Source organism: Mesorhizobium sp. B2-5-13, assembly GCF_006440535.1.
Lineage (GTDB): Bacteria > Pseudomonadota > Alphaproteobacteria > Rhizobiales > Rhizobiaceae > Mesorhizobium > Mesorhizobium salmacidum.
In genome coordinates this window covers 1-56523 of record NZ_VFUI01000019.1, presented here as the reverse complement: position 1 = coordinate 56523, position 56523 = coordinate 1, and the positions used below count along the sequence as shown (strand labels likewise).

At 63.9% G+C, this 56523-nt stretch carries 57 protein-coding genes and 1 tRNA gene (1 of these 58 only partly in view); 38 read left to right on the top strand and 20 right to left on the bottom strand.

Features of this window, described 5'->3' with window-relative positions; all coding sequences use genetic code 11:
- The 4 genes in view from FJ434_RS24135 to FJ434_RS24120 are tightly spaced (at most 35 nt apart) and all read left to right on the top strand, a layout consistent with a single transcriptional unit that may run on beyond the window.
- Positions 1 to 138: the end of a COG4223 family protein gene (locus FJ434_RS24135; protein WP_140751779.1), read on the top strand. The gene continues 1338 nt to the left of window position 1, outside the view; the window shows 138 of its 1476 coding nt (coding positions 1339-1476); its start codon lies beyond the left edge, outside the window; its stop codon occupies positions 136 to 138.
- A 10-nt stretch (positions 139 to 148) separates the two neighbouring features.
- On the top strand, positions 149 to 1741 hold the full coding sequence (locus FJ434_RS24130; RefSeq protein WP_140751781.1) for a heme biosynthesis protein HemY: 1593 nt from the start codon (positions 149 to 151) through the stop codon (positions 1739 to 1741).
- A 35-nt stretch (positions 1742 to 1776) separates the two neighbouring features.
- Positions 1777 to 2256: a TerB family tellurite resistance protein gene (locus FJ434_RS24125; protein WP_140510233.1), complete on the top strand. Its 480-nt coding sequence runs from the start codon at positions 1777 to 1779 to the stop codon at positions 2254 to 2256.
- A gap of 18 nt (positions 2257 to 2274) precedes the next feature.
- Positions 2275 to 2991 carry a glutamine amidotransferase gene (locus tag FJ434_RS24120; RefSeq protein ID WP_140751783.1) on the top strand — a complete coding sequence of 239 codons (717 nt, stop codon included), beginning with the start codon at positions 2275 to 2277 and terminating at the stop codon, positions 2989 to 2991.
- A 169-nt stretch (positions 2992 to 3160) separates the two neighbouring features.
- On the opposite strand, the gene FJ434_RS24115 is transcribed toward FJ434_RS24120, so the two are convergent.
- From FJ434_RS24115 to FJ434_RS24080, 8 genes are all read right to left on the bottom strand, one after another.
- Positions 3161 to 3391, bottom strand: coding sequence for a hypothetical protein (locus tag FJ434_RS24115; protein WP_140510236.1), 231 nt, complete (start codon positions 3389 to 3391; stop codon positions 3161 to 3163).
- 73 nt (positions 3392 to 3464) lie between these two features.
- Positions 3465 to 4703, bottom strand: coding sequence for an MFS transporter (locus FJ434_RS24110; RefSeq protein ID WP_140751785.1), 1239 nt, complete (start codon positions 4701 to 4703; stop codon positions 3465 to 3467).
- Positions 4704 to 4862: 159 nt separating this feature from the next.
- Positions 4863 to 5963 (bottom strand): aminotransferase class I/II-fold pyridoxal phosphate-dependent enzyme, encoded by a 1101-nt coding sequence (locus FJ434_RS24105; protein WP_140751787.1) that lies wholly within the window; start codon positions 5961 to 5963, stop codon positions 4863 to 4865.
- A gap of 212 nt (positions 5964 to 6175) precedes the next feature.
- A complete protein-coding gene (locus FJ434_RS24100; protein WP_027144591.1) occupies positions 6176 to 6640 on the bottom strand; it encodes a MucR family transcriptional regulator in 465 nt (154 codons plus the stop codon).
- Positions 6641 to 6848: 208 nt separating this feature from the next.
- Entirely contained in the window at positions 6849 to 7553 is a 705-nt protein-coding gene (locus tag FJ434_RS24095; RefSeq protein ID WP_140751789.1) for an ROK family protein, read from the bottom strand.
- 14 nt (positions 7554 to 7567) lie between these two features.
- Positions 7568 to 8944, bottom strand: a complete 1377-nt coding sequence (zwf, locus tag FJ434_RS24090) for a glucose-6-phosphate dehydrogenase (protein WP_140751791.1) — start codon at positions 8942 to 8944, stop codon at positions 7568 to 7570.
- Positions 8945 to 8966: 22 nt separating this feature from the next.
- Positions 8967 to 9983: a phosphogluconate dehydrogenase (NAD(+)-dependent, decarboxylating) gene (gnd, locus tag FJ434_RS24085; RefSeq protein ID WP_140751793.1), complete on the bottom strand. Its 1017-nt coding sequence runs from the start codon at positions 9981 to 9983 to the stop codon at positions 8967 to 8969.
- A 48-nt stretch (positions 9984 to 10031) separates the two neighbouring features.
- The gene (locus FJ434_RS24080) at positions 10032 to 12452 is read right to left on the bottom strand and encodes a glucan 1,4-alpha-glucosidase (protein ID WP_140751795.1); all 2421 of its coding nucleotides are present in this window, start codon (positions 12450 to 12452) and stop codon (positions 10032 to 10034) included.
- Between the two features lie 209 nt (positions 12453 to 12661).
- Between FJ434_RS24080 and FJ434_RS24075 the strand changes: the two genes are divergently transcribed.
- The 5 genes from FJ434_RS24075 (at position 12662) to FJ434_RS24055 (ending at position 19379) form a co-directional block, all read left to right on the top strand.
- Positions 12662 to 13675 (top strand): ABC transporter substrate-binding protein, encoded by a 1014-nt coding sequence (locus FJ434_RS24075; protein ID WP_027144586.1) that lies wholly within the window; start codon positions 12662 to 12664, stop codon positions 13673 to 13675.
- 49 nt (positions 13676 to 13724) lie between these two features.
- A complete protein-coding gene (locus tag FJ434_RS24070) occupies positions 13725 to 15245 on the top strand; it encodes a sugar ABC transporter ATP-binding protein (protein ID WP_246678385.1) in 1521 nt (506 codons plus the stop codon).
- A 16-nt stretch (positions 15246 to 15261) separates the two neighbouring features.
- Positions 15262 to 16227, top strand: coding sequence for an ABC transporter permease (locus FJ434_RS24065; RefSeq protein ID WP_246672902.1), 966 nt, complete (start codon positions 15262 to 15264; stop codon positions 16225 to 16227).
- Positions 16228 to 16230: 3 nt separating this feature from the next.
- Entirely contained in the window at positions 16231 to 17178 is a 948-nt protein-coding gene (locus FJ434_RS24060; protein ID WP_140751797.1) for an ABC transporter permease, read from the top strand.
- A 119-nt stretch (positions 17179 to 17297) separates the two neighbouring features.
- Entirely contained in the window at positions 17298 to 19379 is a 2082-nt protein-coding gene (locus FJ434_RS24055) for a 3-hydroxyacyl-CoA dehydrogenase NAD-binding domain-containing protein (RefSeq protein ID WP_140751799.1), read from the top strand.
- A gap of 17 nt (positions 19380 to 19396) precedes the next feature.
- Here the strand turns inward: FJ434_RS24055 and FJ434_RS24050 are convergent, their stop codons facing one another.
- On the bottom strand, positions 19397 to 20209 hold the full coding sequence (locus tag FJ434_RS24050) for a LuxR C-terminal-related transcriptional regulator (protein ID WP_140751801.1): 813 nt from the start codon (positions 20207 to 20209) through the stop codon (positions 19397 to 19399).
- 119 nt (positions 20210 to 20328) lie between these two features.
- Here FJ434_RS24050 and FJ434_RS24045 point away from each other — a divergent pair, with 119 nt between their 5' ends.
- From FJ434_RS24045 to FJ434_RS23965, 17 genes are all read left to right on the top strand, one after another.
- Positions 20329 to 21465 (top strand): ABC transporter ATP-binding protein, encoded by a 1137-nt coding sequence (locus FJ434_RS24045; protein WP_140751803.1) that lies wholly within the window; start codon positions 20329 to 20331, stop codon positions 21463 to 21465.
- Positions 21446 to 22609 carry a spermidine/putrescine ABC transporter substrate-binding protein gene (locus tag FJ434_RS24040; RefSeq protein ID WP_140751805.1) on the top strand — a complete coding sequence of 388 codons (1164 nt, stop codon included), beginning with the start codon at positions 21446 to 21448 and terminating at the stop codon, positions 22607 to 22609. The genes FJ434_RS24045 and FJ434_RS24040 overlap by 20 nt, the downstream gene beginning before the upstream one ends.
- 66 nt (positions 22610 to 22675) lie before the next feature.
- On the top strand, positions 22676 to 23539 hold the full coding sequence (locus FJ434_RS24035; RefSeq protein WP_140510260.1) for an ABC transporter permease: 864 nt from the start codon (positions 22676 to 22678) through the stop codon (positions 23537 to 23539).
- Positions 23539 to 24351 (top strand): ABC transporter permease, encoded by an 813-nt coding sequence (locus FJ434_RS24030; protein WP_140716757.1) that lies wholly within the window; start codon positions 23539 to 23541, stop codon positions 24349 to 24351. The genes FJ434_RS24035 and FJ434_RS24030 overlap by 1 nt, the downstream gene beginning before the upstream one ends.
- Positions 24352 to 24361: 10 nt before the next feature.
- Positions 24362 to 25123 (top strand): glucose 1-dehydrogenase, encoded by a 762-nt coding sequence (locus FJ434_RS24025; protein ID WP_140751807.1) that lies wholly within the window; start codon positions 24362 to 24364, stop codon positions 25121 to 25123.
- A gap of 285 nt (positions 25124 to 25408) precedes the next feature.
- Positions 25409 to 26224, top strand: coding sequence for a hypothetical protein (locus FJ434_RS24020; protein ID WP_140751809.1), 816 nt, complete (start codon positions 25409 to 25411; stop codon positions 26222 to 26224).
- A 63-nt stretch (positions 26225 to 26287) separates the two neighbouring features.
- Positions 26288 to 26566, top strand: a complete 279-nt coding sequence (locus FJ434_RS29910; RefSeq protein WP_181166087.1) for a hypothetical protein — start codon at positions 26288 to 26290, stop codon at positions 26564 to 26566.
- A 318-nt stretch (positions 26567 to 26884) separates the two neighbouring features.
- Positions 26885 to 27244 carry a nucleotide disphospho-sugar-binding domain-containing protein gene (locus FJ434_RS24010; RefSeq protein WP_246678386.1) on the top strand — a complete coding sequence of 120 codons (360 nt, stop codon included), beginning with the start codon at positions 26885 to 26887 and terminating at the stop codon, positions 27242 to 27244.
- A gap of 5 nt (positions 27245 to 27249) precedes the next feature.
- Positions 27250 to 28620 (top strand): glutamine synthetase family protein, encoded by a 1371-nt coding sequence (locus tag FJ434_RS24005; RefSeq protein ID WP_140751857.1) that lies wholly within the window; start codon positions 27250 to 27252, stop codon positions 28618 to 28620.
- Positions 28621 to 28622: 2 nt separating this feature from the next.
- Positions 28623 to 29921: an FAD-binding oxidoreductase gene (locus FJ434_RS24000; RefSeq protein WP_140751811.1), complete on the top strand. Its 1299-nt coding sequence runs from the start codon at positions 28623 to 28625 to the stop codon at positions 29919 to 29921.
- A 309-nt stretch (positions 29922 to 30230) separates the two neighbouring features.
- A complete protein-coding gene (locus tag FJ434_RS23995) occupies positions 30231 to 31088 on the top strand; it encodes a CoA transferase subunit A (RefSeq protein WP_140751813.1) in 858 nt (285 codons plus the stop codon).
- Positions 31085 to 31879 (top strand): CoA-transferase subunit beta, encoded by a 795-nt coding sequence (locus tag FJ434_RS23990; RefSeq protein ID WP_140751815.1) that lies wholly within the window; start codon positions 31085 to 31087, stop codon positions 31877 to 31879. Before FJ434_RS23995 ends, FJ434_RS23990 begins: the two co-directional genes overlap by 4 nt.
- Position 31880: 1 nt before the next feature.
- Positions 31881 to 33086 (top strand): 3-oxoadipyl-CoA thiolase, encoded by a 1206-nt coding sequence (pcaF, locus tag FJ434_RS23985; protein WP_140751858.1) that lies wholly within the window; start codon positions 31881 to 31883, stop codon positions 33084 to 33086.
- Between the two features lie 151 nt (positions 33087 to 33237).
- Positions 33238 to 34269, top strand: a complete 1032-nt coding sequence (locus FJ434_RS23980) for a BMP family protein (RefSeq protein ID WP_140751817.1) — start codon at positions 33238 to 33240, stop codon at positions 34267 to 34269.
- 116 nt (positions 34270 to 34385) lie between these two features.
- Positions 34386 to 35897: an ABC transporter ATP-binding protein gene (locus FJ434_RS23975; protein WP_140751819.1), complete on the top strand. Its 1512-nt coding sequence runs from the start codon at positions 34386 to 34388 to the stop codon at positions 35895 to 35897.
- Complete coding sequence (locus FJ434_RS23970; protein WP_140751821.1) at positions 35897 to 36952, top strand: ABC transporter permease; 1056 nt, start codon at positions 35897 to 35899, stop codon at positions 36950 to 36952. Before FJ434_RS23975 ends, FJ434_RS23970 begins: the two co-directional genes overlap by 1 nt.
- Complete coding sequence (locus FJ434_RS23965; protein WP_140751823.1) at positions 36949 to 37893, top strand: ABC transporter permease; 945 nt, start codon at positions 36949 to 36951, stop codon at positions 37891 to 37893. Before FJ434_RS23970 ends, FJ434_RS23965 begins: the two co-directional genes overlap by 4 nt.
- 95 nt (positions 37894 to 37988) lie before the next feature.
- On the opposite strand, the gene FJ434_RS23960 is transcribed toward FJ434_RS23965, so the two are convergent.
- Positions 37989 to 38756, bottom strand: coding sequence for an SDR family oxidoreductase (locus FJ434_RS23960; protein WP_140751825.1), 768 nt, complete (start codon positions 38754 to 38756; stop codon positions 37989 to 37991).
- 265 nt (positions 38757 to 39021) lie between these two features.
- Here FJ434_RS23960 and FJ434_RS23955 point away from each other — a divergent pair, with 265 nt between their 5' ends.
- The gene (locus tag FJ434_RS23955; RefSeq protein ID WP_140751827.1) at positions 39022 to 39177 is read left to right on the top strand and encodes a hypothetical protein; all 156 of its coding nucleotides are present in this window, start codon (positions 39022 to 39024) and stop codon (positions 39175 to 39177) included.
- A 131-nt stretch (positions 39178 to 39308) separates the two neighbouring features.
- Positions 39309 to 40259: an LLM class flavin-dependent oxidoreductase gene (locus tag FJ434_RS23950; protein ID WP_140751829.1), complete on the top strand. Its 951-nt coding sequence runs from the start codon at positions 39309 to 39311 to the stop codon at positions 40257 to 40259.
- On the opposite strand, the gene FJ434_RS23945 is transcribed toward FJ434_RS23950, so the two are convergent.
- On the bottom strand, positions 40210 to 40920 hold the full coding sequence (locus tag FJ434_RS23945) for a TetR/AcrR family transcriptional regulator C-terminal domain-containing protein (protein WP_140751831.1): 711 nt from the start codon (positions 40918 to 40920) through the stop codon (positions 40210 to 40212). The two genes, FJ434_RS23950 and FJ434_RS23945, sit on opposite strands and share 50 nt — an antisense overlap.
- A 136-nt stretch (positions 40921 to 41056) precedes the next feature.
- Here FJ434_RS23945 and FJ434_RS23940 point away from each other — a divergent pair, with 136 nt between their 5' ends.
- On the top strand, positions 41057 to 41542 hold the full coding sequence (locus FJ434_RS23940) for a RidA family protein (RefSeq protein WP_181166088.1): 486 nt from the start codon (positions 41057 to 41059) through the stop codon (positions 41540 to 41542).
- On the opposite strand, the gene FJ434_RS23935 is transcribed toward FJ434_RS23940, so the two are convergent.
- Positions 41529 to 42224: an isochorismatase family cysteine hydrolase gene (locus FJ434_RS23935; RefSeq protein WP_140751835.1), complete on the bottom strand. Its 696-nt coding sequence runs from the start codon at positions 42222 to 42224 to the stop codon at positions 41529 to 41531. The two genes, FJ434_RS23940 and FJ434_RS23935, sit on opposite strands and share 14 nt — an antisense overlap.
- A 296-nt stretch (positions 42225 to 42520) precedes the next feature.
- Between FJ434_RS23935 and exbB the strand changes: the two genes are divergently transcribed.
- The 3 genes from exbB to FJ434_RS23920 are packed head-to-tail and all read left to right on the top strand — an operon-like array spanning position 42521 to position 44883.
- The gene (gene exbB, locus FJ434_RS23930; protein WP_140510812.1) at positions 42521 to 43462 is read left to right on the top strand and encodes a tonB-system energizer ExbB; all 942 of its coding nucleotides are present in this window, start codon (positions 42521 to 42523) and stop codon (positions 43460 to 43462) included.
- A 12-nt stretch (positions 43463 to 43474) separates the two neighbouring features.
- The gene (gene exbD, locus FJ434_RS23925) at positions 43475 to 43942 is read left to right on the top strand and encodes a TonB system transport protein ExbD (protein ID WP_140751837.1); all 468 of its coding nucleotides are present in this window, start codon (positions 43475 to 43477) and stop codon (positions 43940 to 43942) included.
- Positions 43939 to 44883, top strand: coding sequence for an energy transducer TonB (locus FJ434_RS23920; RefSeq protein WP_140751839.1), 945 nt, complete (start codon positions 43939 to 43941; stop codon positions 44881 to 44883). Before exbD ends, FJ434_RS23920 begins: the two co-directional genes overlap by 4 nt.
- A gap of 24 nt (positions 44884 to 44907) precedes the next feature.
- Here FJ434_RS23920 and FJ434_RS29905 read toward each other — a convergent pair whose 3' ends face one another.
- The 5 genes from FJ434_RS29905 to FJ434_RS23895 all read right to left on the bottom strand — a co-directional run bounded on the left by FJ434_RS29905 (position 44908) and on the right by FJ434_RS23895 (position 48116).
- On the bottom strand, positions 44908 to 45078 hold the full coding sequence (locus FJ434_RS29905; protein ID WP_181166089.1) for a hypothetical protein: 171 nt from the start codon (positions 45076 to 45078) through the stop codon (positions 44908 to 44910).
- Between the two features lie 114 nt (positions 45079 to 45192).
- A complete protein-coding gene (locus FJ434_RS23915) occupies positions 45193 to 45444 on the bottom strand; it encodes a hypothetical protein (RefSeq protein ID WP_140510785.1) in 252 nt (83 codons plus the stop codon).
- Between the two features lie 67 nt (positions 45445 to 45511).
- Positions 45512 to 46570, bottom strand: coding sequence for a SagB/ThcOx family dehydrogenase (locus FJ434_RS23910; RefSeq protein ID WP_246678388.1), 1059 nt, complete (start codon positions 46568 to 46570; stop codon positions 45512 to 45514).
- A gap of 413 nt (positions 46571 to 46983) precedes the next feature.
- Complete coding sequence (locus FJ434_RS23900) at positions 46984 to 47733, bottom strand: helix-turn-helix transcriptional regulator (protein ID WP_140751845.1); 750 nt, start codon at positions 47731 to 47733, stop codon at positions 46984 to 46986.
- Positions 47734 to 48040: 307 nt separating this feature from the next.
- Positions 48041 to 48116: transfer RNA gene (locus tag FJ434_RS23895), tRNA-Ala, on the bottom strand.
- Between the two features lie 146 nt (positions 48117 to 48262).
- Between FJ434_RS23895 and FJ434_RS23890 the strand changes: the two genes are divergently transcribed.
- Positions 48263 to 48556 (top strand): YggT family protein, encoded by a 294-nt coding sequence (locus FJ434_RS23890; protein WP_015315112.1) that lies wholly within the window; start codon positions 48263 to 48265, stop codon positions 48554 to 48556.
- Between the two features lie 7 nt (positions 48557 to 48563).
- Complete coding sequence (locus FJ434_RS23885; RefSeq protein WP_140751847.1) at positions 48564 to 48887, top strand: DUF167 family protein; 324 nt, start codon at positions 48564 to 48566, stop codon at positions 48885 to 48887.
- Positions 48888 to 48894: 7 nt separating this feature from the next.
- Here FJ434_RS23885 and FJ434_RS23880 read toward each other — a convergent pair whose 3' ends face one another.
- From FJ434_RS23880 to FJ434_RS23870, 3 genes are read right to left on the bottom strand one after another with little or no spacing between them, the layout of a single operon-like run.
- Complete coding sequence (locus FJ434_RS23880; protein ID WP_140751849.1) at positions 48895 to 49776, bottom strand: MurR/RpiR family transcriptional regulator; 882 nt, start codon at positions 49774 to 49776, stop codon at positions 48895 to 48897.
- 16 nt (positions 49777 to 49792) lie between these two features.
- The gene (ugpC, locus tag FJ434_RS23875) at positions 49793 to 50863 is read right to left on the bottom strand and encodes a sn-glycerol-3-phosphate ABC transporter ATP-binding protein UgpC (RefSeq protein WP_140751851.1); all 1071 of its coding nucleotides are present in this window, start codon (positions 50861 to 50863) and stop codon (positions 49793 to 49795) included.
- Between the two features lie 2 nt (positions 50864 to 50865).
- Positions 50866 to 51636: an SDR family oxidoreductase gene (locus tag FJ434_RS23870; RefSeq protein WP_140751853.1), complete on the bottom strand. Its 771-nt coding sequence runs from the start codon at positions 51634 to 51636 to the stop codon at positions 50866 to 50868.
- 180 nt (positions 51637 to 51816) lie between these two features.
- Here FJ434_RS23870 and FJ434_RS23865 point away from each other — a divergent pair, with 180 nt between their 5' ends.
- From FJ434_RS23865 to FJ434_RS23850, 4 genes are all read left to right on the top strand, one after another.
- Entirely contained in the window at positions 51817 to 53043 is a 1227-nt protein-coding gene (locus FJ434_RS23865) for a sugar ABC transporter substrate-binding protein (protein ID WP_027144545.1), read from the top strand.
- 140 nt (positions 53044 to 53183) lie between these two features.
- Entirely contained in the window at positions 53184 to 54053 is an 870-nt protein-coding gene (locus FJ434_RS23860) for a sugar ABC transporter permease (protein ID WP_140751854.1), read from the top strand.
- Positions 54050 to 54874, top strand: coding sequence for a carbohydrate ABC transporter permease (locus FJ434_RS23855; RefSeq protein ID WP_027144543.1), 825 nt, complete (start codon positions 54050 to 54052; stop codon positions 54872 to 54874). The genes FJ434_RS23860 and FJ434_RS23855 overlap by 4 nt, the downstream gene beginning before the upstream one ends.
- A gap of 79 nt (positions 54875 to 54953) precedes the next feature.
- Positions 54954 to 56429, top strand: coding sequence for a M81 family metallopeptidase (locus tag FJ434_RS23850; RefSeq protein WP_140751855.1), 1476 nt, complete (start codon positions 54954 to 54956; stop codon positions 56427 to 56429).
- Positions 56430 to 56523 lie beyond the last annotated feature (94 nt).

Genomic DNA, 56523 nt, shown 5'->3' with positions numbered 1-56523 from the left:
GCCAAGGCGCTCAGCGAATATGACACGTTGCCGCAAGCCGTGAAGGCCGCGGGCGCCGACTTTGCCGGCAAACTGAAAGCCCGCATCGAGGTCGAAACCCAGGTCGACGCACTGATCTCCGGCGCGATGAAGGCATGAGGGCAACACGATGATCCGCCTGCTCGCCTTCCTCATCGTCGTCTTCGCGCTCGGGCTGGGCTTTGCGTGGCTGGCCGACAGGCCCGGCGACATGGTCGTCACCTTCAACGGCTACCAATACCAGGTGAGCCTGATGGTGGCGGCGGTGGCCGTCGTTGCCGTCGTTGCGGCGGTGATGATCGTCTGGTGGCTCATCAAGTCGCTGTGGAACAGCCCCTACACCATCTCGCGCTATTTCCGCGTGCGCCGCCGTGACCGTGGCTATCAGGCGCTGTCGACCGGCATGATCGCCGCCGGTGCCGGCGACGGGGCGCTGGCCCGCAAGAAGACCAAGGAAGCGGCCAAGCTGATACGCTCCGACCAGGAGCCGCTGATCCATCTGCTCGAGGCGCAGGCATCGCTGCTCGAAGGCGATCATGAAGGCGCGCGCCAAAAGTTCGAGAGCATGCTCGACGACCCCGAAATGCGGCTGCTTGGCCTGCGAGGGCTTTACCTGGAGGCTGAGCGGCTGGGCGACCGCAACGCAGCCCGGCACTATGCCGGCCGCGCCGCCGCCGTGGCGCCGCAACTGGCCTGGGCAGCCGAATCGACGTTGGAGGAGCTGACCGCGCGCGGCGACTGGGACGGGGCGCTGAAACTGGTCGATGCGCAGAAGTCGACGCGGCAAATCGAACGCGACGCCGCCAAACGCCGCCGCGCCGTGCTGTTGACCGCCAAAGCGCAGTCGCTCGCCGATAGCGATCCCGCCGCTGCCAGGACAGCGGCGCTCGAGGCTAACAGACTGCAGCCGGATTTCGCCCCCGCCGCCGTTGCCGCCGCCGCGGCCCTGTTCAAGCAGAACGACGTACGCAAGGGCTCGAAGATCCTCGAAGCAGCATGGAAGGCCGAGCCGCATCCCGAAATCGCGGAGCTCTATACCCATGCAAGGCCGGGTGACGCCGTATTTGATCGGCTCAACCGGGCAAAGAGGCTGCAGGAGATGAAGAAGAACCACGCCGAATCGTCGATGACGGTGGCGCGTGCCGCGCTCGACGCGCAGGATTTGTCGACCGCCAGGCGCGAGGCCGAAGCCGCGATCCGCATGGATCGCCGCGAGGGTGCCTATCTGCTCCTTGCCGATATCGAGGAGGCCGAGACCGGCGACCAGGGCAAGGTGCGGCAGCTGCTCTCCAAGGCGGTTCGGGCGCCGCGCGATCCGGCCTGGGTGGCAGACGGCGTCGTCTCCGAGCGCTGGGCGCCGGTATCGCCGGTTACCGGCCGTCTCGACGCCTTCGAATGGCGCGCGCCGATGGAGCGGCTTGGCCAACTGATCGACAGCCGCGATGAGCCGGATGCCTCGGTAGTGGCCATCGAGGCCCCGGCGAGGCCGGAAAAGCCGGTCGACGTGATCGACCATGCCGCCTCGGGCAACGAGGCGACGGGCAAGGACGCCGAAAGCCGCGAGGATCATGTCACCCCGGTCACGGCAGCCGCCTTTGCCGCGGTGCCGGCCGATGCCGAGGCCGTCGAGCCGGCGGAAGAACTGGCGCGCCTGCCGGACGATCCAGGCGTCGATCCGGACGACGAGGCGGAAAAGTCGCCACGCCGGTTCCGGCTGTTTTGATTTGGGCCGGCCATCGGGCCGTTGGGAATGAATCGATGTTCGAGCGCGTTCTGTCGTTTCTCAGGGATTTGCCGGCTGGCTCCGCCAGCCATACCAGCACGGACGACCCGCGCGTCGCGGCTTCGGCGCTGCTCTACCATGTGATGAATGCCGACGGGGTTCGCCAGGATGTCGAGTGGGAGCGGTTCAAGGCGGTGCTGGCGCAGAGCTATTCGATCAACGGTGCCGAACTCGAAGCGCTGGCCGCCGCAGGCGAGCGCGCCGACAACGAGGCGATCGATCTCTACGCCTTCACCAGCGTGCTCAAGCGCCATCTCGACGCGGAGGGGCGCAAGGCCTTCATCGGCCTGATGTGGGAGATCGTCTATGCCGATGGCGAGCTGCATGAGCTCGAGGACAATACGGTGTGGCGGGTCGCCGAGCTGATCGGCGTCGAGCGCCACGACCGGATCGAGGCGCGCCGCAAGGCCGCGGCCGAGGTACCGGGCGCCCGTGGGACGTCAAGCGACGAATAGGCGGGATCTCGTCCAACGATGCCGCCCATAACGAGCCCGAAGCCAAAAATCCTGATTGTGCTGCATCAGGAGAATTCGAGCCCCGGGCGCGTCGGCCACATGTTGCTGGAAGAAGGCTTCGATCTCGACATCCGCCGCCCGCCGCTCGGCGACGCCTTGCCCGAAACACTGGATGGTCATGCCGGCGCGGTGGTGTTCGGCGGGCCGATGAGCGCCAATGACGAGGACGAATTCGTCCGCCGCGAGACCAACTGGCTGGAAATCCCGCTCAGGGAAAACCGGCCACTGCTCGGCATCTGTCTTGGCGCGCAGATGCTGGCCAATCATCTCGGCGGCAAGGTCGAGGGCCATGGTGAAGGGCTGGTCGAGATCGGTTGGTATCCGCTGAAGGCGACCGAGGTCGGCAAGAAACTGATGCACTGGCCCGAAATGGTCTACCAGTTCCACCGCGAGGGTTTTTCGCTGCCGACCGACGCGATGCTGCTGGCCACGAACGAGACCTATCCCAACCAAGCTTTCCGCTACGGCGACAATGCCTGGGGCATCCAGTTCCATGGCGAACTGACCCGGGTGATGATGCAACGCTGGGTGGTGCGCGGCGCCCACCGCTTCGAGCTGCCCGGCGCCCAGCCCGGCCGCGATCATCTCGGCGGCCGGCTGATCTGGGACATGCATTTGAGGCGCTGGCTGGACGAGTTCTTGCGCATGATTTTTGGTGGACCGGTGGCGCGGTAGAGTCGAACCGGTGCTCTGAACGGCCAAATCCGGCCGACTTCCGACCGGCGGCTTTCGGCGCGTGAAACTAGAGCAATTCCAGGAAAAGTGCGTAGCGGTTTTCCATCCGGAATTGCGTGAAGACAAAGAGTTAGAGCGGTTCGGCGATTCCAACAAACACTGAACCGCTCTAGTCCGAAAAGCTCACGCTCACGCCGCGCTGCCGAAAATAAGCCTGCATCAACTTGCGGCCCGAGCGGTTGCTTTGCGCCAATTTGGCAGGATCGAACACCGCCTGTTTTATCCCTTCTCGTGCCAGCGCTGCCTTGAGCGTCGCGATGTGTGCGTCGATGTCGGCATTGTCCGCCCGAAGAGACGCATAGATACTTTCGGTCGCCTCGGCCACAGTCGGTTCGCTCACAGGTGTCGTCCTTTGGTTGGTTGGGCGGGCGGCTTAGCACAGATTCGCTGCCCCGCCGATAGCGATGAAGCCGTCAGTTTCGTCCTTTGAGGTGCCGCACCTTGCGCAGCGCCGGGAATAGATAGGCCCACAGGCCAGCAACCGCGACGGCGCCGACGCCGCCGATGACGACCGCCGGAACCGTGCCGATCAGCGCCGCCATGGTGCCGGCACGGAACTCACCCACTTCGTTGGACGCCCCGACGAAGACCTGGTTGACGGCGTTGACGCGGCCGCGCAGTTCGTCGGGCGTCCACAGCTGGATCAGCGTTTCCCTGATATAGACGCTGAACATGTCGGTGGCGCCGAGGAAGACTAGAGCGACGATAGACAGCCAGGTGAGGGTCGACAGACCGAACAGCACGGTGAAGGCGCCGAACGCCGCCACGAAGCTCAGCATGATCTTGCCGGCGTGGTCGCGGATCGGGTGCCCGGCGAGCCATACCGCGACGCAGATGGCGCCGATGCCCGGCGCCGAGCGCAGCAGGCCGAGGCCCCAGGGGCCGAGCTGCAGAATGTCGCGCGCATAGACCGGCAGCAGTGCCGAGGCGCCGGACAAAAGCACTGCGAACAGATCGAGCGAGATGGCGCCGAGCACGATCTTCTCGCTCCAGATGTAGCGGAAGCCGGCAAATAGTGTTTCCATTGTCGGCTTATCGGTGGCGCTTTGCTGGGCGGGTTTGGGAATGGTGAAGATCAGCAGACCGGCCACCAGCATCAGCACAGAGGCGACGGCGTATGCGGCTTCGGCCGAGACGCCATAGAGCAGGCCGCCGGCGACCGGACCGACAATCGTGGCCGTCTGCCAGGCGGAGGAGTTCCAGGCAATCGCATTGCCGAAATCTTCCGGCGGCACCAGATTGGCGAACAGCGACGACGAGGCCGGTCCGTAAAAGGCGCGCGCCATGCCGAATAGCGCCAGAACGACGAAGATCGGCAGCGGACTGACGAGGCCGCGCAGCGTGAAGTACAGGAGAACGAGCGCACAGGCTGCCTCGACCACCGTTGCCAGCGCCATGATCACCCGGCGGCCGAAGCGGTCGGCGACGGCGCCAGTGACCAGCACCAGCAACAGCGATGGCAGGAACTGGACGATGCCGACGATGCCGAGATCGAACGGATCGCGCGTCAGGTCATAGATCTGCCAGCCGACGGCGACGGAAACGATCATGGTCGCGAAGGTGGTGAGAAAGCGCGCCGTCCAATAGCTGAGGAAGGCTTTGTGCCGGAAAGCGGCGTAACGCTGCTCCGGTAAAGTTTGTTCAGGTATCATGAAGATAGGCCCCGGTTGCTTTGGCATCGGCTGGCGGGGCACTTCCCGGATGGGCGCTGTTCCGGCCAATGGAACTTGATAAAATTCGGCGCGGATATGCGTCAAAAACAGGTCTGGATCAAGGGACTTTCGATCCGCGTCGTCAATCGCACGCGGAAGTTACTGCCGTAGCGCGGCCGAAATCGCGTTCAATCCGCCTCTCAATTCGGCCTCCGTCGGCCAGCCGAAGCCGATGCGGAAGAAGCGCTTTTCCATCTCGAACCAGTGGCCGGGCCCGACATAGGTGCCGTGGTCTTCCAACAGCCTGATATAGAACCGGTCTAGGTCGAAGCCGGACTCGACATCGAGGCGCGGGAAACCGACGACACCGCCCTCAGGCCGTACCCAGTCGACCAGCGGCTCGCGGTCGATCCAGGCCTGGACGATGTCGCGGCGCTTGGCCATTTCGGGAAGCAGCTTTGCCAGAAACGCGTCCCGGCGATCCAGCATGCCGCGCGCAATGCCTTCGTCGATGACGCTGCCGCAGATGCCGATCTGCTCCTTGGCGGCGAGGAATTTTTCCTGGAGGGCTGCATCCCTGGTGATCAGCCAGCCGATGCGGATGCCGGGAATGCCGAAGGCTTTTGACAGCGACGAGACGCTGATGGCCTTTTTGCTCAGGGAAGCCGCCGCTGGCAGGCGCTTGCCATAGGAAAGATCGCGGTAGGTTTCGTCGGCCAGCAAATGGCAGCCACTGGCCTCGACAAGCGCGACCAGCGCGTCGAGATCGGCGCGGCTCATCATGGTCCCGGTCGGGTTGTGCGGGCAAGTAACGCTGATCAGCCTGGTGTTCGGCCGCATCGCTGCCTTGATGCGTTCGACGTCGATGGCAAAGCCTTCCTCGAAAGCCAGGTCCACGAAGCTGATGGCGCAGCCGATCGCCCTCGGCGTTTCAATGTTGGTGGCGTAGTTGGGCCTGATGACGACGAGGTGATCGCCGGCCGACAGCAGCGAGGTCGAGATGATGAACAGCGCACCGGCGGCACCGGCGGTGACCAGCACATCGTCGGTCGAGATGCCGGCATCCTGCGCGGCGATCAGGTCGCGCAACGCCTTGTCGCCGCGGTGCTCGCCGTAAAAGAGCGTCAGGTCGGGCAGCGAGAGGCCGATGTCGGAGAGCTTCTGGTCGGTAATCGAGCTTTCGGAGAGATTGTAGCGGATACGCTCATAACCGTACTCCTCCGGGGCTTCTCTCTCGATTACCATCCTGGTGTAGTTCATCGCTTCCCCTCCGGAGCGGTTCACCGTTTCACGGAAACGGCAAACAGCTCCATCCCCTTTGTCTAGGCGCAATTCCGGACGGAAAACCGTTTCACACTTTTCCTGGAATTGCTCAAAGCTTGTCTGGTTCATCCAAGCCACAAAAGCATGAAGCCTGCCAAGGCGGAATCGCCGGCAGGCTTCAGACAAAACATTGGCTCAGATGAAACCGCTCAGGCCGAAACCTTGGCCTTCCTGCCCTTCGACTTGGCAGGCGCCGGCGCGACGGCCTTGCGGCCGAGCCCGATCGACTTCGCCAGTTCCGAGCGCGAAGCGGCGTAGTTGGGTGCGACCATCGGATAGTCCGACGGCAAGCCCCATTTGGCGCGGTAGGCGTCCGGCGTCAGGCCGAAATGCACGCCGATATGACGCTTCAGCGATTTGAACTTCTTGCCGTCCTCGAGGCAGATGATGAAATCCGGGGTCACCGACTTCTTCGGGTTGACGGCGGGGACCAGCGGTGCCGCCACCGGAGCGACCGGCTGGCCGAGCCCGCTGATCGAGGCGCTGACGCTGGCGATCAGTTCGGGAAGGCCGGACGCAGGCAGGCGGTTCTTCTCGACATAGGCCGATACGATATGGGCCGTCAGTTCGAGAAGGTCGAGGGTTTTGCTGGCGTGGCTGTTTTCGTCGGTCAATCTATTTTCCTCCATCCATGGCGCATGACCTCGAAAATGGGGCCGTTTTCAAAAAGGATGATGCGCAAAATTAAAGTGCGTCGTCTTTGTGCGTCGCGCGCGACGCGATGTAGTGGGGCTGACTTCCTAGTCGGCAAATCTGCACAATGCAATCTATCGGCGCGACATCACACGCCATTTTGAACAACTATACTAAACTGTAATAATATCAGACGATCAGGGCCTTGTCGCGCCACAGACGAAATCCGCCTTCGAAGGCGCGTGTGTTGTCACCGCGCCTGGAGTTGGGGGGCAATTCGTCGAGCTTGTCGACATTGCCGCCGCCGATGACGACATAGTCTGGCTGCAGGGCGGCACGCAGCCGGTTGACGACGTCGAAGACATAGCCGCGCCACTTCTTCTTGCCGCGCTTTACCAGGCCGCGTTCGCCGACATAGTCCTCGAAACTCTGGCCTTTTCTGTAGGGGAGATGGGCGAGTTCCATCGGCTGGCCGACATTGTCGAGGACCATCGCCGCGCCGAGGCCGGTTCCGAGGCCCAGGAACAGCATGCGCCCGCCCTCATAGCTGCCGAGGGCCTGCATCAGCGCATCATTGACCACCTTGACCGGCTTGCCGAACTCAGCGGCGAAATCGAAGCCGGCCCAGCCCTTGCCGAGATTCATGGGGTCAAGCACCGGCTTGTTGTGACGCACAGGGCCCGGATAGCCCATTGAGATGACGTCGTAGGAAAGGTCCTCGGTGAGCTTCTTCACCTTGCCGATCATCTGCCGTGGCGTCAGGTCAGGCCCGGAATCCGCCCGGCGCTCGGTGCCGCCGTCGCTGGTCAGGATCTTGACGTGCGACCCGCCAATATCGATCGAAAGGACGACCTGCCCGGTGTACGACGCAGCCTTCTCAGCCACCTTGGCCATCCTGTCCTCTCCGTTCATGCCACCGGATCAATCCAGCCATTGGGCGGCCCGAAGCCGGCCATGGCGTCCGCCGGTCCCCACGTCTTCGGCTCGTAAAGATGCGGCGGCGCGGTGTCGCCGAGCACCGGACCGACGATGCGCCAGGCCAGTTCGGCGGCGTCCTGGCGGGTGAAGAGCTGGCCATTGCCGTTCATGGCGTCGCCGATCAGCCGTTCATAGGGCGGCATGTCGCCCTTCGAATCGTCAAGCGCGGTCAGTTCCACCTGCTCGCCGGTCATGTCGTCGCCGGGCGCCTTGCGCTGGGCACCGATGGCGATCGTCACCTGCGGGTCGATGCGAAAACGGACGTAATTCTGGTCGGTGGGCTTGATCGGATCGAAGACGTCGAGCGGCGGCCGCTTCAGCCGCACCACCACCTCGGTGACATGCACCGGCATGTTCTTGCCGGCGCGGATGAAGAACGGCACGTCCTGCCAGCGCCAGGTGTCGACGAAGAAGCGCACCGCTGCGAAGGTCTCGACCGGCGAGTTCGGCGCCACGCCGGGCTCGGCGAGATAGCCGGTGAACTGGCCGCGCACGACATCGTCTTTCGTCAATGTCCGGATGGCGCGCAGCACCTGCACCTTCTCGTCGATCAGGTCGTCGGCGGAGCGGCCGACCGGCGGCTCCATGGCCAGGAGCAGCAGGATGTTGAGCAGATGGTTCTCGATGACGTCGCGGATAGCGCCGACATCGTCGTAGAAGCGGCCACGGCCTTCGACGCCGAAGTCCTCGGCCATGGTGATCTGGACGCTCTCGACGTAATTGCGGTTCCAAATCGGCTCGAGCAGGGCGTTGGCGAAGCGGAAATAGAGCAGGTTCTGGATCGCTTCCTTGCCGAGATAGTGGTCGATGCGGAAGATCGACTGTTCGTCGAACACGAGGTGCAGCACGCGGTTCAGCCAGCGCGCCGACTGCAGATCGTGGCCGAAGGGCTTTTCCACCATCAGCCGCGCGCCATGCGCGGTGCCCGACTGCTCCAGGCCTTGCACGACTGTCTCGAACATGGACGGCGGCACCGCCATGTAGTGCAGCGGCCGCTGGGCGCTGCCGAGTGCCGTCTTCAGCTTCTCGAACGTGGCCGGATCGCGATAGTCGCCGCTGACATAGCGCAGCAGCGACGCCAGCTTGGCGAACACCTTCTCATCGATGGCGCCGAGCGCGCTGACGATGCCGTCGCGAGCCCGGTCCTGCAATTGCCTCAAATCCCAGGCATCGAAGGCGACGCCGATCACCGGTTCGGTAAGCGTGCCCTTGGCGATCATCTGGTAAAGCGCTGGAAATATCTTCTTGTGGGCGAGGTCGCCGGTCGCTCCGAAGAGCACCAGCGTGTCGGACCGTTTCTGGCTCATGCCTGCGTCTCCCCTGCCGCCGTCACTTGCCGTCCTTCGGCTTTTCGATGTGACCGCCGAAGGCATAACGCATGGCCGACAACAGCTTGTCGGCGAATTCGGATTCGCCTTGCGAGGAGAAACGATCGAACAGGGCCGAGGACAGCACCGGCGCCGGCACGCCGGTGTCGATCGCCGCCTTCAGCGTCCAGCGTCCCTCGCCGGAATCCGAGACCCGGCCGCCGAATTGCGCCAGACCCGGATCGCTCTTCAGCGCGCCGGCGGTGAGATCGAGCAGCCAGGAGCCGATGACGCTGCCATGTCGCCACACCTCGGCCACCTGCGGCAGGTCGACGTCGAACTGGTAGTATTGCGGGTTTTCCAGCGGGCTGGTCTCGGCGTCCGCCATACGCTGCCGCTTGCCGGCATTGGCCGACTTCAGGATGTTCATGCCTTCGGCATAGGCGGCCATGACGCCATATTCGATCCCGTTGTGCACCATCTTGACGAAGTGGCCGGCGCCGCTCGGTCCGCAATGCAGGTAGCCATAGGGCGCGGTGCCGGCGGTCTTGTCCGGGGTGGGGGCGCCGGCATCGGCGCCAGGCGCCAGCGTGGCAAAGACCGAATCGAGGTGCTGCACCGCCACGTCGGGGCCGCCGATCATCAGGCAGTAGCCGCGTTCCAGGCCCCAGACACCGCCGCTGGTGCCGACATCGACAAGGTGGATGCCCTTGGCGGCCAGTTTCGCGGCCTGATCGACAGCGTCGTGATAGTAGGAATTTCCGCCGTCGATGACGATGTCGCCAGGCTCCATCAGCGCCGCGACCTGATCGATGATCTTGCCGGTGATCGCCGCCGGCAGCATCAGCCACACGCAGCGCGGCTTGGTGAGCTTGCCGACGAATTCCGCCATCGAGGCTGCTCCGGACGCGCCGTCGCTCACCAGCGCCGCGACGCTGGCCGGATTGATGTCGTAGACGACGCATTCGTGGCCGTCGCGCATCAAGCGCCGCACCATGTTGGCGCCCATCCGGCCCAGTCCCATCATTCCGATCTGCATGGTTTCGTCCTGTTTCCTAGAGATTTGCTGGGTTTGTCGAGGAAGGATCTACTGGCTGTCCTGAACGCCTGACATGACGGAGAAGTCGACATTCTCCCAATCGCCGGTTCCGGGCCAGAAAAAAGTGAAGATCAGCGTGCTTCCGCCGGGGAGGCTGGCCGTGGGCAGATCGACAAGGTGGATGCCGAAAGCGTTCTCCCCCGTCTGGCTGTCGTGGGCGGTTGCCCAACTGTCGGTGCTCCAGTGGACAGTGGCTGCTGCCAGCAATTCGATACGCAGCGTCTTGCCGGCCGGCAGCGCGCGGATCTTGTTGTTGAAGCGCCATGTCCTGAATGGCGAAACGGTGTTGTCCTCGATGTAGCGCCTCACGCCTTGCGGCGGCATGTCGAAGACGGCGCCGTCGCGCAGCGAGCGCAACAGCTTGATATGTTCGGAATGCGCCCAGACCAGCGGCATGGCGCTGCCTGATGGCTTGCCATACAACAGTTCGCGCTCAGGAATATCGGCGCCGTCCCAGACCTGTTCGGGCAGCAGGCCGCCGGGTCCGGCCGACCGTTCCAGCGCATCGAGCAGGCTGGCTGCCTTGTCCTTGCGCCCAGCCGCCAGCTCGTAATGGGCGCGTTCGCCGGCGAGCAGCGGCCACGGCCGGCCCTGGCCGGTGCCGTCGAAGGGCGAGCCATCCTCGTGTTCACCATAGCCGTCGCTGTTGTAGCGGTACCAGAGCGGTCCTTGCGGCAGCTCGCAGCGCAACTGCGCGTCGATGGCCTTGACGGTGCCGACGATGCGCGGATCGTCGGCGGCCCTCAGGCCAAAGCGCACCAGGGCCAGTGCGTCCGGGCTGACGATTTCTTCGACCGGCCGTTCCGTGTCGCCCGGCGGCCGGTTCTTGATCGGGACATAGCCATCCTTCGGCGAGCCGGCATCAGCGCTGTCGGGCGGCGCGATGCGGACGTAGTAGCCGCCGACGCCCACGGCCCTGCAGATGGCGGTGCCGGTGACATAAGTCCAGCGCTCGACCTGGTCGTTCCAGCAGTCGGCGGTCTCGCGCAGATAGCTTGCCGCGTCCCGCTTGCCGCAGGCATCGAGCAGGTCGGCGCCGGCAAGCAGTGCCGCAATCTCGACGGCCAGCGTGAACGGGCTGTAGCCGGCGTCTTCTTCCCAGCGGTCCTCGCCGGTGACGGGACCATTGCGCACGACATAGGACGCCGCGCGCTCAATCATCGGCAGGAAGGCCCTGAGCCTGGCAGTCGGCAGGTGGCCAGCGCGATGCAGGGCATCGGCCAGCAGCATGGGGAAGGCGCATTCGTCCATCTGGATGCCGGGCCAATAGGCGGAGCCGTCGAGCCAGGCGTTCTGCGGCCAATGGCCGTCCGGCTGTTGGATGGAGCGGAGGTATTCCAGGATCTGCAGTGCCGAAGCGGCATCGCCGGCGGCGAGATAGCCGCCCGCCGTTTCGACCAGGTCGCGCGGCCAGACCAGGTGATAGCCGCCGAGATCGTCGTCACCTTTGTCGAACCCCCACGGAATCGACAGGCTGGCCACCGCCGCGCCCGGGATGGCCGATGACCGGTGGGTGGCCAGCATCGCGGTGGAGACGCGGTAGCTGTTTACTCCCGGCACCCCGGGCGTGCGGTCGCGGTCCAGTGGCAGCAGCCCCGCCTGCCATTTGCGCCATTTTTCGACATAGGATTTCGCCGCCGGTTCAAAACCCCGTTTCAGGCTGGCCAAGGCGTTTTCGGCCGCTTCGTCTGGAGTCGCGCCAAAACCCAACGCCAACACTGCTTTTGTGTTGACGGCGGTGAAACCGATCTCGCCGGTCAGCGCTACATTGCCGTCCTCGGCGCGCCGCCAAGCCGGATCGAGCTTGCCGGCATGGTTCAATTGCTGCCAACCGTCGGAGAAGCCGACATAGCCGGCCGAACAATCCCGCCAGGACAGCGACGAGGCCAGCGCCAGGCAGGTGCCGCGCCCCGAGGCAAACAGGACAGGCTTTCCCTGGTACTCGCCGACCCAGGCGGTGTTGCCCATGCCGGCATTGAGCAGATGCGGCGCCAGAAGCGCGTAGACGCGGTAGTCGGTGACGGAGCCCTTCAGCGGGTTGAAGGTGATTTCCTGCAGCAAGGTCGGGCGCGCCGGATCGGCCAGAATGCGCTTCTCGATCCGGTAGGCGCCGTCATCGGCCGTGTTGGCCAGCCTGTAGGCGGGCACGCCGTCCTCGAACGGCTCGATGCCGTGCGCGGCATCCCGCTTCTCCTCGGAGAAATATCCATCCCTGCGGGTGACGATCAGGCCGAGGTCGCGCGTGCAAGCGCTGTCGACGCGCGGATAGTACACCTCGTTCAAGATGCCGTGGCTGATGGTGAACCAGACGCGACTGGACGGCGAAAGCGCCGATCCGACGCCGCTCTTGGCACTAGAGGTCCAGCGCGCGGGAATTCCCGGTGCGCCCGGCGGCACAGTCGGCGTCATGCTTGTTCGCTCTCCTGGCCCGTATGCCTAGCCATCAACCGGAGCCATTTCAATCAGCGCACCGCAAGTTGATCGCCGGCGTACATCGGATTGCAGTTGACAGCCCGCCGGCCTTCTGCACTTTTGTCTGACAATAGATAAAAAACAGGATCGCAACCGCGAAATCGTCGACAACCAAACTGATCAGCAACTCTCGGGAGGAGTATCACATGAAGAAGCTATTGGTTCTCAGCACGCTTGCGGCGGTGCTCGCAGCAGGTACGGCTTTGGCCGACACCAGCGGCAAGAAGATCGCGTTCTCCAACAATTACGCCGGCAATTCGTGGCGGCAGGCGATGCTCGACAGCTACGGCATCGTCACCAAGAAGGCGGTCGACGACAAGATTGTCGGCGCGGCCGATGTCTTCACCACCGCCGACAAGGAGGTGCCGACCCAGGCCGCTCAGGTGCAGAACCTGATCCTGCAGGGCTATGACGCCATCGTCATCAACGCCGCCTCGCCGGATGCGCTCAACGGCGCCATCAAGCAGGCCTGCGACGCTGGCATCACCGTCGTTTCCTTCGACGGCACCGTAACCGAGCCTTGCGCCTACCGCGTCGTCGTCGACTTCAAAGACATGGGCAAGCAGGAAGTCGAGCATATGGCCAAGTTCCAGCCCAAGGGCGGCAATCTGCTTGAAATCCGAGGCCTGGCCGGCACTTCGATCGACGACGCCATCCATGCCGGTATCCTCGAGGGCGTTGCCGCCCATCCCGAGTTCAAGATCGTCGGCTCGGTCACCGGTGACTGGGACCAGACCACGGCGCAGAAGGCGGTGGCGACCATCCTGCCGTCGCTGCCCGACATCGTCGGCATCGTCGACCAGGGCGGCGACGGCTATGGCGCCGCGCAAGCCTTCGCCGCCGCAAACAAGCCGCGCCCGACCATCATCATGGGCAACCGGCAGGACGAATTGAAGTGGTGGAAGGAACAGAAGGACAAGGACGGCTACCAGACCTGGTCGGCCTCGATCGCGCCTGGCGTGTCGACGCTCGCCTTCTGGGTGGCGCAGCAGGTGCTCGATGGCCGCAAGGACATCCCGCACGATCTGCTGGTGCCGTATCTCGCCTTCACCCAGGACGATTTCGAGGCGGCCCTGCCGAAGATCAAGGAGGGCGGTGTCGCCACCCACGAATACACGCAGGAAGATGCCATCGCGGCGATCAAAGCCAATATCAAGTGAAAGTCGCACACGCGTTGCCGCGCGCACCACTGAACGGATATCGTTGAGCATGGCTGCAGGCAATACGGACGTCATCAGACTGAGCGGCGCCGAAAAGCAATTCGGCGCCGCCAATATTGACATCGTAAGACTTGACGGTGCCGAAAAGCATTTCGGCGCCGTCAGGGCGCTGGGCGGGGTGGATTTCCATGTCGGATCCGGCGAATGCGTCGGCCTCGTCGGCCATAACGGCGCCGGCAAGTCGACGCTGATGCACATGGTGGCCGGCACCTCGACGCCCGACAGCGGGACGATCGGGGTGCATGGCGGTATCGAAGAGAACTACTCGGTGTCGCGAGCGCAGCAGCTCGGCATACGCTGCGTGTTCCAGGAGCTCTCGCTCTGTCCCAATCTCAGCGTCGCCGAAAACACGCGCATCAACCATGCTTCGCTCTCCGGCTTCGGCTGGCGGCGCAGGGCGGCCGAGCTGATCGCCGCCAAGCTCGATGAGATCTTCCCGGACCACGGCATCTCGGCCTGGGACATTGTCGGCGATCTCTCGATCGGCCGGCGCCAGATGGTCGAGGTGGCGCGCGCCTTCACGGTGACACAGGACCGGCTCGACCTGGTCATCCTCGACGAGCCGACCTCGTCGCTCGACGCGCACACGGCCGGCCAGCTGCTGGCTTTCGTGCGCCGCTTCGTCGCCGGCGGCAAAAGCTGCATCCTGATCTCGCACGTGCTAGGTGAAGTGTTGCGGAACGCCGACCGCATCGTCGTGATGCGCGACGGCAAGGTGGTGGCGTCGGACGCGGCTGGTGCCTTCGATCGCGACCGGCTGGTGACGGTGATGGGCGGAGCCGAGGCGCGCGAGAAGATCGCCGCACAGGCGGCTGCCGCCAAGCCAGGCGCCAGTCCGCTGCGCGTCCGGGCGCGGCCCGCCGGGCAGACTGACGGTAAGGACCTTGTCGCCCGCGCGGGTGAGATCATCGGCCTTGCCGGGCTGGCCGGGCACGGACAGACCGACTTGCTACTGCGGATCTTTAATGCCGCCGCGCGCGCCAAGGCCGGCATCGAGGTCACGGCGCCGGTGGCGCTGGTGGCGGGCGACCGCCAGTCGGACGGTATTTTCCCGCAATGGTCGATTGCGCGGAATATCGGCATCCGCTCGCTGGGGCGTCTGCGCAACGGGTTGCTGATCTCGCCGCGGCGCGAGGCGGAGCTCGCCGATGCCTGGAAGAAGAAGATCGGCATCCGCACGCCCGATATGAACAACAACATCTTCTCGCTGTCGGGCGGCAACCAGCAGAAGGCCCTGTTTGCCCGCGCACTGGGCTCCGATGCCGAAATCGTGCTGATGGACGATCCGATGCGCGGCGTCGACATCGGCACGAAGCTGGAGGTCTACGACCTCGTGCGCGAAGAAGCGGGTCGCGGCCGCACCTTCCTCTGGTACACGACCGAAACCGAAGAGCTCGACAATTGCGACCTCATCTATGTCTTCAAGAACGGCCGCATCGTCGCCAATTTGACGCGCGACGAGCTGACCGAGGAGAAGATCATCCAGTCCTCCTTCGGCGATGCGGCCTGAAATGACGGCGACGCCAATGGACAATGGCTTCAAGGGGTCGGCGGCACGCAATGCGGCGGCGCGGGCGCGGCTGTTGCGTGGCCTGCTGCCGGCGCTGTCGCTGGCGCTGGTGTTGGCGGCAATCGCCTGGCTCAACCCGCGCGCCATCAGCTATTTCGGCTTCAGCCTGATGCTGAACCTGGCGATTCCGATCGCGCTGGCGACGATCGCGCAGATGTTCGTCATCGCCGGCAACGAGCTCGACCTCTCGATCGGCACCTTTGTCGGCTTTGTCGGCTGCGTCACCGCGACCTGGCTGAAGGACGCACCGCTCATCGGCGTCCTCATTCTCGTCGGGTCGATCGGCATTTATGCGCTGCTCGGCGCGCTGATCCACATGCGCAACCTGCCCTCGATCGTGGTGACGCTCGGCATGAGTTTCGTCTGGCAGGGGCTGGCCATCCTCGTCCTGCCCAAACCCGGCGGCAAGGCGCCGGACTGGTTGCTGGCGATCATGTCCTTCAAGCCGCCCTTCATTCCGTTTCCGATCATCGCCGCGCTGCTGATCGCCGCGGTCGTGCATTTTGGTTTGATGCGCACCTCCTACGGCGTGATCCTGCGCGGGTCCGGCGGCAATCCGGCGGCGCTGCGACGCGCCGGCTGGTCGCTGCTCAAGACCAAGATCGTGCTGTTCGCGCTGGCCGGTCTTTTCGGCGTGCTGTCGGGCATGGCGCTGATCGGCATCACCACCTCGGCGGATGCCAATATCGGCAATGGCTACACGCTGCTGGCCATCGCCGGCGTCATCCTCGGCGGCGGCGAGTTCGTCGGCGGCCGGGTCTCGCCGATCGGTGCTGTCATCGGCGCGCTGACGCTGGCGCTGGCCGCCTCGCCGCTGCTCACCTTCATGCACATTCCGCCCGACTGGCAGGTGGCCGCCAACGGCGCCATCCTGATCATCGTGCTGGCGGCGCGCGTGCTGATCAGCCGCAGGGAAAGGTGAGCGATGGCTTCGCTTAAAACGCTGCTCACAAAACCCTGGATCTGGTCGTTTGTCGGCGCGCTGCTGGTGTGGCTGGCGACGATCGCCTTCACCGGCGGCTATGGCGGCGGCGGCATGGTCACGGCCGCATTGTCGCTTGCCGTGTTCACCGTCATCGTCGGCGTCGGCCAGATGTTCGTCATCACGCTCGGGCCCGGCAATGTCGACCTGTCGCTGCCGGCCAATATCGGCCTCGCCAGCGCGGTTGCCATGAAGGTGATGGGCGGCAGCGATGCCATGATCGTGGTCGGACTGCTGGCGGCGCTCGCCTGTGGTGCCGCGATCGGCGTCATCAACTATCTCTTGATCTGGGCGCTGCGCATCCCGCCGATCATCGCGACGCTGTCGGCGAGCTTCATCATCCAGTCGGTCGACATCAGCTATGGGCGCGGGCTGCAGATCAAGCCGCCGCCCGGCTTCGCCGATTTCACCAACTGGCAGGTGCTCGGCATTCCCGTGCTGGCGATCCTCACCGTGCTGTTCACCATCGGTGCGGCCATCGCCTTGCAGCGCATGATCTACGGCCGCTCGGTGCTGGCGATCGGCCAGAACATCCGTGCCGCCTGGCTCGCCGGCGTCAAGGTCGGGCGCATCCGTTTTCTCACCTATACCCTGTCGGGCGCGCTCGGCGGCATCGACGGCGCGCTGCTCGCCGGCTATTTTCGCGGCGCCAATGTCGACATCGGCAATGAATACCTGCTCGCTTCGATCGCCGTGGTCGTTATCGGCGGCACGTCGGTGGCCGGCGGCAAGGCCAATGTGCCCGGCGTCTGGGGGGCGGCGCTGTTCCTAGTGCTGCTGCTCACCATGCTCAACACATTCGGCGTCAGCGCCGGCGTGCGCCTCTTGCTGACCGGGCTGATCATCGTAGGGGTGATCACGGCTGCGGGCGGCGAGAAGGCGGTGCGCTGACCGCAACGTCCACGGCGCGACCGCAGCCTGTCCGCCAACCATTGGACCAGCCGGTTCCCATTCGCGGCGTGGCCTTGTAAACCGGTCCCCGATCTCAGTCGGTCTTGGGAGGCCTCCACTTGTCCAGTTCTGTCAGCGTCGCGAACGAGGGTGGCGTCGCCATCGTCACCATCGACAATCCGCCGGTAAACGCGTTGAGTTTCCACGTCCGCGAACCGCTGATGCAGGCTTTGGTCGCTTTGCGCGATGACGCATCGGTCGCGGCAATCGTCATTGCTTGCGCCGGCCGGACCTTTGTCGCCGGTGCCGACATCACCGAATTCGGCAAGCCGATGCAGCAGCCGGAATTGCGTGCCATCGTGGCGGTGCTGGAAGCCATTGCCAAGCCGACGGTCACCGCCATCCACGGTACCGCGCTCGGCGGGGGACTGGAACTGGCGCTCGGCTGCCATTTCCGCGTTGCCGATCAAGGCGCAAAGCTCGGCCTGCCCGAGGTGAAGCTCGGCATCCTGCCCGGTGGCGGCGGGACGGTGCGGCTGCCGCGTCTGGTGGGCGCCGCCAAGGCATTGAAGATGATCGTTTCCGGTACACCGATCGGTGCCGATGAGGCATACGGCGCCGGTCTGGTGGATGCCGTCTTCGCGGGCGATCTGACCACCCACGCCGTGAATTTCGCCCGCGAAATGGCTCGCAAGGGTGGTCCGTTCACGCCGGTGCGCGACCGCGACGACGCCCTCAAGGAAACCGACCTTGCCGCTTTCGATGCCGAGGCAGCGGACCTTTCCAGGAAGGCGCGTGGCCTGGAAGCGCCGATCGCCTGTGCACAGGCGGTGCGCAATGCCGTCACGCTGCCCTTCGACGAGGCGCTGGCGGCGGAGCGGGCGCTGTTCGTCAAGCTCGTCGCCAGCGACCAGTCGCGCGCGCAGCGGCATCTGTTCTTCGCAGAACGCGAGGCGGCCAAGCTTCCCGGCAATGTCGTCAAGCGCAGGATCGCCCGCGTCGGCGTTATCGGCGCCGGCACGATGGGCGGCGGCATCGCCATGGCTTTCGCCAATGGCGGCTTTCCCGTCACCTTGCTGGAAACCAGCCAGGAAGCGTTGCAGCGGGGGCTGGCGACGATCGAGAAGAACTATGCCGTCTCGGTCGCGCGCCGCTCCTTGAGCGAAGACGCCAAGCGGCAGCGGCTCGGCCAGTTCAAAGGCTCGATCGACCATGCCGATCTCGCGGATTGCGACCTGATTATCGAGGCGGCGTTCGAGGACATGGCAGTCAAGAAAGAAATCTTCGGCAAGCTCGACGCAGTGGCGAAACCTGGCGCTATCCTTGCCACCAACACCTCCTATCTCGACGTCGACGAGATCGCCGCCTCGACCTCGCGGCCGCAGGATGTGCTCGGCCTGCATTTCTTCTCGCCGGCCAACGTCATGAAACTGCTGGAGATCGTGCGAGCGCAAAAGACCGCGCCGGATGCGCTGGCGACCGTGGTCGACCTAGCGAGGCGGATCGGCAAGGTGGCTGTCGTCGTCGGCGTCTGCCACGGCTTCGTCGGCAACCGCATGCTGGCGGCGCGTGGCTCGGAATTGGAAGCGCTGCTGCTGGAGGGCGCGGCTCCCACCCAGATCGACAAGGCATTCACCGATTTCGGCTGGCCGATGGGGCCGTTCCAGATGGGCGACCTGGCCGGCCTCGACATCGGCTGGCGCAACCGCAAGGCGCGCGGCCTGACGGCCATCATCGCCGACACGCTGTGCGAACAGGGCCGTTTCGGTCAGAAGACCGGCCGTGGCTTCTATCTCTACGAGAACGGTTCGCGCACGCCGGTACCCGATCCCGAGGTCGAGGCGCTGATCCGTGACAAGGCAGCCGAGAAGGGCATCGCGCCGCGCACGATCAGCGCCGACGAGCTCATCGAGCGCACCCTCTATCCCCTGGTCAACGAAGGGGCGAAGATACTGGAGGAAGGGATTGCTGCCCGCGCCTCCGACATCGATGTCGTCTGGGTCAATGGCTACGGCTTTCCCGTCGGCAAGGGCGGTCCGATGTTCTGGGCCAGCCTGGAAGGCGGGGCCAGGATCGTCGAGCGGCTCGAATATTGGCACGAGCGGACCGGCAAGGATGTTTTCAAGCCAGCGCCTTTGCTGAAGCGGATGGCTAAGACCGGCTCCTGGGAAGCCGGGTCAACAGCCGGGATCCGAGGGTAGTCAGCGGCCTGCGGGAATCATCGGATCCGCGCGTCGATGATCTCGACGAAGCGGGCGAAAAGGCCGGCCTGCGACTTGATCTTGAGCTTGCGGTAGATGTTGCGGCGATGGACCTTCACCGTTCCCGGCACGATGCGCATGGCCCTGGCAATCGACTCGGTGGAGTGTCCCTGCAGCACAAGGTCGACGACGTGTTTTTCGCGCGGCGTCAGCGACAGGCTTTTCCAGATATGGGCGCGGTCGAACTCGTTGACCGCGGCTATTTCCTCGTCCTGCTTCGTCTCGGCCGGCTCGTCGGCGGGAAGGGCAGGCCAGCGCAATCGGATGAAGCTGATCACGGTCGGCGCCATGTCGCGCAGCAGCCTGGCATCGGCGGTGCCGAACGGGCCGGAAGTGCTGAGCCGCATCAGCGACAGCACCAGCGCGTCCTTGCCCGGCAGCGGCACGAAGAAGCCGACTTCCTCGGCCAGCCTGGTCTGGCTGTAGTAGGAGCGGAAATATTCGCTGGCGTAGAAACGATCAGGCGCGAGTTCCCGCATGCGCCAGAACCCTTCCTTGCGCTCGACCGCCGCGTGATGGAACGGGTCGAGCAGGTAGGGCCCTTCCTGATAGAGCGCGACGAAGACGTGGCTTTCGGCCGGTGTGAACGTCTCGAACAGCAGCGACGGGCGCGCGGCGCCGCGATAGCCGAAGATCACGCAGTGGTCGAAGCCGACATGCTGCCGCAGCCAATCGACCATCACTTGGCCGAAAAGGTCGCCGCTCGTCTCCCGCGTCGCCGCGACAAGGGTGGCGAGCCGGCTGTATTCGTCGCTGCGGGATCCACTCAATCCATACCCCCTCAAATGAGAAAATAGATCAGATATACCACCCGCGAGGTATATACTAGCTGCCATTGGCTCTGGTAGCGTCTTGAAATCACATCGTCCTGTCGCTGGAGCCCGCAGCCTTGACCGCAGTGCCCGACATCGAATTTCGCGGCGTCACCAAGCGCTATGGCGCGGTGACCGCGGTCAGCGGCATCGACCTTGCCGTGCCACCGTCCGCCTTCGTTGCCCTGCTTGGACCGTCCGGCTGCGGCAAGACGACTTGCCTGCGCATGATCGGTGGCTTCGAGCAGCCGAGCGAGGGCCAGGTGTTCATCCGCGGCCAGGACATGGCCGGCACGCCGCCCTACCGGCGGCCGGTCAATATGGTGTTCCAGCAATATGCGCTGTTCCCCCATCTCGACGTGGAAGCCAACGTTTCCTATGGCCTGCGCCAGGCAAGGCCACGGCTGTCGTCGCGCGAGATCGGCCGGCGGTCCGGCGAAGCGCTCGAAATGGTGCGGCTCGCCGGCTATGGCGGCCGCAAAATCCACGAACTGTCCGGCGGCCAGCAGCAGCGTGTCGCGCTGGCGCGCGCGCTGGTCAACAAGCCGGCAGTGTTGTTGCTCGATGAGCCGCTGGCGGCGCTCGACAAGAAGCTGCGCACCGACATGCAGATCGAGCTGCAGAACCTGCAGCGCGAGATCGGCATCACCTTCGTGCTGGTCACCCACGACCAGGAGGAAGCGCTGTCGATGAGCGATTTCGTCTGCGTCATGAATGGCGGGCGCATCGTCCAGCTCGGCCAGCCGAGCGAGATCTATGACGAGCCGGCCGACCTGTTCGTGGCCGATTTCGTCGGCAAGACCAATCTTCTTGCCGGCAAGGTTGCCGGTCATGCGGGTGATCTTGTCAGCGTGGCGCTGGCGGACGGCACCGTCATTGCGGCGCGCAAGCGCACTGCCCTGCAACAAGGCGAGACCGTCTCGGTCAGCCTTCGTCCTGAATCACTCAGCCTTGGCGCTCCGACAAGCGGTCCGCTCAAGGGCGTTGTTCGCAACCGGATTTTCCTGGGCTCGACGGCGGAATACGCGATCGAGGTCCAGGGCATCGGCACTTTGCTCGCCAAGGCTGATCACCTGATCGGCCAAGGCAATCTCTTCAAGCCGGGCGAACCCGTCGCCATCGGCTATGCCTCCGGAACGCCGCTGGCGTTTCCGGAAACCAAGAACAACGGGACCAACCAGAGGGTAAACAAACATGTCGAAATCATATCGTGACGGACTGCCGATAAGCCCCGAGAATTTCGTCGACCAACTGATGCGCCTGAAGCGTGGCTCAATCGGCCGCCGCGACTTCCTCGGCCTCACCGGACTCGGCATCGCGACGGCGGTGATGGCGCGCGAGATCGGCATCATGCCGACGCCGGCTTTCGCCGCCGAAAGCCTTGGCGACCGTATGTCGATCGCCACCTGGCCGAACTACCATGACCCGCAGACCTTCGAGAACTTCAAGAAGGACACCGGCGTCGCCGTCGAGGTCAACGTGTTCGGCTCCAACGAGGAGATGCTGGCCAAGCTGCAGGCCGGGGCCTCGGGCTGGAGCCTGTTCGTGCCGACCAATTATACCATCTCGACCTACAAGAAGCTCGGCATCATCGAGGCGCTGGAGATGGCGAAGCTGCCGAATTTCGACGGCACCCAGGAAGATCCGCGCTTCACCTCCGAGGGTACCATCGAGGGCACTATTTACGCCGTGCCGAAGAACTGGGGCACGACAGGCTTTGCGGTGAACACCAAGAAGCTCACCAAGCCGATGACGAGCTGGAAGGAATTCTGGGATACCGCCATGGCCGAGGGCGACAGCCGCACCATGGTGCATGACTACCAGCTCACGACCATCGGCAATGCGCTGAAATATTATGGCTATTCGTTCAATTCGCTGAAACAGGACGAGCTCGCCAAGGCGGAGGAGTTGCTGCTGAAGATCAAGCCGCACCTGTTCGCCGTCTCATCCGACTACCAGCCGGGCATGCGCGCGGGCGACGCGTGGATGACGATGTGCTGGACCAATGACGGTGCGCAGCTGCATCGCGACATTCCCGAGATCGCCTATGTGCTTGGCAAGGAAGGCGGCGAGATCTGGACCGATTTCTATGCCATCCCGAAAGACGCGCCGAACAAGCCTGCCGGCTATGCCTTGCTCAACTATCTGATGAACCCGCAGGTCGCGGTGAAGGAGCACCTGGCCAATGGCGCGCCTTCGACCGATGCGCGGGTCAACAAGCTGCTGCCCAAGGAGGTGCTCGACAATCCGATCCTCTATCCGGCGGCGGACCTGTTGACGCCGCTCGAATTCGGCGCGGCGGCGACGCTGACCGATCCGGGCCGCGCCGAACTGATGGCGCGCTTCAAATCGGCTTGAGACTGGCCTGAACAAAGACAATCGACCGGCGGGCCCATGTCCGCCGGTACCGGGGCGGTTTTTCAAATGCACGGCAACAGATTTCGGCATAATTTCCTGACTGCCTTGCTGCTCGCGCCGGCGACAGCATGGCTGATGGTGTTCCTGGTGCTGCCGTTCATCGCCATCGCCGTGTTCAGCGTCGGCGAGCGGGCGCCCGAGGGCGGCTATCAGGCAGCCTTCACGCTGGCGCAATACGCCAATCTTCCGGCGCGGGCGACCGCGTTCTGGAACACGATGGTGCTGGCGCCGGTGGGCGCGCTTGCCTGCCTGCTCGTTGCCTATCCGGTCGCCTATTACCTCGCCTTGCAGGCGCCGCAGCGCTGGCGGCTGATCCTGCTCGCGCTGGTCGTCATTCCATTCTGGACGAGCCTTTTGATGCGGACCTATGCCTGGATGTACATTCTGGGCGGACGCGGCATACCGGCGCTGCTCGCCTTTGCAGGCATTGAGGATGTCAGGCTGATCAACACGCCGGGCGCCGTCCTGCTCGGCATCGTCTACGGCTATCTGCCGCTGATGATCCTGCCGATCTATGTCAGCCTCGAGCGGCTCGACCGGAGGCTGCTGGAAGCCTCCGCCGATCTCGGCGCGACGCCATTGTCAACCTTTCTGGGCGTGACCCTGAAGCTGTCACTGCCGGGCGTGATGACCGGCTTCTCGCTGGTCATGATCCTGCTGCTCGGCGAATATTTGATCCCGACGTTGCTTGGCGGCGGCAAGGTCTTCTTCATCGGCAATGCGCTGGTCGATCTGTTCCTGCAGTCGCGCAACTGGCCATTCGGGTCGGCCATCGCGATCACGCTGGTGCTGGTTTCGGTGGTGGTGCTGATTGCCGCCAACCGCATCTCGACCCGGGTCTCGGGCGCCCGCAGGGTGGACCTGATCTGATGCGCGCCTTCGTCATTGCCGTCTTCGCCTTCCTCTATTTGCCGATCGTGCTGGTCGTGCTGTTCTCCTTCAATGCCGGCCACCATGCCAGCGAGCTCACCGGCTTCTCCGTGCAATGGTATGGCAAGGCGCTGTCCAACCCGTTCCTGGTCGAGGCGCTGAAGAACAGCCTGTTCATTGCCAGCACCAGCGCCCTTCTGGCGGCGGTGTTCGGCACCGCGGCAGCCCTCGGCCTGGCGCGTGTCGGCATCAGAACCCGCGCCGTCTTCGACGGATTGCTCGGCGCGGCGATCGTTGTTCCCGGCGTCGTCATCGGCATCTCGACGCTGGTCGCGCTTGTCCAGCTGTTCGCGGTCGTCAATCCGTTCCTCGCCTCAGTCTGGCCCGGCGACCAACCGCCGCGCCTGTCGCTCGGCTACGGCTCGATCATCGCCGCGCATGGCCTGTTCTCGATGGCGCTGGTGGCGATGATCGTCGGCACGCGGCTGGGCAGCCTCGACCGCAATCTGGTCGAAGCGTCGAGCGACCTCTACGCCACGCCGCTGACGACGTTCCGCTCGATCGTCCTGCCGCAGATCATGCCGGCGGTGGTCGCCGGTTTTCTGCTCGCCTTCACCTTCTCCTTCGACGATTTCATCGTCGCCTTCTTCGTCGCCGGCGCGCAGACGACGCTGCCGATCTATGTCTTCGCCTCCATCCGGCGCGGCGTGACGCCGGAGATCAACGCCGTCGCGACCATCGTGCTCGTCGCTTCCGTCCTGCTCGTGGTGCTTGCCCAATGGCAGCTGCGCCAGCGCAGGCCATCAAACTGAAAGCCGCTCCATGATCCTCAAAGACCGCATTGCCGTGGTGACCGGCGCCGGCTCCGGCATCGGACGTTCTGGCGCCATGATCATGGGCAGGGAAGGCGCTATGGTCGTCATCGCCGACAGGGATGCGGCCAACGGCGAGGCAACGGCCTCAGGCATTCGGGCAATGGGCGGCCGGGCCGAGGCTATCGCCACCGATGTCGGCGAGGACGCGGCTGTTGAGCAACTCATAACCCGTACGCTGGAAAAGCATGGGCGCATCGACATCCTGCACAATCATGCCGGCATCCAGGTCGGCGGCACGCTGACCGAGGTCGAGACCGACGGCATGGATGCCTCCTGGCGGGTCAATGTGCGGGCGCAATTCCTCGCGGCCCGGATCGTCATGCCGTCGATGATCGCGCAAGGGGGCGGCGTCATCCTCAACACGGCTTCGAATTCGGGCGTCTTCTACGACCGCGAGATGATCGCCTATGCGACGTCGAAACATGCCGTGGTGGCGATGACCAGGCAGATGTCGCTCGACTATGCCCGGCACAATGTGCGCGTCAACGCGCTCTGCCCGGGCTGGGTCGACACGCCCTTCAACGAGCCATTCATCGCCCAGATGGGAGGACGCGCGGCGATCGAAACCTATGTCCGCACCAAAATCCCGATGGGGCGCTGGGCCGTGGCCGAAGAGATCGCCGAAGCGATCCTGTTTCTCGTGTCGGACCGATCGTCCTTCATGACCGGCCAGGCGCTGGTGATCGACGGCGGTGAAAGCATCGGCTGAGACTTCTGCTTTTATCTATCGCCCTACCTATTCAGCCCCCTTTTTCCTGCGGTTTCGCGTGGCGCCGGACGGCACAAGACCAAGGTCTGGCTGGCATGGGACTTCAGTGCCATCGCAAGTCAAAGGCAGTGAATTCCGTTGCTTTTCAGTGGCTTACGTTTCCGGCTTGGCGCCCGCTCTCGGATTGCGACCGCATTTGTTTAAAGTTTACCGGGTACAATTAGCGATTTCTCATACGCAGATGGTTCAGCGGTGGGCGAGAACGCGATTCCCGAGGAGATTACCATGACAAACCGGAAAACTCTGTTCGCGGCGCTGGCTGCATTGGCGCTTCTGGCGTCTCCGGCGCTCGCCGGCAATGGGCATGGCAACGGCGGCGGCAATGCTGGAGGCAATGGCGGCGGCAACGGCAATTCCGGGGGCAACGGCAATAGCGGCACCCACGGGAATAGTGGCGGCAACAGCGGCGCTTCGCACGGCAAGTCGTCGTCGGCACCGGGACGGGCAGCCAAGACGGAAACGGACATCACGGCCAGCACCACGGTCGATACAGAAGTCTCGTCGAAGCAGAAGAACATCCACGCCAAACTCGGCCGGCTGAACTCGCTGCAGCGCAACATCAACGCCTATATGAACTCCAAGAGCAAGAAGTTCGGTGCCATTCAGGCATTCGTGACACAATCGGCGAAAGCCAAGAATGCGCAGACCGCGGCTGCGGCGGCTGCCACCACGGCTGCCGCTGCCCAGGCCCAGCTGGATGCGCTGAATTCGCAGCTGAGCGCACTGACGTCGCTGTCGCAGGCCGAGATCGACGCCATGACACCCGAACAGCAGGCGGCCCTGCCTGGGCAGATATCGGCCTTGCAGGCCGATGTCACAGCTCAGCAGGCTGTGGTCGCCGCCGATAATGCGGCTGCCGACGAAGCCGCGGCCGCGGCAACCGCGGCAGCGGTCGGCACCGATGACGCATCGCTCGACGCGGCGCTGACGGACATGGCCAACAAGCCTGTCGACGCCGAGGTCACGGCCTGGGCCCAAGGCGTCCTTGGCGGCAAGATCGACCAGACGGCGGCCAAGCTTCAAGCGGGAACGACGCCGTAGCGGATCGTCACTGAACGGCAGTAGCCAGTCAAAGAAGATGCCGCTGGGCTTCGCCCGGCGGCATTGTTTTTCCTGGAGCCGTTCCCGTTTAACGACAAGGCGATGTGCAGCACGTTCAAGGCGCTTATGGCGGCGCTCGTCCTGCATCGTGTCGACGGCGGCATCGAGCAGCTCGACCGCGGCATCAAGGTTCCGCATGACGCCGCCGTCGCCAACTCTCCGACGACCAGAATTCGCCGGCAGCGAGATGACGGTGGCGCGGTTGTGCGAGGCCGCCGTGACCGTCAGCGACAATGGCGGCCAATCTGCTGCTGGCGTCCTTTGGCGGGCCGCCGCAACTGACGGCGTCTTCCGGCCGAGGCAATCGTTGCGCGAACACCTCAATACACTCGACCATCTCGAAAACCGGAAGTATGAAATGGGTGCCGATCTGTTTCGCGTCCACCTGCGCCTCGCAGCCGGCGACCGCAGGCGGCCAGGCACGGGGCCGCACTGTTCGGCGCGATCAGCCGGCCGGATTGAAGAGGATGAATTGACGCGTAAAGCCAGCCCGACCATGGCGCTGTTTTCCAAGACGGGCTCTGGCGCCGCGCTGAATTGCATCGGCATCGCACAGGCCTTGCGGGCCCGGGGCGCCCAGCCTTCATCCAGCATCGCGCGGTGCCCGACAATGTCTATCTCGACGCTTGGTTTCCGCAGCTCTCGGTGGTGGCGAAGTCGGACCTGTTCATCCACCACGGCGGCAACAACAGCTTTTGCGAAGCGCTGCGTTTCGGCGTGCCGTCGCTGATCATGCCCTATTGCTGGGACGGACACGACAATGCGCAACGCGCCGGAGAGACCGGCGTCGGCGACCATATCGGCCGTGACGGCTGGACCGAAGGAGGATTGGAGAGAGCCATTCTCGGCCTGCTGGCCGATGACGCCATGCGCGCCCGCCTCAACAATGCAGCCGAGATGGCGCTGAAACCCGGAACGGACGTGGCCGCGCAAGCCATACTCTCCCTGATACGGACATGAACGAAATGCTTGATAAGAACACGAATACCGCAATCCACGACCCCAAGGCCTGGCTCACGCAGCACGGCATCAATGAGGTCGAGTGCCTGGTGCCCGACATGAATGGCGTGCTGCGCGGCAAGGCGCTGCCGACGGCCAAATTCCTCAAAGCGCTGGAAGACCGCGCGCTCTATTTGCCGAGCAGCGCCTTCCTGGTCAGCATCGATGGCCGCTATTCCGGCTCTATCGACGAGGGTTTTGCCTATTCGGACCCCGACATGCGCATGGTGCCCGATGTCTCGACGCTGTGCCTGGCGCCGGGCGCTGGCGCTGGCAAGGCCTATGTCTTTGCCGACGCTTTCCATATAGACGGCAGGCCGTGGATGGCCTCGCCGCGCCATGTGCTGCGCGCCGTGCTCGATCTCTACCGCCAGCGCGGCTGGCGCGCGGTAGTGGCGCCGGAACTCGAATTCTATCTCACCGCACACAATCCCGATCCGGACAAGCCGCTGACCGCCCCGCTCGGCGCCAATGGCCGGGCCGAGGGCGTGCAGCATCCCTATGACATGGCGGCGCTCGAGGAGTTCGAGCCGGTGATCCGGCGTATCTATGACTATTCAGCGGCGGCCGGCCTGCCGCTCGACACGCTGATCCATGAATCGGGCACGGCGCAGCTGGAAATCAACCTGCTGCATGGCGACGCATTGCCGCTGGCCGACCAGGTGCTTTTGTTCAAGCGGTTTACGCGGCAGGCCGCGCAGCAATGCGGCATGCATGCGACCTTCATGGCCAAGCCGATCGCGGCCCAGGCCGGCAGCTCGATGCATCTGCACATGTCCGTCGCCGACGAGGCCGGCAACGCGCTTTTCGCCAGCGCTGACGATGCCGACACCACGATGTTCGGCCATTTCATCGGCGGCCTGCAGAAATATATTCCCGAAATCATGCCACTGTTCGCGCCCAACGTGAACTCGTTCCGCCGCATCCGGCCCAACCACAGCGCGCCGGCCAATATCGAGTGGTCGCATGACAACCGCTCCTGCGGGCTGCGCGTGCCGGCGGGAGGGCGCGCCGCAAGGCGGGTCGAGAACCGGTTACCGGGCGCCGATTGCAATCCCTATCTGACGATCGCCGGTTCGCTGCTTGCCGGCTATCTCGGCGTCGAGCAGAAGCTGGCGCGCTCGGCCGAAGCCTCGGGCAACGCCTACAAGATCAGGAGCACGCTGCCGAAGACCATGGAGGAAGCGCTCGACCGCTTCACGGCTTGCGACCCGGTGCGGGAATTGCTCGGCGAGGACTTCTTCCAGACCTATGTGCGCGTCAAGAGCGTCGAGCTCGACCTGTTCCAGAGCGTGGTGACGAGCTGGGAACGCGACCACCTGTTGCTGAAGGTGTAACCGTGGCATCTTCAACGGGTTTCAATTCCGGTCTCGATATCGGCAAATCCTACTACGTCGCCACCGCCAATCCGGCGCGGGACCATCCGGCGCTCGCCGGCGATGTCGATGCCGACCTGGTCGTCGTCGGCGGCGGCTGCACCGGCCTGTCGGCCGCCCTTCACGCCGCCGAGCGCGGCCTGAAGGTCGTGCTGCTCGAAGGCGGCAGGATCGGTTGGGGTGCGTCGGGGCGCAATGGCGGCCAGATGATCCCCGGCCTGCGCAAGGGCGCCAAGGGTTTGGTCAAGCTCTATGGGCCTGAGCGCGCCAAGGTGCTGTTCGACCTTGCCTTCCAAGCGCGCGGACTGGTGCTCGACATCATCGAGCGCAACGCCCTCGATTGTGATCTCAGGCTGACCGGCCATCTGGTCGGCGCGGTCAACGGCTCCGACCTCAGGGATCTGGAAGAGGAGGCCAGGTGCCTCGAGAGCGTGATGAAATTCCGCGACATCGAGATACTCTCGGCGGCGGACGCGCGGGCCAAGGTCGACACGCCTTATCATGGCGCGATGTACGAGCCGCTCGGCGGCCACATGCATCCCTTGAACTACACGCTCGGCCTTGCCCGCGCGGCCGTCGCGGCCGGCGTCACCATCCACGAGAATTCGGTGGCCGTGAAGCTGGAGCGGGAGCCGTCGATCCGGGTTTCGACGGCAAAGGGATCGGTCCGTGCCAGACATGTCGTGCTGGCGGGCGATGCGCTGCTCAACGGGCTGGAGCCGCGCGTCAACAGCCGAATCATGCCGGTCGGCAACTACATCGTCGCTACTGAGCCGCTGGAGGGCGCTCGCAACGTCATCCCCGCCAATGTCGCGGTGTCCGACACACGCTTCGTCGTCAACTATTACCGCATGTCGGCGGATGGACGCCTGCTGTTCGGCGGCGGCGAGCGCTATACGCCGTCACCGCCGGCCGACATTGCCGGCTTCGTGCGGCCGCACATGGAAAGCACCTTCCCGCAGTTGAAGGGATGCCGCATCGACCACGCCTGGGGCGGACTAGTGTCGGTGACAACGTCGCGGCTGCCGCATGTCGGGCACTATGGCGAGGTCTATTTCGCGCATGGCTATTCCGGCAAGGGCGTCATCCTGTCGACGCTGTCGGGCAAGCTGCTCGCCGAAGCGATCACCGCCGATGCCTCGCGGCTCGACCTGTTCTCGACGCTGACGCCAATGCCGTTCCCGGGTGGGACGGCCTTGCGCGGGCCGCTCTATGTGCTGGGAATGCTGTGGTACGCGATGCGGGATAGGCTCAAGCATTGAGGGGCGCTTATTTAGAAGCTGGCGGGCCGGCGCCCCTCCGCCCTGCCGGATATCTCCCCCACGAGGAGGGAGATCGGCAGCTTTGGCGCCCCGCCGTGTCCTGCAACGTTGGAATTTGGCGAAAGCCGGCGTGATATCCGGTCTCCCCCCAAGTGGGGGAGATGCCCGGCAGGGCAGAGGGGGGCGCTGACTCACCGACTTGGAAAGTTCAACAGGCTTCTCAGACCACAAAGAAATCCTGCTAGAAAATATCACATACGGTACTTTTGTTCGCAATGCGAACTTTGTTGAATCCTGAGGGCCGCTGCGATGGTCAAGTTCCTGCCGCTCAAACAGGCCGTGGCCGAGAACCTCAGCAATGGCGACACGGTTGCCTTCGAAGGCTTCACCCATCTGATCCCGATGGCGGCAGCGCACGAGGCGATCCGCCAGGGGTTTCGCGACTTGACCCTGATCCGCATGACGCCCGACCTGATCTACGACCAGATGATCGGCATGGGCATGGCGAAAAAAATCGTCTTCTCCTATGTCGGCAACCCCGGCGTCGGCCTGCTGCGGCGCGCCCGCGATGCGATCGAGAACGGTTTCCCCCGGTTGATCGAGATCGAGGAACACAGCCATGCCGGGATGGCCAACGCCTATGAAGCGGGCGCGGCCGGCCTGCCCTGTGCCGTGTTTCGCGGCTATCGCGGCGCCGGGTTGGCTGACGTCAATCCCAACATCAGGTCGGTCACCTGTCCGTTCACCGGCGAGGTGCTGGCGGCGGTGCCTTCGATCCGGCCCGACGTCACCTTCATCCATGCGCAGAAGGCCGACAGGAAAGGCAATGTGCTGGTCGAGGGCATCATCGGCATCCAGAAGGAAGCCGTGCTGGCGGCGAGGCGCGCCGTGGTCACGGTGGAGGAAGTCGTCGACAATTTCGACGACCTGCACCCCAATTTGACCGTGCTGCCGCGCTGGACGATCGCGGCGATCTCGGCCGTGCCCGGCGGCGCGCATCCGTCCTACGCACATGGTTATTATGTCAGGGACAACGCCGCCTATCTCGAATGGGATGAGATCGCCGCTGACCGCGAGAAATTCCAGGCCTGGATGCAGGCGAACGTCATCGAAAGAACCAGCGATGATTTCGCGGCCCGCGTCGAACATCTGAGGAAAGCGGCATGAGCCAGCTCGCCTTTACCCCCAACGAGATGATGACGATCGCCGCCAGCCGTGCGTTGAAGAACGACGATGTCTGTTTCGTCGGCATCGGCGCGCCGTCGGCCGCCTGCAACGTCGCGCGGCTGACGCATGCGCCTGACATAACGCTGATCTACGAGAGCGGCACGATCGGCACCGCGCCCGACGTGCTGCCGCTGTCGATCGGCGATGGCGAATTGTGCGAGACCGCCGTCACCACCGTCGCCGTGCCGGAGATGTTTCGCTACTGGTTGCAGGGCGGCCGCATTTCCATAGGTTTCCTCGGTGCCGCTCAGCTCGACAAGTTCGGCAACATCAACACCACCGTCATCGGCGACTATTTCCATCCCAAGACGCGTCTGCCCGGCGGCGGCGGCGCGCCGGAGATCGCGACATCGTCGAAGGAGATCTACATAACCATGGCGCAGACCAAGCGCGGCATGGTCGAAAAAATCGACTTCTTCACCTCCTTTGGCCATGGCGAAGGCGACGACCACCGCCAGCGGCTGGGCATCGACACATCGGGCCCGACATTGCTGGTCACCGATCTCGCCATCTGGAAGCCGGATCCGGTGACCAAGGAATTCACTGTTGTTTCGATGCATCCCGGGGTCACCCGCAAGCAGGTGCAGGAGAGCTGTGGCTGGGTGGTTAAGTTCGCCGAGGCGCTTGACGAAACACCGGCGCCAAGCGAACTCGAACTGAAGACATTGCGCGACCTGCAGGCCCGCACCAAGGCGGCGCATGAAGGAACCGGAAAAGGGAAGGCTGCCTGACATGGCCGAGGCCTATATCTGCGACTACATCCGCACGCCGATCGGCCGCTTCGGCGGTTCGCTATCTTCGGTGCGTGCCGACGATCTTGGCGCCATCCCGCTGAAGGCTTTGCTTGAGCGCAATCCCGGCATCGATTGGCAGGCGGTCGACGATGTCGTCTATGGCTGTGCCAACCAGGCCGGTGAGGACAACCGCAACGTCGCACGCATGGCGCTGCTTTTGGCCGGCCTGCCCCAGGAAGTCCCCGGCTCGACCGTCAACCGGCTGTGCGGCTCGGGCATGGACGCGCTGACCATCGCCGCGCGTGCCATCAAGGCCGGCGAAGCGGAACTGATGATTGCAGGCGGGGTGGAATCGATGAGCCGTGCGCCCTTCGTCATGCCCAAGGCCGACGCTGCCTTCTCGCGCAATGCCGAGATTTACGACACCACCATCGGCTGGCGCTTCGTCAACCCGCTGATGAAGAAGCAGTATGGCGTCGATTCCATGCCGGAAACCGGCGAGAACGTGGCGGAAGACTTCGCTGTTTCCCGCGCGGACCAGGATGCCTTTGCCGTGCGCAGCCAGGACAAGGCGGTCGCGGCCCAAGCCAATGGCCGGCTGTCGAAGGAGATCACCCCGGTGACGATCCCGCAGCGCAAGGGCGATCCGGTCGTGGTCTCGAAGGATGAACATCCCCGCGCCGGCACCACGGTAGAGACGCTGGCCAAATTGCCGACGCCGTTCCGGCAAGGCGGCACGGTGACGGCGGGCAATGCATCCGGCGTCAATGACGGCGCGGCGGCACTGATCGTTGCCTCGGAAGCAGCTGTCAGGAAATACGGGCTGACGCCGATCGCCCGTTTCCTTGGTGGGGCCGCCGCCGGGGTCGCGCCGCGCATCATGGGCATCGGCCCGGCGCCGGCGACGCAGAAGCTGTGCGCGCGGCTTGGCCTGACGCCAAAACAGTTCGATGTCATAGAACTTAACGAAGCCTTCGCCTCACAAGGCATCGCTGTGCTGCGCCAGCTCGGCATTGCCGAGGATGCGCCGCAGGTCAACCCAAATGGCGGCGCCATCGCACTTGGCCATCCCCTGGGCATGTCGGGCGCCCGCATCTCAGGGACGGCCGCACTTGAGCTGCGCGAACGCGGTGGCCGCTACGCGCTGGCCACCATGTGCATCGGGGTCGGCCAGGGCATTGCCGTCGCGCTCGAACGGGCCTGATCGTCGGTTCTCGGCTCGACAAGACCATGGTCAGATTCGGCGCTTCGCCAAATTTGACCATGTGGACAAAAGTGCTGACCCGTTCCATAGTTCCCCGTCTGATTTTTGGAACAGCCGGCTCGACACGGCTGTCGAACAGAGGGGCACTTCAATGGAAAACCGGAAGAACAAATCCCATTCGACGCGCGAAGGACTGTCGCGGCGCAACGTGCTGGAGCTGGGCGCTCTTGGCCTGGCGGCGGCGATGCTGCCTGGTGCGGCCTTCGCGGCGGGCAAAAAACTGAAGGTGGCGGCGATCTTCGCCACTCCGATCGAGGAGCCTTGGGACAACCAGATCCACGTCGCCTTGCAGAAGGCCGAGAAGGAACTCGGTATCGAATACAAATGGTCCGAGAAGGTGCAGACCGCCGACTTCAGCCGCGTCATGCGCGAATATGCGCAAGGCGGCTACCAGCTGGTGCTGGGCGATGCCTTCGCCGCCGAGCGTGAATCGCGCCGCACCGCCAAGCAGTTTCCAAAGACCGCCTGGCTGTTCGGCTCGGGCGCCGGGCCGGCCGAACCCAATTTCGGCGTGTTCGACAACTGGATCCATGAGCCGGCTTATCTCTCGGGCATGATCGCCGGCAAGATGTCGAAGTCGGGCACGGTCGGCGCGGTGGCGGCGATGGGCATCCCGGAAGTGAACCGGCTGGTCAACGCCTTCTTTGCCGGGGCCAAGGAGGTCAATCCCAACGTCAAGAAGAAAGTCGCCTTCATCGGCTCCTTCTTCGACCCGCCGAAGGCCAAGGAGGCCGCGGTGGCGCAGATCGATGCCGGCGTCGATGTTATCTATGCAGAACGCTTCGGCGTCATCGAGGCGGCGGTGGAGAAGAAGATCTTCGCCATCTCCAACATGTCCGACCAGTCGAGCCTCGGTCTCGATACGGTCATCACCGGCCCGGTCTGGGACATGTACCCGACGGTCGAGCAGGCGATCAAACTGGTCAAGGCCGGCGTCTACACGGCGCAGGATTACGGCGATTTCTCGCGCATGGCCAAGGGCGGCTCGTATCTGGCACCCTTCCACAAGTTCGACAAGACCTTGCCCGCCGAGATCAAGGATCTGGTCGAGAAGAAGAAGGCCGAGATCCTGGAAGGCAATTTCCGGGTGGACGTGGACGAGAACACGCCGGTTTCGGATTGAGGGTTGGTTCGAGGGGCGGTGCGTGGCGCCCCTCGTCCGGCAGGCCAGAGGGGGGTGCAGCGCATCCCTGTCAATCAAAGCTGCCATGGTAAAGCCAATTCCTCTCAGGAGCGCCCTTGTCCGCCCCCCTCATCGAAATGCGCGGCATCACCAAGACCTTCGGCGCCCTCAAGGCGAACGAGGCCGTGGATCTCAGCGTGGCGCCGGGCGAAATCCTCGGTCTGCTCGGCGAGAACGGCGCCGGCAAGACGACATTGATGAACGTGCTGTTCGGCGCTTACGCGCCGGATGCCGGCGAGATCCTGATCCAGGGCCGGCCGGTACGGATCACGAGCTCGGCCGATGCGCTGGCCGCCGGCATCGGCATGGTGCACCAGCATTTCCATCTGGCGCCACGGCTGACGGTGCTGGAAAACCTGCTCATCGGTATTCCGGGCAAGTCGGGGCGGATCGATCGCGCCGGCGGGCTGGCCCGGCTTGCTGAAATCAGCAGCCAGCACGGGCTGACGCTTGATCCCGACCTGCCGGTCTCGGCGCTGTCGGTCGGCGAGCAGCAGCGGCTGGAAATCCTCAAGGCGCTGTTTCGCGGCGCCAGGCTCTTGATTCTCGACGAACCGACTGCAGTGCTGGCGCCGAGCGAGGTCGAGGGTTTGTTTTCGGCGTTACGGTCTATGGCGGCGCAAGGGCTCGGCATCATCTTCATCTCGCACAAGCTCAATGAGGTGCGGGCGCTCACCCATCGCTGCACCGTACTGCGGCATGGCCGCGTCGCCGGCCGTGTCGACGATCCTGCCAACACGACGTCGGCGGCGATGGCGCAATTGATGTGCGGCCATGAGATCGTGCCGCCGGCGAGGGGACCGTCGCTGCCCGGCGCCGGTGTGCTGACGCTCGACGGCATTTCAACCTGGCGGCATTCCGGCACGGCGCTGCGCGATGTGTCGCTTGCGGTTCGTGCCGGCGAAATCCTCGGCATTGCCGGCGTCTCCGGCAATGGCCAGCGGGCACTGGCGGAGGTCATCTCGGGCGTGCGCGCGCCCGATGCCGGCCGGATGACCATCGCCGGCGAGACCGTATCGCGGTTCTCGCCGCGCGAGGTGCAGGCGCTGGGCCTTGGCCGCATCCCGGAAGATCGCATGACGACGGGGCTGGTCACCAATCTGCCGCTCGCCGATTCCATGGTGCTGCCGCGCATCGGCACATCGGCCTTCTCCGCCAGGGGGCTGCTCAAGCCGGATGCGATCCGCGCTTTCGCCGAAGAACAGATCAAGGCCTATGATATCAGATGTCCCGGGCCGATGACGCGCGCCGGCGCGCTGTCCGGCGGCAATCTGCAGAAGGCACTGCTGGCGCGCGAGCTTGCCTTCGACCCAAAGGTGTTGATCGTGTCGCAGCCGACGCGTGGCCTCGACATTGGCGCCGCCCGTTTCATCCACGAAAAATTCCTCGACATGCGCGCCAAGGGTTGCGGCATCATCGTCATCGGCGAGGATTTGGAAGAACTGCTGGTGCTCTGCGACCGCATCGCGGTGATGTATGAAGGCCGCATCGCCGGCACGCTGGACAGCGCCGACGCGACCGTCGCGCGGCTCGGCCTGCTGATGACCGGCGCGGAGGGGCACGGCTGATGTTCCGCCTCGAAGTCCGAACCTCGACACCTGCCTGGTTCAATTTGGCCTTGCCGCTGCTGGCGATTGCCGCCACGCTTGTCCTATGCAGCGGCCTGATCGCGCTGGCCGGCGCGGGCGTGCTCGAATCCTACGGGGTTATGTTCGCCGCTTCGCTCGGCGACAGTTATGCCATCACCGAAACGCTGGTGCGCGCCGCACCGATGATCTTCACCGGGCTGGCGGTGGCTGTCGCCTTCCGTGCTAAATTCTGGAACATCGGCGCCGAGGGGCAATTGCTTGCCGGTGCGGTGGCGAGCTGTTTTGTTGGCGCTATCCCCATGCCGGGGCCGCTCGCCATGCTGCTGATGGCGCTGGCGGGTGCGGCCGCGGGTGCTGCGGTTGCGCTGGTGCCGGCGACGCTGCGCGTAAAATTCAAGGTCGATGATGTGGTGAGCTCCTTGTTGCTCAACTCGGTCATCTACTACGCCTTGATGGCGCTGATCGAAGGGCCGTGGAAGGACAGCTTCAGCGGCTACCCTATCTCGCCGCCGATCGAGGATTCGGCGAACTTTCCGGTGTTGATCGAAGGCACGCGGCTGCATCTCGGTGTCGTCGCGGCGCTGGTCGCGGCCCCATTGATCTGGTTCCTGATCGTGCGCACGACGCTCGGCTTCCGGATCAGGGTTACCGGCGAAAACCCGGAAGCGGCCAGATATGGCGGCATCCATGTCGAGCGAGTGCTGATCTCGACGGCGCTGCTGTCGGGCGCGCTGGCTGGTCTTGCCGGCGTCGGCGAGGTCGGCGGCGTGCACTTCCAGGTGATGAGCGACATCTCGCCGGGCTACGGCTATTCCGGCATCGTCGTCGCCATGCTGGCTCGGCTCAACCCGCTCGGCGTCGTGCCTGCGGCGATTTTTCTGGCCGCCGTGATGACCGGTGCCGAGGCGATGTCGCGGGCGACCGGCGTGCCGGCTTTCCTCAGCGACGTCATCCAGGGCACGGCGCTGCTCGCCATGCTGGTGGCGCTGCTGTTCACCGCCTATCGCATCCGTCGCGTCGGAGCCTTCGGATGAGCGCGGTGTTCGAACAGATTTTTCAGGTCGGCTTTCTCGCCGCCATCATCCGCATCGCCACGCCGCTGGCCTTTGCCACGCTCGGCGAAATGTTCTCCGAACGGGCCGGCGTGCTCAATCTCGGCATCGAAGGCATCATGCTGCTCTGCGCGATGACCGGCTTCACCGCCACCAGCCTCAGTGGAAGCCTGTGGCTCGGCGTGCTGGTGGCGGTGCTGACCGGCATGCTGATGGGCGCGCTGCATGCGCTGTTCACGGTGGCGCTCGGCCTCAGCCAGCATGTCTGCGGCATCGGCGTCACGCTGTTCTCGTCGGGCCTTGCCTATTTCCTCTACCGGCTGATCTTCGGCCAGCAATCGGTGCCGCCGAGCATCGAGGGTTTTCAGACGCTGCCGATCCCGGTCCTCTCAGATATTCCAGTGCTGGGACCTGCGGTGTTCAACCAGTTCGCGCTGGTCTATATGGCGATCATTGCCATCCCGCTCGCCGCCTTCGTGCTCTACCGCACACCCTGGGGCCTGTCGGTGCGCATGGTCGGTGAAAACCCGCGTGCCGCCGATTCGGCCGGCGTCAGCGTCATTGCCACGCGTTTCCAGGCCGTCATTCTCGGCGGCGCCCTGATGGGGCTCGCCGGCGCCTTCCTGTCGATGGCGCAATTCAATGCCTTCACCTTTGGTGTCGTCTCCGGGCGCGGCTGGGTGGCGATCGCGCTGGTCGTGTTCGGCCGCTGGGACCCGTGGCGCTCGGCAGGGGCCGCGCTGCTGTTCGCTTTCGTCGATGCCTTGCAACTCCGCATGCAGGCGAGCGGTTTGGGGCATATCCCCTACGAGGCGTTCCTGATGCTGCCGTTCATCTTTACCATCATCGCGATGGCGGTCATGTCGCGCAACGCGGTGGCACCCTCGGCACTGCTGAAGCCGTTTCGGCGGGAAGAGCGGTAAGCGAATAGGACTTGGCATCCTTTCCTCTCCCCCGATCGACGGGTAGAGGAAGGCGCCAAGCTGTCCCTGGGTCGAAGACCCAAAACCCGAATGCGTCACATCGCGGTAAAGCCGTTATCCACGAACAGATACGTGCCGTTGACGAAACTGGACTCGTCGCTCGCCAGGTAAAGCGCTGCCTTCGCCACTTCCTCCGGCTCGCCGATGCGGCCCTGCTGCGCGGCAAGTGCGGCGTCCGAGACATCGACGCCGAGCCTGCCAAGATCGGCGACCTCGCGCAGGCCGTGCGGCGTTCTGATGAAGCCGGGACAGACCGCGTTGCAACGGATGTTGCGGTCACGGAACTCCACCGCGATGGCGCGCGCGAACATGTGGCAGGCGCCCTTGGTGGTGTCGTAGAGCACTTCATTCGGCGTCGCCGCCACCGCCGAGATCGACGAGGTGCAGACGATCGATCCACCGCCGGCGGCGATCATGCCGGGCAGCACGGCGCGTGTCATCAGGAACATCGAGCGCACATTGACGGCGTGCAACCAATCCCATTCCTGCAGCGTCGTCTCCAGGAACGGCTTTATCACGATGGTGCCGGCATGGTTGAACAACACGGTGACGGGCCCGAGTTTTTCGGTCGCCCCTGTAACCGCGGCTGCGACCTGGGCCTCATCAGAGACGTCGGCCACCCAGTGTTCGGCTATGTGTCCCCGCGCGCGTATCGCGGCCGCGGTTGCAGCAGCTGCTTCACCGTTGCGGTCGATGATCGCGACCTTGGCGCCTTCGGCGGCAAACAGTTCCGAAGCCGCGCCGCCCATTCCCGTCGCGCCGCCCGAAATGATGGCGACCTTGCCGCCCAGTCTTTCGCCCATTTTTCTGCTCCCAACGTCCCTTTGGATGATTTCATGTTGCCACTGGCAGCGATGCTATCCCTCCTGCATCGAGTGGCCAATGCAGGAAACAGGCGCGTGAAGCGATGCCGCCATGCCGTATCACTTCATCGCCTGGATATGTCTCCACAGCAATTTCGTACCAATTTTCGGCGATCAATCAGAAAATAATTTTGCCCCTGACACAAAAATAGCAATCGACAAAGTCTACAAGTTTTATAGATTAAACGGCGAGACGGAGGTCGATATGTCCTATATCCAGAACGCCCAGACCGACAGCAACGGCCAGAGGCTGGCCAATGCCCAGGGCTTTCGCCCGGCCTATGCCGGCGCTTTCGCCTATCTCGTCTTTGCCCTTGCGTTCGTGTTCACCGGGGCAGTCGTGCTGGGCCTTATTCCCTAGGGATCGACAGGGGCTGTTGCCCCACAGCTTTCAGGCAATCGGAGTTGAATGAACCGGATCCCGGAGCGCTTTCGCGCACCTGAGGGCCGCATTTCACAGCATCAGTGATTCCAGAGATGGAGGAGATGACAATGCCGATCGAATTCACCCATATTCCCGGCAAGACCGCCGACGCGGCGGTTCCTTTTTTCTATGACTTCGCCGAGACCGCGACGAAGCTCGGGCTGATCGAGGACGGCGGTTTCCAAAAGATCGTCGTCGACGATTCGGCCGGGCTGCTGACCAACATGGATCTTGCGTCCCAGGTGCTCAACCGCACCGCTTCGCTGGAAGTGGTGCTCACCCATTGGGCCGGGGTGATCGACCCGACGGTGGCTGCCCGCCAGCTGGCGTCCATCGACAGGGAGAGCGGCGGACGGCTGGCGCTCAGGATGATCAGCGAGCCGCTGAACGATGACGATGCCGAGACACGGCCGGTCGGCCATGGCGTCGTCTGGCAGCGCATCGACGAATATCTGGTCCTGTTGAAGCGGCTGTGGTCGAACGACCGGCCCTTCGATCACGAAGGCGCGTTTTACAGCATCAAGGGCGGTTACGTGCCGCGCAAGGGTCCGCATGGCGCCGACCTGGTGATCCGCATGGGCGGGCAATCCGGAACGGCGCTGAGGGTGGCCGGCCGGCATGCCGATCTCTTCGAGCTGGCGCCAGGCTCGATCGACGACATCAGGCAATTGATGGAGCGGGCGCGTGGCGCCGCAGCCGAATATGGCCGTGCCGGCAAACTGCGCTTCGCGCTTCCGGTCAGGATCCACCAAGGTGTTTCCGCCGCCGGCCACAAGGCGGTCGACCTCTCCGGGCCACCGGCCCAGGTCGCGCTGTCGTTGCTTGCCTATGCGGCTCTCGGCATCGATGAGTTCATGGTCGTCGGCGTCGACACGCCACACGAGATCGCGACAGTTGGCCGGGAAACACTGGCGCTGCTGCGCAACTCCCTGGCGCGCCGGGAGGCCGATGCGCCGCAGCTAGGCAGGTTCATCTCCCGGGAGCGAGGCCCGCAAGAAGCAAATCGAGGCCCTTCCTGAAGGTGCCGACCCAATCGTCGTCGAACAGCAGGCGAGAGCGTTGGATCGTGGGATAGCGTTCGCCCGGATGTGCGTGGTGCTGCTGCGTGGCGGCCTTGTCGCTGTCCGCGAGGTCGAAACTCGTCCGGGTTATGGTGGCGCCCATCACATAGTTCCATAGCGACCAGATCGCGACGTTCAAATCCTTGTCCGCCACGCCGGCTCGGGACAAAGTCCTGCCGAGCAATTCCAGGCGGCTGAGAATGTTCGGTCCAAGCGCCCGGCTCGACAACAGCGGTACCGACCAGGGATGGCGCAGCATGCCGGCCCGCCAGTCTTCGAGCATATGGACAATTTCCACTCGCCAGTCCTCAGCGGCATTTATTTGCGGCGATCCGCGATATTCGAGCACGGAATCGAGCGCCAGATCGAAGACGCCGTCCTTGTTGTCGACGTGCCAATATAGGCTCATCACGCCCGAGCCGAGGCGATCAGCCAGTCGACGCATCGTCAATCCGTCGATCCCCCGTGCGTCCAGCAGTTCCACCGCAGTGGCGACAATGCGTTCCAAGGAGAGAGGGCGTTCCAGCGAGAGGTGCGGTTCACCGCGCGGCTCCGGCGCGGGCTGGAATTCCGTCCGTCGGGGCCGTTTGCTCCGGGCGCCGCTGCGTTTGGCGGTCATCCATCTTCCTCTCTGTTCAGTATATGATTTTGGCCGGCAATGGCAGGAATGTCGATCCCGCTCAATTGACTCGTATAATGTACCATGCGACTGGCTCGTATGGCGTACGAGTCGGTCCGCGGAGTTAAGAAAAATCATGTCATGCACAACCAACCATCTGCTTATCGGAGGACTAATCATGATCATGGCAGCTTCCACTGTGGCGCCAGCGAATGCGAATGAATCCAGGTTGACCATCGTCAATCCAAAAGCCCTCTACGACCCGTCGCCGAATGGCTATAGCACAGCCGTAATCATGCCCGCCGGAGCCCGGGTGGCCTACATTTCCGGGCAGGGAGGCCAAGACAGCACGGGAGGCTTGTCACCCGACTTCGCCGTCCAGGTTAAGCAGGCCTACGCAAATCTGCGCGCCGCGCTGGATGCGCTCGGCGCCAGGCCGGACAAGGTCGCCAAGCTCACGGTCTTCGTCGTCGATCACGACATGTCCAAGCTTGGCGTGTTGACCCAAAGCGCGAAGGAGATGTTCGGCGAGACGCTGCCGGCACAAACTCTGGTTCCCGTTCCCAAGCTTGCGATCGACCCGATGCTCTTCGAGGTCGAGGCCATCGTCATGCTGGAGTAGCGGCACCCGGATCAGTCCGGCAAGGAAGGCGCGACAAGCCCGCGATGACGGCGTCCGAATCGGCCAGCACGCCGAAGACGCCGTCCTCGACCGTCACCATGTGCAACGCCGCTTCATGCGCTTGCTTGTCGCCGCTGGCGCAGGCGTCCGAGATCGTCAGGCACTGGAAATTGCGGTCACAGGCTTCGCGCAACGTGGTGTGAACGCAGACATCGGTCGTGCAGCCGGAAAACATCAGATGGGTGATGCCTTGCGCGCGCAGCACAAGCTCGAAATCCGTATAGGTGAAAGCGCTGTTGCAGGTCTTGTCGACGATGATGTCGTGCGGGACGATATCGATCTCCGGAACGATCTGGAACCCTGCGCCGGAGCGCAGCAGGACGTCGGTGCCGTCGAGGCCGGCGCGCTTGCGGCGCCATTTCTCGTAGGGCGTCATGTCGGCCATGTCGGCGCGGTAGCCCTGTCTGGTGTGGATGATCATGACGCCGGCTTCGCGTGCGGCCGCGATCAGGCGGTTCACCGTCGGCAGGATCGCCCGCAGCGGCGAGAGGTCATACCCTTTTCTGGCGAAATAGCCCGATGTCGACAGGAAATCCTGTTGCAGGTCGATGACGATCAACGCAGTGTTTTCGGCAACCAGCCTGCCGTCATAGGGGTAGTCGAAAGGTATTGCCTTGATCATCCGGAACTCCTTGCTGCCGGATCAGTCTAGCGAGTCCGCATCGACACGGCGACACTGGATGCCTGTCATCGCATAGCCCGGGGCGGATATCGCAGACCACTGGCGCCGTAGCGTTTCAGGGATTTTGCGGCGCATTCCCAAATTGTTGAGCATTGCAGTCATCTTTAATGTTGACTAATAAGTTCATGTTTCATAGTCAGCCGGGCACCTTGCCTGGCGCAGCCGGGATTGGAATGCGGCGGCCGCGCTGGAGAAATGCCATGACCGGGGCCGCTGTAAGGACAAGGAAGAAGCTCGTGTTGAGACATGGTTTGTTGGTGGCATTTGTCGCATCGGTGATCCTGGCGGCGACCGGCGCGATGGCCCAGGAGCAACCGGCCGGCGCTGCTCCAGCAGCTGAGGCACCTGCCGCATCGACCGAAGCGGCACAAGCTGCTCCAGCCGCACCGGCACCTGCCGCGCCGGCGGCTGCCGCACCCGTGACGCCGGCGCTCCCGCTGCCGGCGGCATCTGCGGGGGCGATGGAGCTGAACCTGCCGCACGACCTGTCGCCATGGGGCATGTTCATGGCCGCCGACATCATCGTGAAGGCGGTGATGATCGGACTGGCCATCGCGTCGCTCGTAACCTGGACGATATGGCTGGCCAAATCGCTGGAGATTTTCGGCGGCAAGCTGCGCATCCGCCGCGCGGTTCGCGCGATCGGCGATGCCGCGACATTGAAGCAGGCGAGCCGCGCGCTCGACCGCGGTGGCGGCCCCGGCGCGCTCCTGGTGCGGGCGGCGGCGGAAGAGACCGCGCTTTCGGCCGGTGCGCTCGACCATGTCGGGGGAGACGGCCTGAAAGAACGGGTCAGTTCGCGCCTGTTGCGCATCGAGGCGGCGGCGTCGCGGCGCATGTCGCGCGGCACCGGCCTGCTGGCGACGATCGGTTCCACCGCGCCTTTCGTCGGCCTGTTCGGCACCGTCTGGGGCATCATGAACGCCTTCATCGGCATTTCGCAGGCGCAGACCACCAATCTCGCCGTGGTCGCGCCAGGCATCGCCGAGGCGCTGCTGGCCACCGCGATGGGTCTGGTCGCGGCGATTCCGGCGGTGGTGATCTACAACGTCTTCGCCCGCTCCATAGCCGGCTACCGGCAAATCCTGGCCGATGCCTCGGCGGGCGTCGAACGGCTGGTCAGCCGCGACCTCGATTTCCGCTACGTCGCACCCGCGACGGCGGTGGCGGCCGAGTAGCGGCGCAAGACCATGGGCAGCCGGATCCGCCAGACCATGGATGACGACCTCGAGGAGAGCCACGAGATCAATGTCACGCCGTTCATCGATGTTATCCTGGTGCTCCTGATCATCTTCATGGTCGCGGCGCCGCTGGCGACGGTGGATGTCAATGTCGACCTGCCCGGGTCGACCGCGACACCGGCGCCGCGGCCGGAGACCCCGCTTTTCCTCACGTTGAAGGATGATCTCACGCTCTCGATCGGCAATGACACCGTGCCGCGCCCGGCTTTTGCCGCCACACTCGACAGCCGCACCAAGGGCGCCAAGCAGACGCGCATCTTCCTGCGCGCCGACAAGGCGGTCGCCTATGGCGACCTGATGGAGGCGATGAACCTGCTGCGTGCAGCCGGCTATCTGAAGGTCGCCCTGGTCGGCCTGGAGGCCGCTCCCGCCAGTGATGCCGCCGCACCGGTGCCAGGCGCGACGGCTGCCCCATGACATGCTCCGCCGCCTCGGCCACGATGGTCCTGTCGCGCTTCGGCTGGCGCGATCTTGGCCTGTGGGCATGTGCGGCCGTGCTGATGCTTGGGGCGCACGTCGCGGTCGCCTATGCCGTGCAGAATTTCAGTCCAGCCGACCTGCCGGATGGCGGACCGCCGCCAGCCCTGATGATCGAAATGGCGCCGATGATGGTGACGCCGGCGTTACCTGAACAGGCCGCGGTGCTCGGTGCGGCCATTCCCGACCAGACCGAGCCGGTTGAAGAGACCAAAAAGATCACCAAAGCCGAACCCGACAAGGTGACCGAGCAAGCGGAGCCTGCTGCCGAGCCGGAGACGGTGCCGCCGGACGAGTCAACGGAGATGACGAAAGTCGAACCAGTCGACCAGCCGCCGCTGGAGGAGGTCGTCCCCGATATCGTCGAGACCGTCGCGCCGGAGATTGTCGTTCCGCTGCCGCAGGCAAAGCCGACGGAGCGGCGCAAGGAAAAGGAACCGGCCGAAGCCAAGGTCAAAAGGCCTGTCGACATGCCCAAGCCAAAGCCGAAGAAGCAAAAGGCGGAACCGCCGAAGACGGCAAGTGCCGCAAGCGCCGAGATCAAGCCCGCCGCCAAGGCAGCGACGCCGAAATCGACGGCCGGGATTTCGGGTGTCAGCCCAGTCAAATGGGAATCGCGGCTGACGGCGTGGATCAACCGCCACAAGCGCTACCCGAGTGCCGCGAAATCCCGACGCGCGCAGGGCAATGCCAATGTGGCCTTCACCGTGGATGCCTCAGGCCGGGTGATATCGGCGCACGTGATCCGTTCGTCCGGCGATGCCGAACTCGACCGTGCCGCGCTCGCGGTGCTGCAGGGCGCCACCGTGCCGGCGCCGCCGTCGGAACTAGGCTCGCGCGTCAGCCGTACGGCGCCATTTGTGTTCAGTTTGCGGGACTAGCAGCCGCCAGGAATTGAACGGTGTCTATCGCCGGCTCATCGACTGGCAGAGCGCCTCGACCTGTTCCAGGTAGAACGGCATTTGGTGCGCAGGATTCCAAAGGTTGGGATCGCCGACGCCATTGATGTCGATGGTCTGCATCATGAAGTCGAAATGGACGTGAAAGGCATCCGCCGCGCCCCAGATCATGTTCATTTGCTGGTCCCCTCAAATCCGTGCGCATGAATGTCCGTGTCGCGGGTTGCCGGCGATCAGGCCGAGGTCCGCGGCGACCTTTCCAGCAGCGGCAGCAAGTTTTGCAGCACCGCGCTACGCTGTCCTTGGCTGAGCGTGGTTGCCTTTTGCGTGTGCCTTGGGGTGCATAGGGTTGCCGCTGAGCTGCGCATGTCTGGCCGGCCGTGCGCCGCGCAAGACATCGAAGGCCTCGGCATAGGCCATGCCGAGCAGATAGGAGATCATGGGAAAACGGCTTGCTTCGGCCATCTGCACCAGCTCATTGGTCATCGTCGCGATATATTGGAGACTATCGAGCTCTGACTGACGTAAGGAATGATTTGACACGTGCTGCTCCTGTCATCGGATGGAACTCTGGGAAGGGGTATTGGCTACATTAGACATGTTAAGTCGGCTAATTGATCGACCAAGCCGCCGAATGCGGATCAAGTTCCGGGGTTGAGAGGGTCAACGCATAGATGGGCGCGTCGGTGAGACGGTCGAGGCCCAGAAGGCGCTTGATCGCCGAATGGCTCAGCGCCGCTGTCGGGCAGGCCGACAGGCCATGCCTGGTCGCCGCGAGCATCATGTTCTGGCCGATATGGCCGGCCTCGATCAGCACGACGCGGTAGGCGTTGGCGTCCTCATATTTCCACATGGTGCGGTCGAGCCTGGCGCAAAGCAGAATGAGGCACGGCATGGCGTCAGCCCATTCCTGTCCGCCGATCAGTTCCGAAATCTTCGGCATATGGTTGGCCGAGATCCTGCCGAGGTCATGATCGGCGGCGGAATAGTGATAGACGCCGGGCTCCAGCCCTTCGACGCCGAGTGCAACCACATAGGCCTCGTAGGGGTTTCGCGCACCGCCCGAAGGGGTCATGCCGAGCGGCAGGGCGCCGACGCAGTTGCCGGTCTCGCCGGTAATGCCCATGCCCGCGAACAGGCAATCGGAGAGCTGCCGCGAGGTGATGGTGGGTGCGGCCGCGGTGCGGTTGGTGCGGCGGCGGGCCATCAGGGCCAGAAGGTCGTTGTCTGCCAGCGCGTCCGGCAGCCGGATGGCGCCCGGATCATTCCTCAGCAGCAGGTCTGGCCGCGCGACATGGCCGGCGCGTTCGATCTGCCGCGCCTCCGCCTGTTCGATGGTCATGAACTCTGAGTCTTGGACGCAGAAATGCATCAGCGCGGTCGGCAGACCCCAACCCCATTGCCCTGAGAATTGCGTTTCCTGTTCGGCCAGCGGTGAGCCGGCGGTGACGAGGGCGGCGAAATCGAGCAGTTGCGGGACGACGGCATTCAGGTCGGCCTTCGACCAGCCGTGGGCGCGCGCGATCTCCGCGGGGGAAGCCCATTCATCCCAGGAAGCGAGGAGGCCGACCACTTCGGGGCTGCATTCGAAGACGCTTCTGGTCAGGAAGTTGCAGGCCGTGACCTTGTTGGTCCCAGGGTAGAAGACGAGCGTTTTTGAAGAGCGCATTTTCATAATGCTGTATGCCGTTCGTGGATGTGGAGCGCCGACAGGCGAATGCCCGTCGGCGCCGAACGACTTCAGCGCTTGTTGTAGTGCATGCCCTGCGAGAAGAAGGCGGTCTGCGTGCCAGCGGCAACCGTCAGCTTCGGGGCATTGTTGACTTTCTTGGCCATTTTCGTCCCTTTCCCGACCCCCCCAATGGGATCTGTTGAAGGATCCCCAAAAGGGATCCGCGAGAAGAAAGGTATGGTCCGAGGAGTTAATCCTTTGTTAAAATTGTAGTAAATCAAATACGATCTAAAATATCTTTCTTGGTAGTAAAGTCTAAAAAAATCGATTTTACTCAGATATGGAGTAGGGCGATCGCTGGCATACGCTTTTTTGGGATATTCTTGTTCTTTTTCAGCGTAAGCATGCGGCTAGCCCAGCCCTTCCCGAGCGAGACTAACGACGAGCTGGTCGAGGCTGGGATCATCGAGCCTGATGACGTGCGCCATGCCGATCGCACGCCTGGGCGGGATCTTGGACATGTCCTGCCGCATGATGACCGACACGAATGCCGGTCCGGTTTCGGTCAGAAGCATGGCCTTGCCCGTCAGCACCGGTTCGGAGATAGGCGCCCATTGCACCGAGATCAGCGACGGCTCGCCTGTCTGGCGGCGGTTGACGCCGCTGAAATAGATCCAGTTGAGACGCGAGATCGCCACGCCATAGTGGTTGCCGCGCGCCCGCGCCCATGTCGAGCCGCGGCGCTCCGACCATCCGGTAACCCTGCGGAATGTGACCAATTCGGCCTCGCGACGCACGAAGGTCACCGAGCGCATCAGGAGGTCGGCGCGGGTCGGAATCGAAAAATAGGTGAAATAGGTGCCGCTCGCGATCGACGGAGCGGGCGGGCGGATCATCTGGGTGAACAGGCTTTCGGAAATCGGCGGCAGGCCGGGAGCCGAGAGCTCAGGCGTGCCGGGGTCCCGGTACAGTTCGGGTTCATCGACGCGGAAGTAGTCGCAGATCAGCTTGGCGGTGGTCTTGTTGGGAACGGTCTGCCCCTGCAGGTAACGCTCGAACTGCGTGCGGTTGATGCCCAGCTCGCGGCACACCGCGCTGACGGAAGCATGGTCCTTGCAGAGCCGCCTGAGATTTGCAGCGAGATTCTCGCGAATGGACACTTTTTTGCTTCCGCGGGCGGCTTCTTCATTTCGAGTCGGAATCCGTATAGCGCCTTCGGTCGCCCCTGCCGAAACGCCTTGTCACAACACACAGAAAAAACTGATTTGAGAACGCCAGTCTAATGGGGCGGCTTCCAAAAAAAATAGCGTCTACCGGACAGAGGCCATCGCCATAAGTCCAATTGACAACCATTTCGCCTTGGGAACGCGAAATCGCATCTGGCCATTTTTGGGGGGATTGACGCCGTGGTATCGCATGATGCTTGGGCGTTACCGCTCGGGAAAGGCGGACAATCGATTATTCCGCTGGTGGAGCTGAGGAGGATCGAACTCCTGACCTCGTCATTGCGAACGACGCGCTCTCCCAGCTGAGCTACAGCCCCGTCCAGCGGATGGCGCATTTATCGGGGGACGCGGTTTCCTGTCAAGGCGGCGCATCACCGAAAACCCGACCGCAGGTCGCATGCGGAACCTGCCCTTGCCGGTTTGGCGTGTAATGGCTACATGTCGGCAACAATTGGAGACCGGCATGCTCGCCCTCATTCAAACCATCGTCATGGCGCTCGACCTCTATTGGTGGGTCATCATCGCCTCGGCGATCTTTTCCTGGCTCTATGCATTCAACGTCGTCAACTCGCGCAACCAGTTCGTCGGCAGCATCGGCAACATGCTCTACCGGCTGACCGAGCCGGCGCTGCGGCCGATCCGGCGCTTCATGCCCGACCTTGGTGGCATCGACATCTCGCCGATCATCCTGCTGCTGATCCTGTTCTTCCTCAGGCAGTTCATTCTCACCACGGTGGCGCCGCTGCTGCTGGCCTGAAGATCGCATGAGCGCGCCGTACCGCATTAGCGAGAGCGGCATCGAGCTGTTTGTCCGGTTGACGCCAAAGTCTTCGGTGGACGGGCTCGAAAGTGTCGAGACATCGGCGGACGGACGAAGTCACGTGAAGGCGCGGGTCCGCGCCGTGCCGGAAAACGGCGCCGCCAATCAAGCGCTGAAGAAGCTGGTCGCCAAGGCGCTGGGCGTGCCGGCTTCGGCCGTTTCGGTCGTTGCAGGTGGCACGGCCCGGCTCAAGACTCTGCGCATTGTTGGCGAACCGGCTGCGCTGGCAAGACGTGTCGAAGCGCTCTGCGATCAATCCTCTGCCTGAAGTTCAATCAATCGCCCAGCGGCAAACGCGGATCGTCGACCTTCAGCGTGTTCACGCTCTGCTTGATGCGACGCAGGTTCTCCAGCACCTTCGGGCCGCGCGTCTCGGCGACCGATGTCACGATCATGTCGACGATCGCCAGCAGCGCGTAGCGCGACGATGTCGGCTTGTAGATGTTGCCGTCCTCGAGCGGCTGCAGGTGGATGACCGTGTCGGCGGCCTTGGCCAGTGCGGAGTCGGGCGCGGTGACGGCCACCGTGGCGGCGCCATATTGCTGGGCGACCTGCACCGCCTCGATGACCGAGCGGGCATAGCCGGAGACCGAGAAGGCGACCACGGTGGTGTCCGGCGTGGCGACGGCGGCGTACATGCGCTGCAGTTGCCCGTCGATCTGCGCCAGAACCGGCAGGCCGAGCCTGAACAGCCGGTTCTGCATTTCGGTCGCCATCATCGAGGAAATGCCACCCGAACCGATGCACAGCACATTGCCTGACGCAGCAAGGCGCGCGGCGACATCGACCAGCGTCGTCATGTCGAGATTCTCGCTGGCGCGCTGGATAGCTGTGACAGCCGCTCCGGTGATGGCCGACGCAATGCGCTGCTCGCGGGCGTCGCGGCTCAGCGGCTCCGGCGACAGATACTGGCCGCCGATGGCAATGGCCTGCGCCAGATGGAACTTGAAGTCGCGCAGGCCCTCGCAGCCGAGATTGCGGCAAAAACGGGTCACCGTCGGCTCACTGACGCCGACGCGCGCGGCGATCTCGGAGATCGCGGCCTTCGAGGCGAAGTCGAGGTCGGACATGACAAGACTTGCCAGTCGGCGATCCGACTTGGTGCCGTCCTGCGACATCAGCTGCAGCCGGGTGATGATGTCGGCAGGCGTCTTCATATCCGAGTTTCCGTCGTCATCTCAGAGGCAGGCCCGTCGCCGTGTCGAACAGATGGATGTTGCCGGGATCGACGGAGACCGGCAGCAGGTCGCCTGGCCGGACCGGCAGCCGGTCGCGGAACACGGCGCGTACCGTATCAGTGCCAATGGCACCGTAGACATGGGTTTCGGAACCAGTCGGCTCGACGACGTCAACCTTGAGCGTCATGGTGCCGGCGGCTTCACCGACGATGAAATGCTCGGGCCGGATGCCCGCCTCCACCGCACTGCCTGCCGGCACCGGCTTGCCGGCGAGCGCAAGCCGCCCGCCGCCGACCGACTCGAACCAGGTTTTCTCGGGCGTCGTCTTGAGAGCCCCGGACACAAAACTCATCGACGGTGAGCCGAGGAAGCCGGCGACGAACTTGTTGGCCGGCCGGTCATAGAGCTCCAGCGGTGCCCCGACCTGCTGGATCCTGCCGCGGTCCATCACCACGATGCGGTCGGCCATGGTCATGGCCTCGATCTGGTCGTGGGTGACGTAGACGATGGTCGATTTCAGCCGTTGGTGCAGCGCCTTGATCTCGGTGCGCATCTGTACGCGCAACTGTGCGTCGAGATTGCTGAGCGGCTCGTCGAACAGGAACACCGAGGGTTCGCGCACGATGGCGCGCCCCATGGCGACGCGCTGGCGTTGGCCGCCTGAGAGCTGGCGGGGGTACCGGTCGAGATAGGAGAACAGGTTGAGGACGCCGGACGCCTTCTTGACCTTCTGGTCGATGGCCGTGCGGTTCTCGCCCCGGATTTTCGGGCCGAAGCCGATATTGTCCGAGGCCTTCAGGTGCGGAAACAGCGCATAGGACTGGAACACCATGGCGATGTTGCGCTGCTGCGGCGGCAGGTCGTTGGCGCGCGTGCCGCCGATCAGGAGATCGCCGGAACTGATGGTCTCCAATCCTGCTAGCATGCGCAGCAAGGTCGATTTGCCGCAGCCGGACGGGCCGACCAAAACCACGAACTCGCCGCTCTTGATGTCGAGGCTGATGTCCTCGAGGATCTTGTGCTGGCCAAAGGATTTCGACAGGTTGCGAAACTCGACGTCGGTCATGGTCACGCTCCCAATATGTCGTCGATGAACGGCAGGCAGCCGGCGGTCAATCCCGCATCCACGGGCATCACCACGCCTGTTACGCCCGAGGCCCGGTCGGAAGCAAGGAAAGCTACCGCTTCGGCGACTTCCGAGGCGTTGACGATGCGGCCGAGCGGATAGAGCCGCTGCAGCTTGCCCAAGATCTCAGGGTCCTTGGCAAGGCGATGGTCCCAGGCGGCGGTGCGGATCGATCCGGGGCAAACCACATTGGCGCGCACGCCGCGGCGGCCGAGCTCGACGGCGATCGATTTGGAATATGCGTTGATGCCGGCCTTTGCGGCGGCATAGGCGGGGTTGCCGAAATGCGCGATGGCGTTGACGGAGGAAATGAAGACGACGCTGCCCGAACCGCGCGCGGCCATCGCCTTGGCAATGGGATCGGCGAACATCATCACGCCGGTCAGGTTGAGGTCGAGTTCGTGCTCGATCCTGTCCGCCGTCAGCGCATCAAGCGTCTCGGCGCGGGTCCAGCCGGCATTGTTGATCAGGATGTCGGGGACGCCGTCCTTTTCAAGGACGGCGGCGATCGTGGCTTCGACCGAGGCCCGGTCGAGAAGGTCGAAGACATGGCGCGAGGCAAGGTGCGGGCTCGCCAGCGCCTCTTGCGACTGGTCGCAGCCGACCACCCGCGCGCCCCTGTCGGCCAGCAATGCGACGATCGCCGAGCCAAGGCCACCACCGGCGCCGGTGACTATGACGGTCCTGTCTTCGAATTCGGCTCTCGAAACCACGGCGCTTGCTCCTCCCGCAGGTCGGGCAGATGCCGGGAGGCTAAAGAACACGATGTAATTAAGCAACATATTAATCCGCTTGCATGCGGCGAATTCATCGATAATGTAGGAAAGTCACATAAATCTTGTGTCAGCACCGGCACAAGGAGCGCGAATGCGCGAACCAATGGGAGAGATCGGATGAACCTTGCAAAATGGACGGCCGGCCTGATGGCCGGAATGGGCATGCTTGCCTTCGCGGCGCAGGCAGAGGCCGGCGAAGTGCGGGTTACCGTCGCTGAATACAGCGCCAAGACCGGCCCCTACTTCGAGCAGGTCAAGAAGGAGTTCGAGGCGAAGAACCCCGGCATCACGGTCAAGTTCGAGGTGGTGCCGTGGGATGTGCTCTTGCAGAAGCTGACCACCGACATAACCGCCGGCACCAATGCGGATCTCTCCATCATAGGCACGCGCTGGCTGATCGATTTCGTCCAGCAGGATGTCGCAGAGCCGCTCGACAGCTATATCACGCCCGAATTCAAGGGCCGCTTCATCGACACCTTCCTGTCGCCCTCGATCATGGGCGGCAAGACCTACGGCCTGCCGATCGCCGCTTCGGCGCGCGCCATGTATTACAACAAGGAGCTGTTCGAGAAGGCCGGCATCGCCAAGCCGCCGGCAACCTGGACCGAACTGCAGGAGGATGCGCGCAAGATCAAGGCGCAGGGTGCCTTCGGTTTCGGCCTGCAGGGCAAGGAGATCGAGACCGACGTCTATTACTATTACGCGATGTGGTCGCAGGGCACCGAGATCCTCAACAAGGACGGCACGTCGGGCCTCGGCACGCCGGGCGCGCTCGAAGCCGCCAAGCTCTACAAGTCGATGATCGACGAGGGGCTGACCGAGCCCGGCGTCACCTCCAACAACCGCGAGGACGTGCAGAACCTGTTCAAGCAGGGCAAGGTCGGCATGATGATCACGGCGCCCTTCCTGTCCAACCAGATCAAGGAGGAGGCGCCGAGCCTCAAATACGGCGTGGCCGCCATTCCGGCCGGTCCGACCGGCGCGCGCGGCACCTATGGCGTCACCGACTCCATGATCATGTTCAAGAACTCCAAGAACAAGGACGAGGCTTGGAAGCTGATGGACTTCCTGTTCACCACGGAGCAGCGCGCCAAGTTCACGCAAGGCGAAGGCTTCCTCCCGGTGAACAAGGAAGAGGCCAAGATGGATTATTACGTCAACAACGCCGATCTCGCCGCCTTCACCGCCCTGCTTCCGGATGCCCGTTTCGCGCCAGTCATCCCGGGCTGGGAAGAAGTTGCCCAGATCACCTCGGATGCCATGCAGAAGATCTATCTCGGCGGCGATCCCGAGGCAGGCTTGAAGGACGCCGCGGCCAAGGCCAATGCGGTGCTGAAGAAATAGGGCGTATCTCCCTGCGCCCGTGGCGCGCCCCCGACTCAGGCGGGGCGCGCCACATTTTTGACTTCCTGCCGGGTGCAGCGGATCCGAAATTCGCATAAGCAGAAACTCAGATCCAGCGCACCGGGACTCAACCCAAGCCGATGCAAAATCGCTTCCTGCCCTATCTCCTGACCTTGCCCAGCCTGTTCCTGGCGGCGGTGGTCATCTTCTGGCCGGTCTGGGACCTGATCCAGATCGCGACACATGACGTCAACCGCTTCGGTCAGTTGCGCGAGTTCAGCGGCCTTGCCAATTTCGCCGCGCTGACCGCCGATCCCGATTTTGTCGCCGCACTCTGGCGCACCGGGCTGTGGACCTTGCTGGTGGTCGGCGGCGCGCTGCTGCTCTCGATCCCGGTGGCGATGATCCTCAACACCGATTTCTATGGCCGGGGCCTTGCCCGTGTCATCATCATGCTGCCCTGGGCGGTGTCGCTGACCATGACGGCGGTGGTCTGGCGCTGGGCACTGAGCGGCGAAAGCGGCATGCTGAATTCGGCGCTGATCGGGCTTGGCCTGATCGACCACAACATCCAGTGGCTGGCACAGGCCGGAACCGCCTTTCCGATGCAGGTTCTGATCGGCATCTTGGTGACGGTGCCGTTCACCACCACGATCTTCCTCGGGGGCCTGTCGTCGATCCCGGACGATCTCTACGAGGCGACCGCACTGGAAGGGGCAACGCCGCTGCAGCAGTTCCGCGAGATCACCTTTCCGCTGCTGAAGCCGTTCATCAACATCGCCATCGTGCTAAACACCATCTACGTCTTCAACTCGTTCCCGATCATCTGGGTGATGACGCAGGGCGGGCCGGCCAACTCGACCGATATCCTGGTCACCCATCTCTACAAGCTCGCGTTCCGCATCGGCAAACTCGGCGAGGCTTCGGCGGTGTCGCTGGTGATGTTCGCCATATTGCTGATCTTCACCATGATCTATGTGCGCCTCGCGATGCGGGAGCAGCGCGCATGACTGGCAAGCTGAAGCGCACCGTCATCGCCTGGCTGTTGCTGGCGCCCTTGATCGTGGTGACGATCTTTCCCTTCGCGGTGATGTTCCTGACGGCGGTCAAGCCACGGACCGAGGTGCTGACACCCACATGGTGGCCGAGCGAGTTCCGCTGGTCGAATTTTTCCGACATGTGGGTGGCGACCGGCTTCGGCCAGGCGCTGGCCAATTCACTCTATGTCTCGGTGATCGCCACCCTCGGCGCCATCTTGATCTCGGTGCCTGCGGCTTACGCGATGTCGCGCTTTCGCTTTGCCGGTTACGGCGCCTTCCGCCAGTTCCTGCTGATCTCGCAGATGATCTCGCCGATCGTGCTGGTGCTCGGCCTGTTCCGGCTGATGGCCGCCTGGGGGCTGGTCGAATCGACCACCGCGCTCGGCTTCATCTACATGGCCTTCAACGTCGCCTTCACGGTCTGGATGCTGCAGAGCTATTTCGACACCATTCCACGTGACCTCGAGGAGGCGGCCTGGATGGAAGGCGCCGGCCGCTGGCTGACGCTGCGCAAAGTGTTTCTGCCGCTCTGCCTGCCGGCGATCGCGGTGACGGCGATCTTCACCTTCATCAACGCCTGGAACGAATTCGTCGTGGCGCTGACCATGCTGCGCAGCCAGGAGAGCTACACGCTCCCGATCCAGGTGTTCTCGTTGGTCGCCGGCCGCTACACGATCGAATGGCATCACGTCATGGCCGCGACGCTGCTGGCCACTTTGCCGGTGGCGATCCTGTTCATCTGGCTGCAGCGTTATCTCGTTCGGGGGCTGGCGCTCGGGGCGGTCAAGTAGCGATCCCAGCAGGTCCAGGAAAAGTGCGCGGCGGTTTTCCGTCCGGAATTGCGAAAAACAAGAAGTCTACGGAGCTTTCATGCGCGTCTTCACCGCCTCGCTGGCGACGGAAACAAACACCTTCTCGCCGGTGCCGACCGACCGGGCCTCGTTCGAGATGGCGTTCTATGCCGGGCCGGGCAAGCATCCGGAAACACCGACCCTGTGTTCCTCGCCGATCGTGGCGCTGCGCCGTTGCGCGGCCGCGGAAGGGCTGACCGTGATCGAGGGTACCGCGACCTGGGCCGAGCCCGGCGGTCTCGTGCAGCGGCAGACTTATGAAGCGCTGCGCGACGAGATACTCGGCCAGCTCAAGGCAGCACTTCCGGTCGATGCCGTCATTTTGGGCCTGCATGGCGCCATGGTGGCGCAGGGTTATGATGATTGCGAGGGCGATCTGCTGGAGCGCGTGCGCGGCATTGTCGGGCCCGGCGTGGTGATCGCCTGCGAGTTCGATCCGCACAGCCATCTGACGCCGAAGCGCGTGGCGGCGTCCGACATCATGGCCTACTTCCTCGAATTCCCGCACACCGATTTCTACGAGCGCGGCGAGCACGTCGTCGAACTTGGACTTGCCGCGGCGCGCGGCGAGATCAAACCCGTCATGTCGACCTTCGACTGCCGCATGATCCAGGTGCTGCCGACCAGCCGCGAACCGATGCGCTCCTTCGTCGACCGCATCAAGGCGCTGCACGGCAAGGACGGCGTGCTGTCGGTCTCGGTCATCCATGGCTTCATGGCCGCGGACGTGCCCGAAATGGGCACGCGCATCCTTGTCGTCACCAACGATGACAAGGCCAAAGGCGATGCGCTGGCCGAGCGGCTGGGACGCGAGCTCTATGCCATGCGCGAAACGACGGCGATGACGATGCTGAGTGCGGCCGACGGCATCGATCGGGCGCTGGCCGTTCGTGCCGAAAATCCCGGCAAGCCCGTGGTCATCGCCGACATCTGGGATAATCCCGGCGGCGGCGTTCCCGGCGACGGCACCATAGTGCTTCGCGAACTGCTGGCGCGGGGCATCACAAGCGTCGGCGTGGCGACGATCTGGGATCCGATCGCGGTGACTTTCTGCCAGGCGGCGGGCGAGGGCGCGGTCATCGACCTGCGCTTCGGCGGCAAGGCCGGGCCGCAGGCGGGCGAGCCGATCGATGCGCGCGTCACCGTGTTGAAGGCTGTCAGCGAAGGCTGGCAGAGTTTCGGTCCGAGCCGCGTGACATTGGGACCGTCAGCGGTGGTGCGCATTGAAGGCACCGAGGTCGATGTGATCCTGAACACCAATCGCACGCAGACCTTCGAGCCCGATGTCTTTTCCAACATCGGCGTCGATCCGCTGACGAAGGACCTACTGCTGATCAAATCAACGAATCATTTCTACGCCGGCTTCGAGCCGATCGCCGCCGAGATCATCTATGTCGCGGCGCCGAGTTCGTATCCCAGCAATCCGGCGGCGACGAATTACACGAAGCTGAGCCGGCCAGTGTGGCCAAGGGTGGCTGATCCTTGGGCGGTGTAGGGTTCTTCCTCCTCCCACAAGGGGCCTGTTGCGCAATTCTGGCATTGTGATTCACTTCGATTATTGCTCGGAGGGATTTGCGATGGCGGTGAAG

Coding starts and splice junctions, on each gene's coding strand:
- FJ434_RS23935 (WP_140751835.1), bottom strand. CDS start 42,224: ATGATCAAGGCAATACCTTTCGACTACCCCTATGACGGCAGGCTGGTT.
- FJ434_RS23890 (WP_015315112.1), top strand. CDS start 48,263: ATGCTCGCCCTCATTCAAACCATCGTCATGGCGCTCGACCTCTATTGG.
- FJ434_RS24070 (WP_246678385.1), top strand. CDS start 13,725: ATGGCTGCAGGCAATACGGACGTCATCAGACTGAGCGGCGCCGAAAAG.
- FJ434_RS23865 (WP_027144545.1), top strand. CDS start 51,817: ATGAACCTTGCAAAATGGACGGCCGGCCTGATGGCCGGAATGGGCATG.
- FJ434_RS24080 (WP_140751795.1), bottom strand. CDS start 12,452: ATGACGCCGACTGTGCCGCCGGGCGCACCGGGAATTCCCGCGCGCTGG.
- FJ434_RS23950 (WP_140751829.1), top strand. CDS start 39,309: ATGCCGATCGAATTCACCCATATTCCCGGCAAGACCGCCGACGCGGCG.
- gnd (WP_140751793.1), bottom strand. CDS start 9,983: ATGCAGATCGGAATGATGGGACTGGGCCGGATGGGCGCCAACATGGTG.
- FJ434_RS23885 (WP_140751847.1), top strand. CDS start 48,564: ATGAGCGCGCCGTACCGCATTAGCGAGAGCGGCATCGAGCTGTTTGTC.
- FJ434_RS23970 (WP_140751821.1), top strand. CDS start 35,897: ATGTTCCGCCTCGAAGTCCGAACCTCGACACCTGCCTGGTTCAATTTG.
- FJ434_RS24005 (WP_140751857.1), top strand. CDS start 27,250: ATGCTTGATAAGAACACGAATACCGCAATCCACGACCCCAAGGCCTGG.
- FJ434_RS24035 (WP_140510260.1), top strand. CDS start 22,676: ATGCACGGCAACAGATTTCGGCATAATTTCCTGACTGCCTTGCTGCTC.
- FJ434_RS24065 (WP_246672902.1), top strand. CDS start 15,262: ATGGACAATGGCTTCAAGGGGTCGGCGGCACGCAATGCGGCGGCGCGG.
- FJ434_RS23910 (WP_246678388.1), bottom strand. CDS start 46,570: ATGCGCTCTTCAAAAACGCTCGTCTTCTACCCTGGGACCAACAAGGTC.
- FJ434_RS24125 (WP_140510233.1), top strand. CDS start 1,777: ATGTTCGAGCGCGTTCTGTCGTTTCTCAGGGATTTGCCGGCTGGCTCC.
- FJ434_RS23940 (WP_181166088.1), top strand. CDS start 41,057: ATGTCATGCACAACCAACCATCTGCTTATCGGAGGACTAATCATGATC.
- FJ434_RS23880 (WP_140751849.1), bottom strand. CDS start 49,776: ATGAAGACGCCTGCCGACATCATCACCCGGCTGCAGCTGATGTCGCAG.
- FJ434_RS24110 (WP_140751785.1), bottom strand. CDS start 4,703: ATGATACCTGAACAAACTTTACCGGAGCAGCGTTACGCCGCTTTCCGG.
- FJ434_RS23860 (WP_140751854.1), top strand. CDS start 53,184: ATGCAAAATCGCTTCCTGCCCTATCTCCTGACCTTGCCCAGCCTGTTC.
- FJ434_RS23965 (WP_140751823.1), top strand. CDS start 36,949: ATGAGCGCGGTGTTCGAACAGATTTTTCAGGTCGGCTTTCTCGCCGCC.
- zwf (WP_140751791.1), bottom strand. CDS start 8,944: ATGAGCCAGAAACGGTCCGACACGCTGGTGCTCTTCGGAGCGACCGGC.
- FJ434_RS24020 (WP_140751809.1), top strand. CDS start 25,409: ATGACAAACCGGAAAACTCTGTTCGCGGCGCTGGCTGCATTGGCGCTT.
- FJ434_RS23990 (WP_140751815.1), top strand. CDS start 31,085: ATGAGCCAGCTCGCCTTTACCCCCAACGAGATGATGACGATCGCCGCC.
- FJ434_RS24105 (WP_140751787.1), bottom strand. CDS start 5,963: ATGAACTACACCAGGATGGTAATCGAGAGAGAAGCCCCGGAGGAGTAC.
- FJ434_RS24130 (WP_140751781.1), top strand. CDS start 149: ATGATCCGCCTGCTCGCCTTCCTCATCGTCGTCTTCGCGCTCGGGCTG.
- FJ434_RS23850 (WP_140751855.1), top strand. CDS start 54,954: ATGCGCGTCTTCACCGCCTCGCTGGCGACGGAAACAAACACCTTCTCG.
- FJ434_RS23980 (WP_140751817.1), top strand. CDS start 33,238: ATGGAAAACCGGAAGAACAAATCCCATTCGACGCGCGAAGGACTGTCG.
- exbD (WP_140751837.1), top strand. CDS start 43,475: ATGGGCAGCCGGATCCGCCAGACCATGGATGACGACCTCGAGGAGAGC.
- FJ434_RS24075 (WP_027144586.1), top strand. CDS start 12,662: ATGAAGAAGCTATTGGTTCTCAGCACGCTTGCGGCGGTGCTCGCAGCA.
- FJ434_RS23955 (WP_140751827.1), top strand. CDS start 39,022: ATGTCCTATATCCAGAACGCCCAGACCGACAGCAACGGCCAGAGGCTG.
- FJ434_RS23945 (WP_140751831.1), bottom strand. CDS start 40,920: ATGACCGCCAAACGCAGCGGCGCCCGGAGCAAACGGCCCCGACGGACG.
- pcaF (WP_140751858.1), top strand. CDS start 31,881: ATGGCCGAGGCCTATATCTGCGACTACATCCGCACGCCGATCGGCCGC.
- FJ434_RS29905 (WP_181166089.1), bottom strand. CDS start 45,078: ATGAACATGATCTGGGGCGCGGCGGATGCCTTTCACGTCCATTTCGAC.
- ugpC (WP_140751851.1), bottom strand. CDS start 50,863: ATGACCGACGTCGAGTTTCGCAACCTGTCGAAATCCTTTGGCCAGCAC.
- FJ434_RS23960 (WP_140751825.1), bottom strand. CDS start 38,756: ATGGGCGAAAGACTGGGCGGCAAGGTCGCCATCATTTCGGGCGGCGCG.
- FJ434_RS24040 (WP_140751805.1), top strand. CDS start 21,446: ATGTCGAAATCATATCGTGACGGACTGCCGATAAGCCCCGAGAATTTC.
- FJ434_RS24120 (WP_140751783.1), top strand. CDS start 2,275: ATGCCGCCCATAACGAGCCCGAAGCCAAAAATCCTGATTGTGCTGCAT.
- FJ434_RS23995 (WP_140751813.1), top strand. CDS start 30,231: ATGGTCAAGTTCCTGCCGCTCAAACAGGCCGTGGCCGAGAACCTCAGC.
- FJ434_RS24095 (WP_140751789.1), bottom strand. CDS start 7,553: ATGGCCAAGGTGGCTGAGAAGGCTGCGTCGTACACCGGGCAGGTCGTC.
- FJ434_RS23920 (WP_140751839.1), top strand. CDS start 43,939: ATGACATGCTCCGCCGCCTCGGCCACGATGGTCCTGTCGCGCTTCGGC.
- FJ434_RS24025 (WP_140751807.1), top strand. CDS start 24,362: ATGATCCTCAAAGACCGCATTGCCGTGGTGACCGGCGCCGGCTCCGGC.
- FJ434_RS23855 (WP_027144543.1), top strand. CDS start 54,050: ATGACTGGCAAGCTGAAGCGCACCGTCATCGCCTGGCTGTTGCTGGCG.
- FJ434_RS24030 (WP_140716757.1), top strand. CDS start 23,539: ATGCGCGCCTTCGTCATTGCCGTCTTCGCCTTCCTCTATTTGCCGATC.
- FJ434_RS24060 (WP_140751797.1), top strand. CDS start 16,231: ATGGCTTCGCTTAAAACGCTGCTCACAAAACCCTGGATCTGGTCGTTT.